The sequence below is a fragment of the Photorhabdus australis DSM 17609 genome (assembly GCF_000711895.1).
GTDB classification, from domain to species: domain Bacteria; phylum Pseudomonadota; class Gammaproteobacteria; order Enterobacterales; family Enterobacteriaceae; genus Photorhabdus; species Photorhabdus australis.
This window is the reverse complement of sequence record NZ_KL543987.1, coordinates 28,972-86,642: the sequence shown is the minus strand read 5'-3', so window position 1 is coordinate 86,642 and position 57,671 is coordinate 28,972. Positions and strand designations below refer to the sequence as shown.

Sequence of the window (57,671 nt, the reverse complement as noted above, 5' to 3'; positions counted from 1 at the left end):
TAACCAACTCTGACCATGAACTTAGAAAAGCACAAGAATGGATAGAATACATAAAACTCAAAGAAAGAAGATATCTTAAGACATGGGAAAATTCAGATAATGGTTTTATTCACTTCTCAAAAATTGAGAATCTTTCTAACGTACAGAGCCCCGCAAATATCGCAGTAACCGATAAATATGCTGTATTTGCCAAGAAATTTGCCACATCATGTAAATATCCCGTTAGCATCACTGAAGGTATGCAAACTATTATTAACTTATGTCGGTTAGCTTCAGGTTATGATCCTTTAGACCCGGAAGGTAATGGCAATGCTGAAAAATTTATCGCGTTTACTGATGAAATAGAAAAAGTGCCATTCCTCTCTTTATTGTGGTCAGACACAAAGATTATTATTCAACAAAGCCATGATACTGATGTCCTGATTGATTCTTTTGTCGACGCCTTTCGAGGGTTATCTCCCGAAGATAAAATTACAATCAAACTCTATCTAAAAGAGCTGATTCGCGCCGCTCTATCCTATGCTGATGAAAAAGAGAAACAATCTAATTTTGTACAATATGTGCTTAGTAAATCACCCACCAGCGTATCACTCTTATTGTATTCCTCTGTACTGACAATCAAAAAAGTCAATAACAAAGGTACTATTAAATTCACATCCAATTATACGCTGTCGCAAGCAGAATATAATCTCAGTCAGGCATCATGGGAAACTGTAAGACCAATATTTAGTAAAGAAAATAAAACAACCATAGAATGCCTGATTGACTATATGACAACTAAGGTAAAAACATGAAATAAATATCATACTAAATAAATTAATTGTTCTATATCAATGACATCGATCCCCATATATTATTTAAGTATAAAAAATAAATTACCCATAAATATAAATTTAATATAGATTAATTTCATAAGAAATATTTTATACCAATATGAAAACGTCACATGAATAACCATTTACATGTGAAGAATAAGTTAAATTACAATCTATCCATACTCAATATTTAATAGTGAAAAAATTTTACTTATGAATATAATTGATCCATATAAAAATTTATCTATTAGTAATTTAGAATCTATTAATACAAGTTTAAAAATAAGAATGTTTTTCGGAGGAAATCACTAAGACAGAAAAATAAAGCCAATAATATTAAATACATAATTACTAAGTAATCGAATTGTTAAAAATAGGGATTAACCCTACTCCCTATTTACAACAATACCATAACATTCAATATCTGGTTTAATAAATCTATTAAGGATAAAAATCATGGAAAATATCTTAAATAATCCTGATTATGAAGTTAAAAAAGCGAAAGAGTGGATAGAACATATTGAGAACGGAGGAACAAGGCTTCTTAAAGATTGGGAACGTTCAGACAATATTCTTATGGGTTATTCTGATGCTGGAGATTATTCTGATGTACAAAGTCCAGCTAATGGTGCAGCGACAGGAAGTTATACACAACTTGAGAGAGATTCTTCCTCATCATCCAGAGCTCCGCTAAGCATTACCGAAGGCTTACAAACCGTTATTAATATGGCCCGTGCCGTCTCCGGCTATAATCCTTTAGATCCTCAAGGCCAGGGTAATAAAAAGAATTTCTTCTCATTTACCGCAGAATTATCTGGTGTTCCGTTCCTTTCTTTACTGTCAACAAGCGTACAAAACGTTATCCAAAAAAGCCATGATGCGGATGTTTTGATCAACTCTTTCCTGGAAAACTTCTTAGGATTATCTCCTCAAGAGAAAGAGCAGATGAAAATCCCGCTGAGACAACTCGCTATCGCTGCATTATCCTATGCAGGTAAAAGGCAAACTCAATCCAATTTCGTACAAAGTGTTCTGGCTACCTCACCAAGAGGTGGTGTGTCAGTCTTCTTATATTGGTCTGAATTTGCAATTTCCGCTGCCCCAAATGATAAAGGCATTATCGAATTCAAATCCAGCTACCTGTTGCCACAAGCAGAATATAATCTACGATACGAATCATGGGTAAATGTAAGATCTGCATTCGAGAAAGCGCAGAAGGTATCATTAGAAGATTGGATTAACAGTATGACCACCCGGAGAAAACAAGGCAGTAATGTAAGAGCGTTTTGTATAGAATAATGCGGTGAAATAATCCTAAAATGGTGTCTGCAAAAGCGTGAGGTGGACACCATCCGCTTCATTAAACAGGCAATAAACTGATGTAATTACTTTCAGTTGATCCAGTTCTCAACACGAAGACCAGCAACCCGTTCAAATTCTCGCACATTATTGGTTACAATAATCAATCCCTGGCTTCTTGCGTGCCCTGCTATTTGATTATCATAAGCCCCGATGCGTAAACCACTCCGCTCGAGTTCTGCAATAATCTGACCGGCATGTACAGCAGCCTTACTGTCGAAATCCAAAACCGCCAATCTAGCAACGAATCCCTCAAGTACCATCATATTAGCTTTTGGATTTCCCGATTTCTCTGCACCTTTAATCAGTTCCATCAATGTCACAGTGCTAATACACAACTGGTCGTGATAGAACTGAAAAGTTTTGCGCACTCTCTGGGGTCGGTTCTTAAGTGTGTAGATGCAAATACAAGTATCAAGCATGTATTTCAGCATCAGAACCCCTCACGCTCTTGTACTGACGGTTGATCGCGTTCTGCCATAAAATCGTCCGTAACACCAGGACCATCAAACCAGCTATCCCAAGACTCATCAACCGGAGTGATTATGCGAGTACGGCCTACAGCAATTATATCAACCTGCTTCACATCTTCCGGAAAAGCGACAGCTTTAGGAAGTCGAACCGCCTGAGAACGGTTGCTTTTAAATATCGTTGTTTGCACCATAAAATTTTCCTCATTTTGGGATATACCTAATGTATATCCACGATAAGCACTAAAATAAGACATGTCAATCAAATATCCCTGATTTTTCTTATTTAAACACTCCAGATGTATTTACTCTTACCTATAATATTACCAATCAATTAATAGAGCGGAATTTCCCACAACCCACATCATTATATTTTTCCGCGTTCAGACAGTAAAATATGACAAAGTCGACCTAAAGTCTGCACGGCTCGTTCCATTTTATCATCCCAATCAAAAGAGGCATTAAGACGAAATGCATGGTTAAATTGTTCACTGGTACAAAACATGCTGCCAGGCGCAATACTGATCCCTTCCGCCAATGCCAGCTGATAAAGCCGCTGCGCACTAAATAAAGGCTCAAATTCCAACCAAAGAAAATAACCGCCTTTAGGGCAATTCACTTTTACTGAAGCAGGCATATAGTCACCAATCGCCCGTAGCATTAAGTGCTGGCGTTGTTCCAATATACGGCGAAGACGGCGTAAGTGGTTGTCATATCCCCCTTCCGCAAGATAATCAGCAATTGCCAATTGCGTCGGCATGCTGGCAGAAACGGTACTCATCATTTGTAACTGCTGGATTTTCTTAGCATGTTTTCCTGCTGCAACCCAACCCACCCGAAATCCCGGCGCCAGGCATTTAGAAAACGAGGAGCAATGCATAAAGTTATTTTTACTGTCCAGCGCTTTTGCCGGTACGGGGCGTTGCTGATCAAAATAGAGTTCACCGTATACATCATCTTCAATGAGCGCGACCTGATTATTGTTAAGAATATCCACCAGCCGTAATTTATTTTCAGCAGATATTGTTCCCCCGAGCGGATTCTGGAAGTGAGTCATTAACCAACAGGCTTTTACTGGATATTTTTTCACCATCTCTTCCAATGCATCCAAATCAATCCCATTTTGTGGATCAGTTTTGATTGCCACCGCTTTCAGGCGTAGACGTTCAATTGCCTGTAAAGCACCGTAGAAAGCCGGCGATTCAATGACCACCCAATCGCCCGGCTCTGTAACCGACTGTAAACTGAAACTCAGTGACTCCATCGCCCCTGCAGTAATCACAATTTCTTCAGGAGAAACATGGATGCCATGCATTGCATAGCGGCGCGATATATTACGGCGTAATTTATCATTACCCGGCGGTAAATTCGCCAAAGAGCTATGCGGCGCTATTCGCCTTGCAACTGCCGCTAACGATTTGGAAAGTTTAGGCTGAATCAATAAGGATGGATCTGGAAATGCGGAACCAAAGGGAATAATCGCAGGATCTTTGCACGCCTGTAATACATCAAAAATAGAAGCGCTTATTTCCACGCTTTCACTTAAATGTAATCGCTTTCCTCCTTTTGCTGCGGCAAAGGATTGCAAACGTTTAGCGACGTAATAACCCGATTGAGGACGGGAAATGATCCATCCCTGGCTCTCTAATAATTGATAAGATTGAACAACGGTCATTAAACTCAAACCCGATAATTTCACTGACTCTCTCAGTGAAGGTAATTTATCTCCCACCAGCCAGGTACCATCTTCAATATGTTGAAGAATTTGCCGGGCAAATTGTTCATAACGCTTCATCAATTCAGATCTCCTCGCAAACTGTTATAGTAAATATATAGAAAACTGTCACTATTATAGTCATTTTTTTCATGTTTTACTTATCCGCACACATTTCCTGCCTTTATTCAAACTAAAAATAAGAGGTCACTATGTTTGGTTTAAGTGCCCTGGAACTGGCCAGAATTCAGTTTGCGTTTACCGTTTCCTTTCACATTATCTTTCCGGCGATTACCATCGGGCTGGCAAGTTTTTTAGCTGTACTGGAAGGGTTATGGCTGAGAACACGTCATACCGATTACAAACTGCTATATCATTTCTGGTCGAAAATTTTTGCCGTCAACTTCGGTATGGGCGTGGTTTCCGGTCTGGTTATGGCCTACCAGTTTGGCACCAACTGGAGTTTTTTCTCCGACTTTGCTGGTTCGATCACCGGCCCTTTACTGACTTACGAAGTACTGACTGCATTCTTTCTTGAAGCAGGTTTTCTCGGCGTGATGTTATTTGGCTGGGATCGTGTAGGTGAAAGATTGCATTTCTTTGCTACCTGCATGGTAGCTCTCGGTACGCTGATATCCACCTTTTGGATACTGGCATCCAACAGTTGGATGCAAACACCACAAGGCCATGAAATTATCAATAATCAGGTCGTCCCCGTCGATTGGCTGGCAGTAATATTTAATCCCTCCTTTCCATACCGTCTGGCTCATATGTGTACTGCGGCCTTCCTCGCCTCAGCATTCTTTATCGCAGCTTCAGCGGCATGGCATTTATTGAAAGGCAATGACTCGACAGCAATGAAAAAGATGCTCTCCATGTCGATGTGGATGATCTTGATTATTGCGCCTTTACAGGCATTGATTGGTGATGCTCACGGTCTTAACACCCTCAAGCATCAACCTGTCAAAGTCGCAGCAATGGAAGGTCATTGGGAAAATCTCCCCGGTGAAGCGACTCCGTTAATCCTATTTGGCATTCCTGACATGGCACGGGAAGAAACCCGTTATGCCGGGGAAATTCCTTATCTCGCCAGCCTGATTTTGACGCATAGCATAAATAAGCAAGTTCCCGCCCTTAAGGAGTTTCCCCCAGAAGACAGACCAAATGCACTGATGGTTTTCTGGTCATTCAGGGTGATGGTCGGCCTTGGTGTGTTGATGATTATTGCTGGCTGCTGGGGGCTATGGTTGCGCTATAAAAAACAGCTTTATCAATCAAAAGCCTTCCTGCGTTTTATGTTTTTGATGGCACCTTCTGGCCTGATAGCCATTCTTGCGGGTTGGTTTACCACCGAAATAGGTCGTCAGCCGTGGGTAGTTTACGGCCTGCTACGCACCAAAGATGCCGTATCTGCACACGGTGAAATGTATATGAGCATCAGTCTGCTGCTTTTTATCGTGGTTTACAGTTCAGTATTTGGTGTGGGTTACGCCTATATGATGAAACTTATCCGTAAAGGCCCCAAAAAGGAGTGAGAAAATGGGTATTGATCTGCCGTTAATTTGGTTCATCATCATTGTGTTCAGTACCATGATGTACATTGTGATGGATGGTTTTGATCTTGGCATCGGACTGCTTTATCCCACGGTGAAAAGTAGCAGCGACCGCGATTTGATGATGAACAGCGTTGCCCCCGTCTGGGACGGTAACGAAACCTGGCTGGTACTTGGAGGTGCAGGTTTATTCGGTGCTTTTCCTCTGGCTTACGCCGTTATCCTTGATGCACTAGCAATTCCTCTGACATTAATGTTATTCGGCCTGATATTCCGTGGTGTTGCTTTTGAGTTTCGTTTCAAATCATCCCCTGAACATCGCCATATCTGGGACAAAGCCTTTATCTGTGGTTCTGTTATTGCCACATTCGTTCAGGGAGTTGTTGTGGGCGCCTTTATACAGGGATTCCCGGTTGAAAACCGTACCTATATAGGGGGAGCTTTTGACTGGTTCTCACCCTTTCCGCTGTTCTGCGGTTTTGGGCTGCTCATTGCCTACGCGCTGTTAGGCTGCGGCTGGCTGATTATGAAAACTGAAGGCCATCTACAACAGGAGATGTACCGTGTCGCCCGTCCGCTCATTTTTCTGATGCTGGGTGTTATCGCCGTTATCAGCTTATGGACACCATTAACCCATCCGGCAATTGCAGAACGCTGGTTTAGCTTACCTAATTTGTTGTTCTTCCTTCCTGTGCCCCTGTTAGTTATCTGGTCCGGTTGGAAATTATTGCATTCAGTCAAACGCAGAGCACACTACACACCGTTTCTGTTAGCACTATTGCTGGTTTTCCTTGGCTACAGTGGATTAGGTATCAGTATCTGGCCTAACCTAATCCCGCCGGCAATCAGTTACGAAGCCGCGGCTGCGCCACCACAGAGTTTAGGTTTTATGCTAGTCGGCGCGCTGCTTATTATTCCCGTGATCCTGGTTTATACCTATTGGAGCTATTATGTTTTTCGGGGGAAAGTTAACCATGAACAAGGCTACCACTAATTACAACACCCGGCGCCCTTCTGTATGGAAACGGATAGGCTGGATGGTGATGATCTGGTTATGTAGTGTGATGGCTCTTTTTGCCGTATCCAGTTTGTTCCGCCTTTTGATGACAGCAGCAGGCATGAAATTAAAGTAATTGTTAACACTATTTAATAAATTGAGCTAAAGTTTTCATCAGTATTGCAGAACGGAATCTTAACCTGATGAAAACAAGTTCAAATAACACCATCTTCAAAAACCAAAAACTGTTTGTAATCAACTCTATTATAAATTTATTTTTACTTTTTATACTTTTATTGATCAATAAACCATCAATTCCAGATTTAATTCTACCGTTACTGATCATGTTAAGTATTACAAATGTGTATTTTCTGATAAGAGTGGTATATAACTCTGTTCCTGTCAAAGAATGGCAACATTCAAGATACAAAGCAGAAATTAACGCATTGAAACAAAAAAACAGCCATCTGGATTTTCTCTGCCAAAGCCATTTCAAAATACAAAATTGCAAGCTATTGCCTGAAAAGCTTCCAGAGATTTTTTCTCATCTCAATCGCCTGATCCCTTTCTGTGAAGCCAAAATCATCCTTTATCCATCGCAACAAGAATATTTTTTCCGTACTCCCCACCAGTGCCCTTATTTCAATATGCCTCTGACCATGAGGTGGAATCTGGATGATAATATTGATAACTATGGAACACTCTGGATAAAGACACATAGAAATAGTGATCTCACCCCGGACGAAAAGAACCTGGTTCAAGATGTTGTTGCCTTAATGACAAGTAAGTTATTCCAGGAAAACCAAATCCAATGCCATCAACAAAGCATTTTGGCGGCGGAGAGAGCCTCTATTTCCCGTGAACTCCATGATTCAATTGCCCAATCGCTCTCTTTCCTTAAGATTCAAGTTAATTGCCTGTATATATGTAGTGATAATTTATCTAAACAAAGTTTAGCCTCACTAAATATGATTAAAGATGAGTTGAATATCGCCTATCGTCAGCTAAGAGAATTACTTGCCGCTTTTCGGAACGAACAACCCCAATGCAATCTACAAGAATCTTTACAAGCTTTGGTTAATGAATTTAACCACCGTTTGGGCTTCAATATTGAATTCAATTACCTGCTGACACATCAACATATCCCTGACAATTACAGTAAACATTTAGTGCAAATTATTCGGGAGTGTTTAAATAACTGTTATAAGCATTCTGACGCGAACTGGATCAGTGTCCGTATTTATCCTATTGATGACAAAATCATTGTCGTTGTCAGTGACAATGGTCGAGGCGTCGATCTAAATACCAACAGCAAAGACAAATTTGGGTTAGCTATTATGCAAGATAGGGTTAACATCATGGGTGGACAATTACAGATAAAAAATCGTAAACAAGGCGGTACAGAAATAGAAATTCAGTTTTTATTAGACTAAAAAAGCATATGAAACCAAATTGTAAATACTGACGCAGCTTATTGAATGATAATGATTAGCATTTGTGTCAATTGCTGTTACACTAAATTTAGCCATACCAAATAATTATACTGTTAGTTAAAAAGGTAAACTCTCCGGAGGAATTTTGCGTGAATAGTAAAACAATTGAAGAAAAAAGCATTTATCGCCCTGCACCGCCGAGGCTTGTACAAGTAAAAAACATTTTTGATGTCACCCCCAATATGCGAAGAATTACTTTCGAGAGTGAATGTCTGAATAGTTACCCGACTGAATGTGAGGGTGGACTTTTAAAAATATTCTTACCGCTTCCGGGACAAACAAAACCGATATTACCCACCTTATCCCCAGAAGGCCCGGTATGGCCTGCAAATGAACTTCGTCCAATTACCCGCGCTTACTCCGTTCGGGCTCTCCGTACTGAACAAAAAGAGATCGACATTGAGTTTGCGCTGCATCAGGGTGGTGGTCCCGCTGTGGAATTTGCTTATAGAGCCAAAATCGGTGACTGGATAGGCATTACTAACCCCGGTGGCCCTGATCCATTGCTGCCAAAGGTCAGTCACTACTATATGGCAGGCGACCCTGGTTCCCTGCCCGCAATTGCGGCTTTATTGGAAACAATCGACAACCCAGATGCTACCGGGCAAGTGATTATTCGTGTCGAAAGTGAGCAGGATATTCAAGATCTGAAAAAACCTGAAGGAATATCAATCCATTGGGTTATTGGCAGTGTCAAAGTCACCAACGATATCGTATCCAGGTTCAAATCCTGGTCATTACCCACAGAAGATGTCACTTTCTGGCTCGCAGGTGAAGATAAATTGGTAAAAGAACTTCGTCGTTATGTGCGCCGTGAAAAAGGTTATGAACGTCACCAACTATGCGCCATCCCCTACTGGAGATATGGCTTTAACGAAGATGGTTATCACGAACTACGTCATGAGGTGATGGATAGCTTTAATTAATGCATAACATCAGCCACTAAATACTCATGAGTGAAAAACTCAGGGGACCACGCCAGCGAAACGCCAACGGCGTGTTCCCACAAGTTTATTCAATACACTTATTCCATCCCCTGCCTTTTCTTAACCAAAGCGATGCTAATATTATCAGCAAGATCGCTGAGTACTGGGTTTTTGAAAACTGAAGCACATGGCAAAAGAAATCCTGTCTCCTCTTGTAACCTGAATACAAATCTCACGACCAACAATGACTGTCCACCCAAATGGAAGAAATTATCGTTTCGACCTACCTTATCAACGGCGAGAAGTTCACTCCAGATCCTAGCTAACCTCTCTTCAAGCTCATTTTCTGGCTGCTCATAATGCGCATGTCGATAAGTAGATGAATCAAAATGAGATAAGGCTTTTCGATCCACTTTACCGTTTGGCATTAGCGGTAGAGATTCAAGTGTCACATAAGCCGCCGGTATCATATGCGGCGGAAGGCGTTGACAGAGATAATAACGCAATTTCTTGACCAGACTTTCATCAGAAAATCCCTCAGAGAGCGTGAGATAAGCCACTAAACACCCGTTATTCCCGATATCATTTCCGGCAATAACCGCCCCCTGATGAATACCATTATACGCTTCCAGTAATCGCTCAATTTCCCGTAAATCAGTATGAAAACCCCAGATTTTAACTTGATGATCACGGCATCCAATATATTCAATATTGTCGTCATCATCAGTTCGATTCCACTCACGTAATAATAATGCCAGTTCATCCGGTGGTAAGACATTCAGGTGAGATATGGGTTGTGTCGGCTGCTCATTTAACGCCCAAGCCAACTGTACCAATGCCTGTTGTATATAGTCACATAAACGGGCCGCAGAAAGCGGAGCTGTAACCACAACCTGAGCGGTTAATCCCAGGCTATCACCATCGTCTTCTATCGAGAGAGTTATTGGGTAGTTACACCTTTCATCTATCCCCAGAATCTCTACGTTAGGCCAATTGGATAAAGCAGGCTGTTCCTTATTGATTGTACTGTGATGACGATAATTGATCAGGGATGAAAACAGCGGAGTCGGGACAGATACACCGCTACAACGCTGCACATCAGTCAATGAGATATGCTCATAAGCAAGCAACTGCGATAAACGTTCATGGGTCTGGATTAACGCATCTGTGACACTCTGTTCATTAATATCCATGCGTAATGGCAAAAAGTTGATAAACAGTCCTACGCCCTGTTCTGCCCCCGTATCACTGCCCATACGTCCAAGCAATACAGTACCCGCCACAATCTGTTGCCGTTCACTGCTTTTTGCCAATATCAGCCCCCAGCCCAAATGCACCAAACTGGCCAAACTAACACCGTACCGACAAGCCAGATCCCGTAAGGTTTTATTCAATTCTATAGGTAATTCAAGATAATACTCATCAAGCGGCTCATCACCTAGCATGGAATCATAAAAACTAAATGGCACAGTAGGCTCATCAATATCAGCCAATATCTGGCGAAAATAGGCTTCATAAGCGTTATTCTCATTAGCTTTGCGAGAATGCGCAATCAAGTTACGATACGGCACCGCCTCTGGCAGCAAGTTTCCCTGTCCAAATAGAAAATAACCTTTTTCACGATGCATAACTTCCTGCGTAGTATGATCTGCCAGCAAGTGATGCAACACCTCCTGAGCCAGCCAACGACCACTACCTGGCTCTTGTGCCACAATCAAGCGCAGCAATGGCGCATCACGCAGCACAAACTTGTGATGAGAAATCGTGTGATATGCAGTGAGCTGTTCAATAAAAGAGTCTGTCGATGTTGCAGAAAGTGTCACCTCTATCACCTGTAATGGGGCATTTCTAAGTACTACCTGAACCGGTCCACAAGCTAACCCTTCGACAAAAAAAGCAGTACGTAAGATATCATGACGGTTAATCATCTGCTGCATAGCGTCAATATAGGTATCCAAACTATTGCGATCATTAAACGTCATCCTGAGCATCATTTGATAGGGATCGCCTCGTGGTGCCATCAAGTGGTAGAACAAAAAACTCTCTTGTAATGGTGATAAGGCGTAGATATCTTGAATATTACTCACCCCACCCGGAACTTGACGGACCAACATATCAATATCCGCCTGACTGATATTAACCAGCGGCAACATGTCTGGCGTAATGCGTTCACATGCAGCATCAATCAAATTAGCCGGGATCGCCAGCAAATCTGCTTTATCCAACAATAATGCCTGTTCAGACAGTATTGATGTGGAAAACAGCATCCCTTCTGGTACGACATATTCCTGCTTTCTTAACAGCCCAATCAACTGCACAACCAGCCACGAATTACCACCGAGAGCGAAGAAATTATCATGGCGGCTAATACGTTCAAGCCCGAGTAATTCAGCCCAACTTCCTGCCAATAAAGCTTCTTTTTCTCCTTGTGGCGCTTCATAAGCCTGCCGATGGTAGTCCGAAGCATTGGGAGCTGGTAGTGCTTTACGGTCAAGTTTGCCATTTGGTGTTAATGGGAAATTCGCTAACACCACAAAGGCAGCGGGTACCATATATTCTGGCAGGCTCGATAACAGATAATCACGTAAAGTTTCTGAAACTTGTGTTGCTGCCAGTTCAGGGGAAATAACAACATAAGCCACTAATCCCTTATTTCCCTTTTCTCCTTCAATAGTAACAACAATTGATTCCAGCACAGACGGATGCGCATTAATACGCGTTTCTATTTCACCCAGTTCAATACGAAAGCCTCGAATTTTCACCTGAAAGTCATTACGACCAATATATTCAATATTGCCATCGCAGGCATAACGTACTAAATCACCGGTACGGTACATACGAGAACCCGGTTGCGGGTTAAAAGGATCAGCTAAAAAGCGTTCTGCTGTCAGTTCTGCACGATTCAGATAACCACGTGTAACACCAACTCCGCCAATATACATCTCACCAATCGCCCCTAAAGGTACCGGTTGTTGTTGATTATCCAGCAAATAAATACGCGTATTTGCAACAGGTTTTCCTATTGATACGGAACTTCCTCTATGACTTTTTTCATTATCAAGATGGTAAACCGTAGACCAAACCGCGGTTTCTGTTGGCCCATATAAGTTCCAAATATCGCCACTGTTTTCAGATAATTTACCGACCAAACTGGTTGGCATTATCTCGCCACCACACAATATTTTTACACCTTTAAAAGAAGCACACTCCTCATCTACCACTAAATTATAAGTAGAAGGTGTTGCCTGAATCATCGTGATCTGATTATCAGTGATGGTCTTTATTAACGCTTCTTTATTCAGGAATAATTTTTTCGGCGCGATAAAAACGGTAGCTCCATTAATCAAAGGCAAATATATTTCCACTGCAACAATATCAAACGATATAGTAGTAGAAAACAGAACGTTTTCCTGTTTTGAGAATAATAGCTTGTCCGTCATGGTCAGTAAGAAATTAACAACATTACCCTGTTCAACCATAACGCCTTTAGGTTGCCCGGTTGATCCTGATGTGTAAATGACATATGCCAGATGATGAGTCGTTAATTCTGCTACATCAGGATTTTCTTGTGATAAACCTGTTAGTGATAACTGATCAATCTCCAGGTTATTATTTGCCGTTTCAAAATAATTTTTTAATGCTGCTCCACCAACAACATCATGTAATACCAGTACGGGTTTTGCATCTTCCAGAATATAACTCAACCGTTCGGGTGGATAATCTGGATCAAGTGGCACGTAACCGCCGCCCGCTTTCAAAATAGCCAGCAAACCAATAATCATAGCAGGGCTTCGTTCAACACAAAGGGCAACCAAACTGTCAGGTACTACCCCATTCATGATCAGATAATGTGCCAGCTGATTTGCTTGTCGATTCAACTCCGCATAACTCAACTTTTCCCCCGAAAATATCAGGGCGGTAGCGTCCGGTGAAATGGCAACTTGCTGTTCAAAGAGATGATGAATACAACATTCTGTCGGATAGTCGGTTTGTGTCGTATTCCAGGTTTCCAGTAATAATCTTCGCTCAGCCGATGGCAGAATATTCAATTGACTTACAGCAAGCGTGGGTTGTTCACTTAATACCCAAACTAATTGTTGTAATGCTTGTTGCAAATAACCGGATAACTGTACAGCTGAAACTCTGGAAATTGCGAGCAGCCGGGTTGTCAATTTTAAACTGTTGCCATCATCATTAATAATCAACATTAATGGAGTATTAATCTCATCAAGATGCGCAATACTATTATGATGATATTGATAGTGAATAAGTGCAGTAAATTCTGTTGTTGTAGAATAGATATTAGTGGGAATTATCAGCAATTTTGATAAATATTCATTGATATCCAGTAATACATTACTCACATTTTTTTCTTCAATATCCAAAAACAGAGGGAAAATACCAAAGTCCGATTGACAATATTGCAATGTACCAGTCATGACCTGTTGCTGGACGCTGTATTTCGCTAATACTATCCCCCATGCCAGATGGCATAAACTCGTTAAATCAACACCTGATTGATCCGCCTGCAAGCGTAACGCATCCGTCAAATTTGCAGACAATTTCACCTGATACTCATCATACTGACAACACTCAAGTGAATTACTTTCAGGCCGATCAACATCGAGATCAAAAGCCATAATAAGCTCATAAGATTTTCCTGATTTTTTACATAATAAACCATTTCTATTTATCGGCAAATTTTGCATAATAATAGTATCCAAACTTATTGAGTCAACACCCCAGAAAATATATTTAGCTGATGACATTATAATTAATGAAATTAGCACTGGCTGTTCTTATAAGAATTTAATTCTCTAAGCTATACCAATAAACAGATAAATTAACAATAATCATCATCACACAATCTAAAATATCACCCATTATAAGTATAATATATACCTATTATCTTTAATAAAAATCCCATCTCAATCTACAAAATAAAAATTAAATATAATTCGATAATAAAAATATTATTATGGAAAATATTATTTAGAAACAATCATTGATGATAAAAATAATCCGTTCAAAATTAAACGATGAAAGATGAAAATAGAAAAGTTTTACAATAATCGCCAAAAATCAAACTTACGATCACGCCGCGAGAATTTTCCGAAAACTCTCAACGGCGTATTTACCCAGATTATTCACTATAGGCCAGTAATGTTTTCCGGCATAACTGAGAACGAATACAATCCTCTTGATTAAAATGAATAACACTGATGGTCTCATCATCTGAAAATCTTTCTAATGCATCCTGTAACCCTGAAACCATCCCGACAGGCAAATCACACTGACTCACATCACCATTTACAATTACCGTCACATTTTCTCCAAGCCGAGTCAGAAACATTTTCATCTGGTTGACCGTAACATTCTGCGCTTCATCCAGGATCACAAATGCATTTTCAAATGTTCTGCCTCGCATATAAGCAAAAGGAGCAATTTCCACTTTGCCAATTTCAGGTCGAAGACAATATTGCAAAAATGATGACCCCATACGTTTTACTAAGACGTCGTATACAGGCCGGAAATAAGGCGCAAATTTCTCAGCTATATCTCCAGGCAGAAAACCAAGATCTTCGTCTGCTTGCAGTACAGGGCGGGTGACAATGATCCTATCGACTTCCTTATTAATCAATGCATCTGCTGCCATTGCCGCACCAATAAAAGTCTTACCACAGCCAGCCTCCCCATTGGCAATAATCAATTTCTTATAAGTTATAGCGCGAATATAACGATATTGAGTTTCAGTTCGTGGCAAAACTTCCGAAGTATCCCGATTGTCACGCGCCATACCTATGGCTTCTACGCCGCCGAGTTGCACCAAAGAGGTCACGTTATCATCATCTCGGCAACGTTGATGACGCAAATCTCTTTTCATAATCCGTTTTGCTTCTCGACGTGATTTAATCGCTGCTTTCTGTCTACCCATCGCAGTAGCACCTTATCGTTGTTTTCACCTATGTGATGTAATATCACCGATACAATAACGACACCATTCCCAAAAGATAATCGCTCCCTTTCAGTTCGTTTAAACGGTAATAAAACCATCACACCCCCTGTCGGCTCTGATATTATTGCAAGTTCAAATCCCTCCCATTGGAAACCCGGTTAACATCACTATCATCAACATTATTCGCAATTATTTCTGTTTAGTGAAAACTAACGAATCATCATGACAGTATAATGACAACTTTTAATTTATGACAAGAAAATCAGAGAGTTTTTATTAAAGAATAATCGACTGTATTATCTGTTTATTTTTCCTAGAAATTTAGTTAATGAAATAGCGTAACTTGATATTTACAGTAATGAAGATTAATTAATATAAGTTAATCACTTATTAATATAGCGGCTTTTATGCAATAACTGGAATAACTGGTTTAGTTCCTACGATATTAACGCATCCAGTTACCACCCGGTGAGAAGGAATTTATCGGCCAACCCTTCTCCACCAGATGATAATAATCACATATTACTGATATAACAGAGCAAAATGATAGTTAATTATCTGTTCTATTAAGTACCCTTACAATTTTGAGCGAGGCGAAAACCGGCATTTTTGGCTTCAGTTTCCGTTTTAAAATAAACAGCATTATTCTCCGTAATCACCTTATACCCCGAACAATGGGAGAAATGATAAATTTTACTATTGTTATTCCCTTTAATTAATCCTGTGCGGGGCGTATTTGATGACGTCAGTTTTTTCCTGCTATCTGTTTGGTTATTGTTTCTCAATTCCTTTCTTTGCTCTGCTTGTGAAATACCCGCAGCGGAATTCTTATGCCACAACTCCCACTTCTGATCACCAGTAACAAAAGGATTATGATGTCCCATAATACCAGCGATTCGATTATCTCTCTCCCGTTCCCATTTGCTCGGTGGATATTGGCGATCCCAAGCCATAAATAATTGCTGCTGTTGACGCGACATAGAAAGATTATAGCGATCGTGCATATAAAAATTAATTCGAGCTATCTGACCTTTTACTGCATCTCGCGGTTCAAACGTTCGAGATTTAAAATCAACTTTACTAGTACAACGACCATAAACATTCGGTACACTCTTCGGTAACATCCCATAACTGAAATTACTGCGATCACCATTAACCTCCCCAATGGATGGAGCTAAATTATACATATCAGATTCCATCGCCCTAAAAACAGGATCTGAAGCAACACAATTCTTTCTCCCGCCATTTTGCCAACATTGCCGCTGATGACCAAAAACCCAGGCAGGAACAATATGTTCCCATTCAACCCGTTCAGCACGGTTCTGTTGTGATCTGACTTGATAACCACACGAAGGAAGGATTGCACGCCCTCCGCTCTTACCTGTCCATTGCCAATCACAGCCACAATAAAGCGTCCCTTCCCCCGATTTAAATTGATCGTGATATATGTGGTTACGCAGTTCAGTTTTAGCTTGCTCAAAGGTCGCGGGAGCAGCAAAAGAAGGTAAGGGAGTAATTAAGCTGAAACACCCAATATAAATTACTCCAACATTAATTTTCTGTTTCAATGGTACACCTTATTTATTCAAAATATCATTTTGATCTTTCCCTTTTATGTTGCCTTATAACCGGCCTATAAGACAAATATTGTTTTCTTTGCATTTCTTCTTAATCGTTCTTTTAAAACAAAAGGCTATTTAACAAACTCGTTGAAATATCATGCAAATCTAATCTGACAATGCATAATCGATGCTAAAGCGAACAGAAAATAGCAGTTATTACATCATTATCGACATATTTAAAGTGAACTGAGTGAAAAGACAAAGGTACAGACTGGCAAATTCTTTTATTCTGGATAGATTACCAAGGGATAAATTGCCTCATTGAAATTCTCTATCCACATGTATACCGCCAGTAAGTACCCTCGTTTGAAAAACAGACTGCATGGCTTTAAGCAAGGTAGCCGTAGTAAAAGTTATTCTTTTTCTGTTAACAAGAGCCTATAAAGCACACCGCCAATAATCCCACCAATAATCGGCATCACCCAAAATAGCCATAACTGCTCTAAAGCCCAGGTATTCTGGAATATAGCAGAAGCAGTACTTCGTGCCGGGTTGACTGAGGTGTTTGTGACAGGAATGCTAATCAAATGAATTACAGTTAACGCCAGACCAATTGCTAATGGTGCAAAACCGGTAGGTGCGCGTTTATCTGTCGCACCAATAATGACTATCAGGAAAATAGCGGTTAAAACAACTTCCGCAACAATAGCTGACTGAAGCGAAAAGCCACCAGGTGAATGTTCACCAAAACCATTGGCTGCAAAACCACTGGCTGTCGCATCAAAACCCGCTTGCCCAGAGGCAATAACATACAACACTGCCGCCGCAAGAATACCGCCTATGACTTGAGAAATAATATAAGGAATGATTTCTGCTGCTCTGAAACGACCACCAGCCCAAAGACCAATTGTCACTGCGGGATTGAAATGCCCCCCAGAAATATGCCCTACTGCATATATCATAGTCAAAACGGCTAAACCACATGCTAAAGCTACACCAATAAAACCAACACCTAATTCAGGAAATCCGGCAGCCAATACCGCACTGCCACATCCGCCAAAAACCAAAACGAACGTTCCAAATAATTCAGCTGCTAATTTTCTTAACATGTTTTGTCCTCATCCAGTCATTAAAAAGCTACCTTGCTAAAATTAACTATAGCCAATAAATTAAAATTACGCTTATTTTTACTATAACCGTATAAGTCGCTGATTCTTGTAGCACTTTACTTGATATTCACTTTAAACTGGGATTTAAAGCAACATCTATCCTGTGCAGATCAGCTTTTCGGTGAAAAATGGATAACTTAAAATCAATTATCACCAAAATAAGTTCAATATTCTGTTTTCACAATAGAAAAATCCGATGAAAAATACCTGCACCGGATTATCACGTCAGTATTGAATAACATAATACCTATTAAGCAATAAGTACTATACCCGTCATCTTTCAAGTTGCCTCTTTGTTGGCTGCGTTCACTTACCCCAGTCACCTAGTTATCTATGCTCCTGGGGATGCGTTCTCTTACCGCCGCACTGCAACTTGAAATCTATTGGGTATATGCGCCCGGGGATTCGCTCCCTTGCCGTCGAGATCCATCTTGAAATCCATTGAGTATATGTGAAAACTGGTTTTTTCACTGCTGAACAAATCATTCATCTGACTACTAAAACTGAAATATTTGCATATCCGACAATCGCTGAAGCATTGGAGCCTAATAAATGGGTAGAAATATTAGGCCGTCTGGAACCGATGATAATTAAATCGGCATTAATCTCACCCGCTGTCGATAATACTTTATCCCTTGGTGAACCAAAGGCCACAGAGAAAGATACCCGCTCCTTTGGTAAATCTATTTTTTCAGCAACCTTTGTCAATTCCTCTTGTGATCTAGCAATAGATTTCTTGGCAAAAGAGTTGAGCAAATCATAATGATAACTATAACTAATTGAAAATCTTGATATATCAGGGACAGCATGGAAAAGATGTATATTAGCATTAGATAACTTAGCCAAATACTCTGCATGTGTAATCGCTTTATCGGTCAATTCATCCTCTGAGATTTCTACCGGTACTAAAATAGTCTTGTACATATGCACTCCTATATTTATACCTGTTATCTTTCAAGTTGCCTCTTTGTTGGCTGCGTTCACTCACCCAGTTATCTATGCTCTTGGGGATGCGTTCTCTTGCCGCCGCGATCCATCTTGAAATCTATTGGGTATATATACCAAGCCGAACTACTCCATTGAGTATATGAGATATGCCATGATTTGCTGTGAGTTGTTTAACTAAATCAAATAAATTACGCCATAACGCCCTCTTTTCAATCACTCAGAATCAAGATGCCATTCATACCCGTCATCTTTCAAGTTGCTTCTTTGTTGGCTGCACTCACTCACCCCGGTCACATAGTTCTCTATGCTCCCGGGGATTCGCTCCCTTGCCGTCGCGATGCATCTTGAAATCTATTGGGTATATGTAAAATTCGGTGAATAAAAGGTGTTACAACCAATCCCAAAGTGATAAAGAACACACTTTCCAGAAATAGCCCGTATATAGCAATAAAATATTTACCGGACAAGCTGACAGGCGCCGGATCTAATCCCTGAGAGCCAAGCATAGACAACGCGTTTAGCAAAGATTCAGAAAATGAGTGCCCTTCTATCAGATAAAACCCCAATACACCCGGAATTATCCCAATAAAGAAAAATGTCGCCGCAATAAGATAAAAACGGGCCACTCGCCATAAAAAATGATCCAAACGAATCAGTTTTTCAGTAAATTTTTCCATAATGAATTCACCCTCAACACTTCTACATCAAATCTAAATGAAAATGAAGTCAAGTAAAAACACACCAATACAGCTTTAACCTATTGATATATTATGGAAAGCCATCCGAAGATGGCCTGCCAGGTTATCAATTAATTTTTTACTATTCTATCTAACCACCAAAACAGAAGTTTTCGAATATTTGACAACACCTGCCGCATTAGAGCCCAGTAAATGGGTGGAAATATTGGGCCTCCTTGAGCCAATAACAATAAGATCAGCACTAATTTCTATAGCAGTTTCTATTATTTCATCTCTCGGAGAACCAAAAGCGATAGAATAAGATAACTTCTCACCAGGAAAATCTATTGTATCAAGCAGCATCTTTAAATCATTCTCCGCTTGAATTGTTGCTTTATCCTTAATTTCCTCATATCCCAGAGAATACGCATTAACAATCGCTGACGAGATTGGTAATACATGAAGAATATGAAGCTTCGCGCCTGTTTTGTTAGCTAAAGACAGAGCATGCTCAACCGCCTTGCTCGTTAGCTCATCTTCTGAAATATCTACCGGTACTAAAATAGTTTTGTACATATGCACTCTCCTATATTTACATACCAAACCCGACGACTACTCGTAGTATACTCAATATTTTATTGATTACTATCAGTTATTGAATCAAATGAAAACAATGCATAAAACAACAAAAATATTTATATTTCATATTGATGAGATCTATAACCCAATACTTCCCTCATCGTATTTTAGCTTATAAAATAAAAAATTAATTGCCATTATAATAATGAAACATAAGCTATTTATAGAAATAAATACTATTGAATAGCATGATCAATAATGAATTAAAATATCTTTTTACTGACTAAAAAGAAAAATATTTTCAACCATAGTACTATTTAATAAACAAACGCAATAACAAGTTCTCTGGCAACCGTACATACCGCCTCTGTTACCAAGACTTCAGTATTAATCATGTGGAATAAAATCAATTTTAATCATGTCATTACTAAAGCATTAATTACGCAATGAAAATAATAGATATATCACATAATCTACCCCTTATTTTCCTATGTTTAATCAATCTCTCCACAAAAACAAATGTTGATTTATTGTTAAAATATTCGTTATGTAAATATTTGATCAGTTATTAATACCGCAATAACAAGAATATATAGAATATTTTTATTGCGAATAAATAATACATACAACTATATAAGACAATTCCCTTTTGTCTTTGAAAGATATAAGTATAATGTCCACATTCCGGATGAGTTTTTGGGAAAGCTTCCCTATTCTATTGTTTTATATAGTCTTTATTAAAAATCCAAAAAATAGATTATTGAGGTTAACTCTTCTGAAGCAGATTTAATACACACGCAATATCAACAAAGCTCATTATATGAGCATAGAACCAATTGGAGACACTTTTTTGATTAATGTTTTGTTAGTCGATGATCATGAATTGGTCAGGGTTGGTGTAAAACGTATTCTTGATGACGTGAAAGGGATAACAGTTGCCGGAGAAGTCAGCTGTGGTGAAGAGGCGATAAAATGGTGCCGGGTGAATAAAGCAGATATCGTGTTAATGGACATGAATATGCCCGGTATCGGCGGCCTGGAAGCAACAAAAAGAATCCTGCGTTATTGTCCCGATATCCGCGTCATTATGTTGACTATCTATACCGAAAACCCCTTACCAATCAAGGTAATGCAAGCTGGAGCCAGAGGATATCTCAGTAAAGCCTCTACCCCTCAAGATATGATTAACGCGATTCGCACTGTTAATGCCGGTCAACGCTATATAGCTCCCGATATTGCACAACAAATGGCACTTAGTCAGATTAACCCACAAAAAGATAATCCATTAAGCTGCCTGTCTGATCGCGAATTACAGATTATGCTGATGATCACAAAGGGACAAAAAGTCAGTGATATCTCCGAACAACTTAATCTCAGCCCAAAAACCGTCAATAGTTATCGCTACAGAATGTTTAGTAAACTAAATATCAACGGTGATGTAGAATTAACACATATGGCAATACGCTATGGGCTGTTCGACACAGAGAGTCTGTTAAATAGTGACGGAACAATTTGATTCAAAAGCGTTTTTAAAATCAGTAACCAGTCAACCTGGTGTTTATCGAATGTATGACACCTCGGGGACAGTTATTTATGTCGGTAAAGCCAAGGATTTAAAAAAGCGGCTTTCCAGTTATTTTCGGTCGCAAGTCGCTAGCCGCAAAACTGAATCTTTGGTCAAAAACATTGCTCAAATAGACGTTACTGTCACTCACACAGAAACAGAAGCGCTGCTATTAGAACATAATTACATCAAGCTTCATCAGCCCCGATATAACGTTTTACTGCGAGATGACAAATCTTATCCTTATATTTTTCTCAGCGCAGATAACCATCCCCGGCTGGCAATACATCGGGGAGCCAAACATTCTAAGGGCGAATACTTTGGCCCATTCCCAAATTCTCATGCCGTACGTGAATCCTTAATCTTATTGCAAAAACTTTTTCCTATCCGCCAATGTGAAGATAGCGTCTACCGCAATCGCTCCCGCCCATGCCTTCAATATCAAATTGGTCGCTGTCTTGGACCTTGCGTTAAGGGATTAGTCAGTGAAGAAGAATATCAACAACACGTTGATTATATTCGTCTATTTCTGTCAGGCAAAGATCAACAAGTTTTAACCCAATTAATTAATCGAATGGAAGAAGCCAGTCAGCAACTAAAATTCGAGGATGCGGCAAAATATCGTGATCAAATTCAAGCTGTTCGTCAGGTCACTGAGAGACAATTTGTTTCAGGAACAGATGATGACTTGGATGTCATAAGCATTGCATTTGAAGCGGGAATGGCTTGTTTACATGTACTATTTATACGTCAAGGTAAAGTACTAGGTAGTCGCAGTTATTACCCTAAAATACCTGTTGGGACAGAACTTAACGAGATTGTACAAACATTTCTTGGTCAATTTTATTTACAAGGTAGTCAAAACCGGACTTTACCATCAGAAATTCTGCTAGATTTTGCTCTGCAAGAAAAAGCCATTCTGTCTGATTCTTTATCTGAAATATCCGGTCGAAAAATTCACATTCAAACCCGGCCTCGTGGGGATAGGGCCCGTTATCTGAAACTCGCCCGCACAAATGCCGCAACAGCTCTGGTTACTCGCTTATCTCAACAATCAACTATTCACCAAAGATTAGAGTCTCTCGCTAAATTAGTTAATTTAGCAAAAATTCAAAGAATGGAATGTTTTGATATCAGTCACACGATGGGGGAACACACCGTTGCGTCTTGTGTTGTTTTTGACAGCAATGGTCCACTACGTTCTGAATATCGGCGCTATAATATAAGTGGTATTACTCCTGGTGATGATTATGCAGCCATGAATCAAGTATTGCGCCGTCGATACGGTAAAGTATTAGATGGGTCAAAAATTCCCGACATTATTTTTATTGATGGCGGTAAAGGACAATTGGCTCAGGCAATCAATGTATTCCAATCTCTTGAAGTTGAATGGGATAAAACGCGTCCTCAATTGATAAGTGTTGCGAAAGGAAGCGATCGCAAAGCGGGACTTGAAACGCTATTTTTTGCTACTGGTGAAAACATGGCATTGCCACCGGACTCTTCTGCCCTGCATGTTATTCAGCATATTCGTGACGAATCACACAATCATGCGATAACGGGACACAGACAGCGTAGAGCTAAAGTCAAAAATACCAGTATCCTGGAATCTATTGAAGGTGTTGGCCCAAAACGCCGGCAAATGTTACTAAAATATATGGGAGGTTTGCAGCCTTTGCGCAACGCAAATGTTGAAGAGATCGCAAAAATACCGACTATTTCCTATGCATTAGCAGAAAAAATTCATAATGCATTGAAACACTAAGTGCATTGATGCACCATACTTATAAATTCCACTATAGCCAGATAGTTAAGAAGCACTATGCAATTAAATATACCGACATGGCTCACCCTGTTCCGCATTGCCCTAATCCCGTTTTTTATACTGGCATTTTATTTGCCATTCCAATGGGCGCCGATGGTTTGTGCCATAATTTTTATTGTCGCTGCGGCGACAGACTGGTTTGACGGTTTTCTTGCCCGCCTTTGGAAACAGACTACCCGCTTTGGCGCATTTCTTGATCCTGTTGCTGACAAAATCATGGTTGCAGCCGCATTAGTATTAGTTTGTGAACATTATCATACTTGGTGGATAACACTACCTGCCGCAACAATGATAGCACGCGAGATTATCATCTCGTCACTGAGAGAATGGATGGCTGAACTAGGTAAACGTAGTAATGTTGCCGTTTCCTGGCTGGGTAAAATAAAAACTACAGCGCAGATGGCGGCATTGGTTGCTTTATTATGGCGCCCTAATTTTGAATTCGAGCTTGGTGGATTCATATTACTTTACATTGCCACAGTGATAACATTTTGGTCAATGTTTCAATATGTAAACGCAGCATGGTCTGATTTGCGTGAAGCTTGATCGAACTGACGCAAAAAACACCTAACGGACGCATCGTAATAATAATTGTGTTGACTCGATACGTTAAGTAAGTAGAATGCAACGCATCGAACGGCACATGAGGTTTACGAAAACAAATAAGTAAATCAGCCAGTTCGGAGTGATGCGGGAATAGCTCAGTTGGTAGAGCACAACCTTGCCAAGGTTGGGGTCGCGAGTTCGAGTCTCGTTTCCCGCTCCAAAAGCTAGTCAGGATAAATGATTAGCAGCTGATTTTAAGGCGCGTTGGCAGAGTGGCCATGCAGCGGATTGCAAATCCGTCAACCTCGGTTCGACTCCGGGACGCGCCTCCAGATTCAGCCCAGGTGGTGAAATCGGTAGACACAAGGGATTTAAAATCCCTCGGCTGTAAGGCTGTGCGGGTTCAAGTCCCGCCCTGGGCACCAAACATAAGTTTACTAACGTCTACTCTAGTAAACTAACTCCTAGAAAGACCTGATAAATCAATCAGGTCTTTTCTTTTTAGGTCTACTCTAGTCTATTGCAATCAACATGCACCGAGGGGCATAATCAGGGGCACCTACACTTCTATTTTAAATGTGCCCCTTATAATGAAACTAAACGCACGACAAATCGAAACAGCCAAACCCAAAGAAAAAACCTACAAACTCGCCGATGGTGGTGGCCTCTATTTGGAAGTCACTACGCGTGGCTCGAAGTACTGGCGTATGAAGTACTACCGTCCCACTGATAAAAAAGAAGACCGACTGGCGTTCGGTGTCTATCCGGCCATCTCTTTAGCTGATGCTCGCACCAAACGAGATGAAGCAAAAAAGCTAATTGCTCAAGGTATTTATCCCAAAGCCGAGAAAAAAGACGCACATGCTGGAGTAAAGGGAAAACATACCTTTGAAAAAGTCGCCCGTGACTGGCACGCCAGCAACAAACGCTGGAGCGAAGATCACGGTAACCGCATTCTACGCAGCCTCGAACATTATATTTTTCCTCATATTGGCAGGCTTGATATTTCCACTTTACGGACAAGCCAGCTTTTAGCCCCAATAAAAATTGTTGATGCTGATGGAAAACATGACATTGCCCAGCGACTGCAACAGCGCGTAACTTCCATCATGCGTTATGCTGTCCAGAACGATATTCTTGATTCCAACCCGGCTAATGATATGGCTGGCGCACTTTCCACTGTTAAATCCAAACATCATCCCGCCCTACCTCATGAACGTTTACCTGAATTTTTGAGCCGACTTTCTCGCTATCGTGGACGCTTAATCACCCGTATCGCAGTCGAGCTGACTTTATTAACGTTCGTCCGTTCCAATGAATTGAGATTTGCTCGTTGGGAAGAACTTGACCTTGAAAAGGCAGTCTGGAAGATCCCCGCCACAAGAAAAGCCATTGAAGGGGTTAAATTCTCTGAACGGGGCATGAAAATGAAAACGGAGCATATTGTACCGTTGAGTCATCAGGCTGTCACTTTGTTCAAATCATTACGCAAGCTGAGCGGTGATTGTGAAGTCATGTTCCCTAACGATCACGATCCACAAAAGGTCATGAGTGAAAGCACGGTTAATAATGCCCTTCGTGGCATGGGATACGACACCAAAACCGATGTTTGCGGGCATGGATTCCGAACAATGGCTCGTGGTGCAATGGGAGAGTCGGGATTGTGGAACGATGACGCCATCGAACGCCAGTTAAGCCACGTAGAAAGAAAAAACGTCAGAGCTGCCTATATTCACACCTCTAAGCATCTGGATGAACGGAGACTGATGGTGCAATGGTGGGCCGATTATCTGGATGCCAACCGGGAAAAGCATATCACACCGTATGATTTTGCGAAAAAACGTCGGAAATAATATTGAATAATATCCAGAACGTACTGAGTGTATGATTATTTTTTAGACTTTGTTGGCACTACCAACAAAGTCTGCTTTTCATACAGTCCATAATTGCATTATTTTATCTTTAATCTGATAGTCAGCTCAGTGCCCAGACTGTGTAAAAACCCTTGATCAGCTTTTGGTCTAAGTACGATGTACTTATGATCAATTGGTCTTAGCTACCGATCCAATTTCAAAGTCAAGTCCAGTATCATCAGATTGGTAAGCATAATCATGGAGATTCTGGCATGTCTCACCATATTACTGGTCAATCAAGGCATCAATCCACGCTCTTTCCAGAACTCATGGACGACTTTGTTAGCGAAGATAACCCAGTGCGAGTTATTGATGTCTTTGTTGAACATCTAGATTTACTCGACTTAGGTTTTGAAAGCGTGAATCCCAAGTCAACTGGCCGTCCTGAATATCACCCTGCCATGATGCTCAAGCTCTACATTTACGGTTAGTTAAATCGAATTCAATCATCGCGACGGCTGGAGAAGGAATGCAACCGCAATGTCGAGTTAATGTGGCTGCTTGAACGCTTATCTCCCGACTTCAAAACGATTGCAAACTTCAGAAAGGATAATGGTAAGGGAATTAAAAACGTTTGCCGTAAATTCGTCGAGTTATGCCGGCAACTCAACATGTTTGAAGATGCCATCTTCGCTATTGATGGTAGTAAATTCAAAGCCGTCAATAATAAATCCAAAAATTACACTCCCAATAAAGTGCAGTTTCATATCGAGCGAGTTGAAAAAAGTATCGAGAAATATTTAAGCCAGATGGATGCCAAAGATGAGAACGAAAAAGAGTCTGATCCGACCGTCGCAGCATCGAAATTAGCCTGGCTAAAGCAGCGCTTAGTTGAGCTAAAAGCACTCGAAAAACAAGTTAATGAGCATCCGGACAAACAGATATCACAGACGGATCCTGATGCCCGCTTGATGAAAACACACCACATGGAAAGGCAAGTCTGCTACAACGTGCAAACGGCGGTCGATACAAAGCACCATCTCATCGTTTGCCACGACATCGTCATGACAACAGACCGAGGTCAACTGACATTAGTTGCCGAGCAAGTTCAAAAGGTGTTGGGGAAGAAATCTATTACAGTGTTAGCCGACAAAGGCTACTTCAGTCGAAATGATATCAAAGACGCGCATGATCAAGGCATCACGGCGAATGTGCCACAAATTGACACTTCAGGTTCGGAGAGCAAAGGCATTTTTAACAAGTCTCTCTTCAAGTACGACAACGGCAGTGATGTATACACTTGTCCGGCTGGTAAAAGGTTACAAAAGCGAATGAAGGTCATGGAGAAAGGTGTAGAACTGGATGTTTACTTCAACAATTTAGCGTGCAATGAATGCCCAATCCGATCTCAATGCACAACATCAAAGAAAGATCCCCGTCGCATAAGACGATGGATACATGAATCGATTATTGATGACATGCAAAAACGGTTGGATGAAAATCCAGAATTCCCGGTGATAAGGAAACAGAGTGTTGAGCATCCGTTTGGCACGATAAAAATGTGTATGGGAGCGACTCACTTTTTGACTAAACGCCTCAAAAATGTGAGCACTGAAATCAGCCTCAGTGTTCTTGCTTACAACCTGAAACGTATGATGACCCTACTGGGAACTGTCGGTTTGATGGCGGTCATCAGTCTGAGCTAAGTGATAAAGTAAGCTTAGTTTCACCAAAAATCTGCCCCAAACGCTCAAGGCACGCTGCTTTTAAATGGCTTCATATTACAAGCCACCAATCTGCATCAGAACATTGTGAATGTGATGAGCGCCAATCGGATGCTTAAATGCAACCCAACTCGATGTTTGTTGGATGAAATCACGGTTTTTACACAGTCTGTGCCAAAAGCGAACCTTTCTAAAGCAATTGTATGTCAACAAATTGGGCGCAGGTCAACCTTAAGCTACCTTGATCGTTAGGGGCAAATAAAGTTCAAAAAATTCCCCAGCATGTATGCCAAGAATTTGTGTATAAGAAGATATAGTGCAAATTTGGGGGACTACCTAATTTTATTACCCCTTTTGACCTCGATCACGCAAGAAAATACTTCTGACAGCCCCCAGTCACTTCAATCCGGGCTTTAAAAGGAAGGCATATTGTTTGCGGTCTTAATTGTGGTTATTTAATGGATACGTGCTTATTCGCTAGTGCCTGTGGTGATAAGATGGCAGCAACTCAAGTACCTGAATTTGGCTTATAATCGACTGGTCATTCAAGTTGGAATGATTTTACGTCTTCTCGTTATTTATTATTCAGAACAGCATTATAGGATGGAGACCTTTATGTATCTTGCAGAGCTCACGATAAAGAATTTTCGCAAACTGCGTGAGGCCAGGCTGAAATTTCAACCTGGTTTGAATGTCCTGGTAGGGCCAAACAATGTAGGGAAAAGTGCAGTGGTCGATGCTCTTCGGACGCTTCTTGCAGGTCATGATGAGATTTATCCTCGCCTCGATATTTCTGACAGGCATCGTCCACATGAAGGCGACCCAACTGGCGATATCAGTTTCCATTTTGTCTTCCGAGATCTTAGCCTTGAAGATGAAGCTGACTTTATAGCTGCCCTCAAGCCATATGGGGACAATGTCATGGAGGCGCATATCCATGTTCTGTATACCGACGTGGATAAGACGGGACGATTCAAAGTCAGACGCTGGTGCGGCGATCACCCGGAAGTTTCACTGACCTCAGATATGATGGAGAACCTTCGTGGGGTTTATCTCCCGCCTCTCCGCGATGCCGCACAGGGCCTTCGTCCTAACCGTAACAGCCAGTTGGCACGTTTACTTCATTTGCTCACCGATGAAGCAGGCCGTGATACGATCAACACGGCTTTAAAGGACCTTGACGAAACACTTAAAACGAATAAGTCCATTCAAAACACCCATAAAGCGATATCCACCAGACATGATTCCATGATGGGTGATCAGTTAGCGCAGGAGCTTACCGTTGGGCTCAGCGTGACTGATTTTCAGCGCCTCTCTTCCCGACTGACCCTGACAGCTGAAGCCATGGAGATTGAGAAGAATGGATTGGGCTTCAATAACCTGATCTTCATGGCGGTAGTACTCAGTGAACTGGCCAAAAATCCTGACTCTGCTTTTAGGGGTTTGATTATTGAGGAACCAGAAGCGCATTTGCATCCCCAGCTGCAGCGCGTGCTGCTGTGCTACCTTGCAGGGATACCAACGGGTGAAGGCGAAAAGCCTGTACAACTGTTCGTTACCAGCCATTCACCAAATTTTGCCAGTAATTCAAAGCTGGATTCCCTTGTGTGCCTGGTCGAAAACGAGGCTGGCGTAGAGACGTTCTTCCCCCAAGATATCAAATTTGAAAAGGGAAAACGTGAAAAGCTGGAGCGGTATCTGGACGTAACCAGGGCTGAACTGTTTTTTGCTCGCCGGGTGATTTTCGTTGAGGGTGCAGCAGAACTAATGTTGATTGACGCGCTTGCTAAGAAGATGGACCTTGATCTCAGGTCATATGGGGTCAGCCTGATTAGCGTTGAGGGGCTTAATTTTGACTCCTTCCTTCCGCTTTTTGGAGAGCAGAGCCTACGAATTCCCGTCTCTGTAGTGACCGATGCGGATCCTTTTGAAGAAGAAGAGGCCGAAGTCGAACAGGGTGAGGAGGAAATTGACGACATACTTGCTGAGGCTGCCTACCAAGAAGAAACAGACGCTCCTGATGACGAAGAGTCTGCTGGCGATGCTGAGAAAAAGAAAAAAGTTAAAAGGAAAGAGGTGTATCCCGCGCTTGGAGACCAGGTGAGGTTGTCGGGTAATACCCTTAAGATGAAGAAACTTGAAGATGATTTCGTGAAGATCTTTCACGGATTGAAAACCCTGGAATACGATCTGGCGCTCATTGAAGCGAACCGCGATCCTATGCTTACTGCATTAGCCGACCCACATCCAAGGATCTCAAAGGCTCTTCGTCAGATCGTAGATGGCCAACCAGACAACACGGCTAAAGCCAAAGCGCTGTTCTGTGGCATGTTCGAGCGCAAAGATAACGCCAACATCCAGAAAGGTCGATTCGCTCAGGCATTAGCTGAACAGATTTCGAAAGAAATTGGTTTTGAAGTCCCTGAGTACCTTAAAAAAGCTATTCAGCATGTCTGTCAGGGAGTGGCCAAGCCGTGAAACTATCAAAGGAACAGATAGACATTATAGATGCGCCGTTAGGGCCAATTGCTGTCACTGCGTGCGCAGGAAGCGGGAAGACAGCTACAGCCATTCGGCGCCTGATCGCCATTCGGCAGAAAATGCAAAACAGTCGCGCCCGCTGGCCTAAAGGCGAATGGATAATTGCTAACTATCTTGAGATCCATCCTTCTGAAATCTGGCCTAGTCGATATTTTGATAAGCATGGTCAACTTATTGAGCGTAAATTTCGCAATAAGTCATAAGAATAACCAAGCTTAAATTTTAAAGTTATTGAGAAGATAAGCATATATAGATATCTTCTCAAGAAGAACTATAATAAAATAGCTTAACTAACTATAGCTATACATTTCAATCAACTTTATTACCATTAATAGATAAACTCCATTCATAACTTTTGCTTGATGGATTCCAGTGCCAGACTGTCACAACACCATGTAAACCTTCCTGATATAAAGTTCCTAATCGTAATATGAAGGATGCTTGAGCAGAAATAAATAGATCAACTCTGCTCGTACGCTGTTTTAGCTCCGATATAATATAACTTAACTCTTTAGTAATTTTTCCTTGTTCTTCTTCTGCTGGGAGATTATCGAATCGAAATCCCGTACTTAGTTCGACATGTAATGTATGATCAATGATGCTTTCAGGCAATTCACTATCTTGAATTTCCATGGTAAATGAGATTGCTAATCCAATAACTCCCTCATTGTTTGGTTGAATTGAGGAGATTTTTTGGACTTCGGCACCGCGATACTTTTTTAACAAGATCGCCCCTGTAGGAAATTCATCCAATGGGTGAAAATAGTTTTTAGTGCGGTCAAAATCAAAAATCTTTAAAGGTAGATGTCCATCACGCATAAAACTTCCGATCATAAAAAGATATGGGACACTACCCAAAGAGATTATATATGCCTGACTCGCATCAGAATGTTGTGTTCTTTCAAGAATACTTTGCTTTAAAAACGCAGCTTTATGTATAATGTTTTCTTTATTCCTCGAATCAAAAGGAGAAAACTTCAATGAAAATATTTTTGCTTTCTCTCTATATGAAAGACCACTAATCGAGGAGTTAGGATCTATATTTTCAAAACCAAAGGCACTAATTAAAACTATATCTTTTCGATTCATATCCTTCATTGCAATCCATGCCGCATAACACCATAGTCCCAATCCCAATAGACAAGCCAAACTTCCAAAGCAATAAGCAATATCTGTATACTTTTGATATCCAACATTTATATCTTCAATTATTTTTAAATTTTTTTCCAGAAACTCTTTTGTAAACTTAATACTTATTCCCCAACCACCTAATAATGATAGCAATCCCAATTTGAACAGACCTAATGCTAATCGTGTAAGTTGATCTTTCGGTTTGAATATTAATTTTGCTATATGGATTAGTAGTTCTTTATTCATCGTAATAACCTCAAAACTCGTATCGGTTAAAAATTTCCCCATCAAAATAATAAAGTGCTTTTTTTTCAGTACCTACTATTATAAAAAAAAGCAGGCGATCTTTATTACGCTTTAAGCATGCTTTCCAGTCTTTGATATCAACCGACGAGGCGTGGGGGTTAGGTTCTGGATGTGTATGCCACGTACCAAGATAAACAAGCTGACCACCGGAACTCTCAAATAACGCATTAACAATCGCCTGATGTCCTGGATCTTTCAAAGTGAAGCCCCTTCTTGAGTGGATATCTTGTTCCCTTGGTTCAGTGATTTCTGATATATGATAGTAAGCAAAATCAATACACTTAGAACCTATCAACACCCCGAAAGCTTCATGAGCATCTGGGTCTATTTGTCGATACTTCTCCCACATACTTATCACTCCTTTCGGAATAAGTACCTGAAGCTCAGAAGAAACCACTTCAATTGATAAATCATCCATTGCAAATATCGCATTCATTGTTATATAACGATAAAATTTCAAGCGAGCGCGTAAAAGCATAATACCTATCACTAACTAAGAAGCCATTATCAATAGCCTCATCAGCTTGTCCTTTCCAGCTCACTTTTGAAGATTCGTTCACTCTTTCCAGTAGATATTTAACTGCCAAATCCGCAGCAATTAATGATGTTTGTGTTGAGGCTATATATGTATAGGGTAGAAAAGCATCACCACAACCGGCGTGATTTTTTGTTATATCTTGGTTATGCTTTAAAAAGTTAAGATTAGATGCAAGCCCTCTTGAAAGATCTTTTGGGTTTACATATGCACAACGTAGACAACCAAGTTTACTCGGTATATCTAATGTAGCATGTCCTCCGATTCCGTAACCTTCAACCCATGAGTTAATCATCGGTACCTTAATTTTTTCTTTTAACAAGTAATCATGGAAAAGTCGCTCATGTGTTGGTGAACCGATTGCGATTATAATGAGATCATATTTCGTAAGAAAATCTCGTGATCTCAATTGTAATAGCGTTAAGTTTTTCGCATTGATACTTAACCAAGGATATTTGTGAGTCAGACTTGCCGACAATGAACTAACTTTAAGATAAGATACAAAATTAATTGGTAGAATATGTCGATATAAGTTTTCCAAAGTAAAATAATCTATATCACATAATGTGATATGACCAAGACCTGATGCTGCAAGTTTATCAGCGATATCCCCCCCTACAGATCCACACCCTACTAATAGCACTTTTTTGTCTTGTAGGCGTTGCTCAGCCCCACTTCGGGGCATAAGTCTCTCTTTGTTAAATAACGAAACTTTTATTGCTTTAAGTTTCCAATCCTGCAAATTAGCACCAGTCAAAGGTAAATGTTTTTTTCCATTGACAGAACTTTTTAGGGAAAAATGAATTCCAAACCATGTTCTTCCTGATGAGGTATGACCATTAAAAATAACCCAAATTTCACGGACACGCTGTTGTCTATATTGATTTTTGAGTTTGAACAAAACATCTGCATGTAAGGATGACAACACTGATAAGTACCATTCACCAAGTTCATTTTCCGTCCATGGAGCTGGTATAAGTTCATTCAGTGGTATGATATAACCCAATCCATCTGCCTGATTCCTTTTTTTCAATTGGTTAGCAAGCAAAGAAATTGTATTCTCTGAAGACCAATTTACCGGATGTCCCAAATAGTATGTAGCAAGCCCCATTTGGACTCCCGCCCGCGGCTTTAAAACTTTTAGTATTTCTAATTCACTACTTTCAGATAGGCATATGAAATTACTTTCTGTATTGCCAATAATACTCAGCCAACCAGCCTGAAATTCTCTCAGTAATTCTTGTTTATTCCATTCAGGTTCCATTAACGCACGTGTTAATAATCTAATATGCCTATTAAGAGATTCGATAAAAGCCAACTCAGGTTTTTCATAATTCACAGACACAGAATCTGGCACATTGACACAGATAGTTGCAAGATTAACATCATGAAAAACAGTAGTATGGGCTAATCGATCAAAATGTGAAGGTTTGTTGAGCAAGAATTCTGGCATTTGATAAAGCTCCCTCACATAAAAATGGAGTAACTCTACCTTATGATCCCCTATTTTTTGCTCAACTTTAAGTGCATTGATTTCATCGGAGTTGTAAGCAACTGCGGATACACAGTACCCGCAGTTAGTTAAACATTCCTTAATAAATGAGTAGTTCATGCGCCTTGTGATGTCCCTACCGCTCCAGCGGTTGCAAAAACAGTTTTTGCACTCGAAGATCCTGTAGAATTTGAGGATGTAGATTCTGGAAAGTCTTCGCCAAATACACTACGAAGCAGATCACACTGTTTTGATTCATTTTCTTCATTTGCAGTTTTATCAAGAATATTCAGTAGTGATCTCAGTTTGTTACGGAATTGTGTTCCAGTATTAGTACTGCTTTTATAAAAAATATCTCGCCGAGGACTGACTGGCAGTAATACTTTGACTTTATATATATCCTCCTCCACTTCGGTGAAATAGCCACCACAATTTAATATGCCATATAACGTTGTCCTAAGTGCTAATAAATCATCAGGAAAACCCTCCGTATTGACTGAAGATTGAAATTGTTCCTTCACCATCACTGCGATACCAATGGAGAAAATTTTCTGACGTACTTCTTCTTTAAATTTGAAATTTCTCCAGCGCTTCAAATAACGAACAATACGGCGGTACTGAGCAATTTTTTCAGATTCATAAAATCCATATTTGTCGGAACGATTAATCCAGTCGATTAATTCATGAGGTGCTGCTGTGGACCATTCCCTATTGTTTTCATCGGAATGCCTCTTACCAATAGCAAGTTCATACTGCTCATTTTCATATCGACGATAAACAGGTATATCGATATGCAAGTTTTCTGTTTTATAATCAGCTGTCACACAAGGCTTTTTAATTTTTGCATTCTTAAATTTCCTGTTTTCTAGCACTTCTAGTACAGCTTCCTTCGGTATGATTGGGTTATCAGGAGCCAAACTTACTTCGATGACTATTGCTCGATCTATATCGAAATCCTGGCCTTTTTCTTTAATAGCAGTATGAGTTGCTAGTGATCCCTGAATGAAATCTTCGATGATAGGATAACCGTCTTCCTTAAAACGAGCTTTAATATCTTCTGTGATACTATCATCCTTTGAACGAGCATTTTTATATTCTGGATCCTTACGACCTAACTTGATTGCTTTATGGAATGTATTAAACTTGCTTTGAATACTCATTGTAGCTCCGCATTTGTTGTGAACGATTGTCATATTGGGCAGACTCTTTTAATTTTCAATGGGAAAGCAACAAAAAAATAAATCCAACCTTATTGGTATTTAAAATATTGTGATTTGCATCTTAAAATTATTTTCTGAATGTTATTTATGTGCCACATGATACCAACGTGTTTATGCTGTTCATTGATACAGGTGAATAATGCTCTCATAAGCATTAATAGGTATCCTGTGATTGAGCATTAAAGATTAAGCTTTACCATATATATAGCCTGTATGTATAGTCATGATTTTTATTAAATCAACTAGTTAGATAAATAAACAAGCACAAACAAACGAGGGGCATTAATAGGGGCATAAAAATAAATTACAAAAATAATTTTAATATATTCAATTAATTACTTTCATTTACTAGTCCCGCCCTGGCACCAAATAAAAACTTGCTGTAAAACAGTGAGTTAGGAAAAAGAAAAGGCCACCGAAAGGTGGCTTTTTTGATTTCTGTGATGACATGAAAATGGTGAAGTGGCGGCAAAATGGCGGCACCTTGGCACCACTGTGTAAATATACATTATCTATTTCAGACAATCTCTTCCCCCTCAAAACATCATCAGAAAAATATTTTTCACATAAAAAAACACATCTGAACGAATCATAATGTGCTTTTTATGATTTTTTATTCATTTGGTCTAATCAACCCGAATTCTGGATAAGAAATTGACGAGAAGCCTGTTCCAGGAGCAAAGTTTTGGTGCAGACCCAAAAACAGCTCCGAGGTGGAACAGGCTATGGACAACTTAGTTGAAATTTTCTGTGATGTCGATGATTTTTGCCGTTTTTTCATCCCTCAATGGGAACAATTTTGTCTCGATAGCGGGCATCGTTTACGCCGCCGACAAGGTCACATGTCTCCCAGTGAAATCATGACCATTTTGATCCTTTTTCATCGGTCGCATTACCGGGATTTTAAACATTTTTATTTAGAACATATTTGGAAATATCACCACAACGATTTTCCCACCTTACTCAGCTATCCCCGTTTTGTCAGTGTGGCCCCTTCCGTTTTGGTGCCACTATCCAGCTATCTGACGCAATTAAAAGGAAAACCCACAGGCATTGCTTTTATTGATTCCACCTGTTTGAGTGTCTGCCATAACATTCGCATTCCTCGACATCAGGTCTTTGTGGGGATAGCCAAGCGCGGAAAAAATTCAATGGGATGGTTTTACGGTTTCAAATTACACCGGGTTGTCAATCATCAGGGAGAAATTTTGGCGCTTAAAGTCACTGCCAGTAATGTAGATGATCGGGAACCTGTTCGCGAGTTAACAGCAGAATTAACGGGTTCTCTGTACGGCGATAAAGGTTATCTCAGTCAGGAATTGGCTGACGACTTAGCTAAAGCGGGACTCACTTTCATCACCCAAAAGCGCCGAAATATGAAAGCTCACCTGCAAGCTGAGTGGGATAAGATAATGTTATCAAAGCGTTTTATCATTGAAACGATTAATGGGCAATTAAAAACTATTTCTCAAATAGAGCATTCCCGCCACCGAAGTATAAAAGGCTTTCTGTTGTGCGTTTTAGGTGGATTGATTGCTTACTGCCTTAAATTGAAGAAGCCATCACTGAAAGTTTTCTACTCAGAAGAAGAGTTTTCAATGACAGCTTAAGCAGAATTCGGGTTAATTATATTGCGAGAATCTTAGTCTCGTTACAAACGAAATAACACTCGCGTTATCATCTGATAAGAAAAAACCTTTTCCGCCGTCCGTTGGATTAACATAAATCCCCATATCACCCATGTCCTTCTCCCGACTTTTACTCTGAGTATGTTACTTGCGTCATAAACAGCCAAACCAGTATTATCAAGCATAATCCGCGCGCCATTTGATGCGCTTCGCATTTCAAATGCCCCGTTTTTTGGTAACCGCCAGCCGCCCAACGGCCAATTATCAGACTGAATAACGTCGCCAATTTTCGCCATTGTGATAGAGCCATTTTTAATTTTCGCGCCATCAATAACAGCGGTACCCAGAAATGCTTCTTTAATGAACACTTGCCCGTTCCTGATGAAGAAGACAGACTCAAGCTTGTTATTCGTTGGATTAAAAACACCGAATGTTTCAGCATTAAAGCCAATATTTGTACTGACTTTCCCGTTCTTAACTTGCGCACCAATTACCATGCCTGCGCCGTAATACTGACCGTTATAGTTAACGCCAGCTTTTACGCTCCACGTTGCTGAACCATCGCCTTTCATGTTAAAAATTGTTGTTGCTTTCTCTTCAATAGCTGCGGAGTTTTCACCGACTTTTGCTGTAACAAGGCTAAGCTTCTCTGCAAGTGCACTGGTCTCTGTTACAGTGAATGTAGCATTTCCGAATATGCTGTAGTGACAGTAACGACTTTGCCGTTAACTGCTTGTACCGTTCTTGCTTCTGATTTGCCGGATGACAAATTAACTGACAGTCGATCACCCGCCTTAGCATCAGCAATTCTGTCTAGAGTAATGTTACGACCTGATACAGCACCAATACGGCCACCAATCACCCTGCCAGCCCGATCTCTATCAATAATGCCAATAATATCGCCAGGCAGCGGTATTTTACCCTCTAACCCAGTTGCAAATGATGCAGTTCTATCACTTGCATTAGTTAACAAAGCCCATCTCCCACGCCGATTAGTTTCACTCTGCCGCGTACACCCAATGGCCGTTATTTCAATCTGATTAATACCGTAACGACGAACCAATTTATTATCGGAAATAACTTCGATTACGTCATTATAGTGATTACCAGGATCACTATATGATACTAATGCTTGGGTGTAGCGATTACGTTGACTGCTACCACCGTAGTTAAACTTTCCATTGACTACAGAAGCATTAGCAAAAATACGACTAACATCACGCGGCATGTCAGCAACTGCAACAATTTTATTATCTGACCAATACGTCATTCCGCGGAAAATAGCGGCTAAATCACGTAATACTGTATAAGCCTCATTTTGTGCTTGTATATATACATCACACATAAAACGTGGCTCTTTTCCTTCTCCACCACGCCCATCTGGAACTAACTGATCGCAATATTGAGCGATTCTATATAATTCCCACTTATCGACATGGCTCGCATCCAGTCTGTCACCAAGCCCGTATAACTTACTTAATAAGAGGTCATAAAAAACCCAGGCTGGGTTGCTACTGTGCGCTAATTTAAATGTACCATCCCACATTCCAGAATACATGCGATTAGCCGGATCATAGTTTGATGGAACTTTAATTAATAATCCTTTTGACAGGACACTAATTTTGGGAATTCGATTATTAAATTGTTCGGCATTAAATGTAACGAATAAAAGTGCGGTATTGGGATAACGTAATTTCACGTCAATAACTTCAGCTATTGCTTGAATATTAACTTTATCAGCATATCGACCTGAATTTTTATTCGGCGTTAGTCTACGTACACGGATTTGCCAGCCAGTTGTCGCACTGGGTAAATCAATACGATGTGAGCGCTCATAAGTTGATGTTGTTTTTCCATCGAATGCCGCTTTAACTACCTGGTTAAATCCCGCGCCATCAGTGTTTAAATCTACTGCATATTCAATGCGATAACCCGTTGTATCTCCATTATCACGCTGCTGCAATAATTGCGGAACGGAAAACCTGACACGCACCGCTGAGAGCTGAGTGTTACTAATAGAGCGTATCCACGGCTGATCACTTTTAAGTTCCATTCCTATATTGATTTCATTATCAACACTCGGCATTCCCTTGATATATTCTTGATGCTGACTACCCGGGCGAAACTCCCATGTAACACCCTCGAAATTTCTTGATCCATCACTGTTTCCTATCGGCGTTCCATCTAAAAATATCCTTGTATCATCCAAACCACTCGCTATCTCACCATTGCTAACTGCAAGTAATATTTTTGCTGTAGATGTGGATAGCAAGTTATCTGGTGATTCAACAGGCGTGTGCCCTTTGCCACCACCGCCCTTTCGCCCCTGAATTAATCGTCCAACTTTATGGGGTCAGATCAAAATCGCGAGGCTGATTAAATAAAAAACCGCAATTAAGCGGCATATATGAAAAAACCCGCAATGTAAGCGGGTCTATTTTATTTTTTATTGATTTTCAATGGATCTGTTTGCCACCTTTTTGCAAGCCACTCATATTCTTGGTAATAAGTTTGGCTATTAAATTTCTCCCTCAAAGCTTTTATGAAAGGTTCTACTATCTCAAAGTTTTTAACTGCCGTGCTATATAGCACTTCCTTTAACATACATTCATCATAAATGTTATTTTTTACGTTAACTGAGACCCTTTCAAAGAAGTTAAGAAAGTAGTGAATTTGCCTTCTGTCTTCTGTACCCTCTTCTGTTAGATCTTCGTCATAGACATAAGACCTAAAGGACCTACCTGACTCATGGATCTTCCTGATGACCTTGTGGCCATCCCAAAAACCAAAATCACTTCTGCTTTCAGAAAGAAAAATAGCCGTCTGTGACTTTCTAGCTGTTTTTGAGTTACTTGTTATAGCACATATAGCAACAATTACACCGATAGTTACTGCAAACGCACTGACTATTTGAGCGATAGCCGTTGCATATTGCCAATTTTCACTAAGAATAATCGAACTTTCTGCTGCCATGTCATCACCCTTAAAAAAGCGGAGGCTTTGCTCCGCTTTTCACTTAACCCGTTCATTACTTGTATGTTTTGGTTGAAGATCAAACCCATTCGAATTCATCACAAATAATTCTTTTCATCATATAATATACCCCCTTTTTCCTCATGGGCATGGTTGCCGGTCTTGTTAGCAAATTGCGATATCACCATAGCGATATTAGTCTGATTGAACCTCCAGTTCAACAAATTTAACAACCCGAATTGTGCTTTTATTGTGCTATGGTGTATCAAAATGTTTCAGATTTAGGCCATCCCTAGCCAGCTGACTACTGTTGATCTTCGGTATATATCCCGGCTGAAATAATCGCCCCACCAATCTCACGGGTTCCGTATAACACAGGAGCGGGATTACCTTGCGCTGTGGTGTTAACCACACCACCAAAAGCATAAGAAGGTTTATTGTCCGCATCTTGTCGCGTTGATAAACCTGGCGGTTGTGGAGCTAACATTTGGACAACTCCACCCAGCGCCATAGCCGCACCACCCAATGCAAGTGCACCTCCCCACGTTCCCGCTGCGGTAAACGCCGCAGCCCACCCAGCCGGCCCCGTTAGCATTGCAGCACCAATAAGTGCGACTCCCAATATTGTTTGAAAGAACCCACCGCGCTTATTCCCCTTTATGATCGGAGCAATACGGATTTCTTCGCTGGTTGTTAAGTGAAGCTCTTCATTGCTAATATTTCGCTTGCCTTTAAATACGGCAAATTCAAGCCCTTTCAAATGAGCTTCATTTAAAAACTTTTCAAATCCATCACAACGCACGCACAAGGCTTTTATGGCTTCTTTCGGTGAATCAATTGCAATTATATGTTCACGCCCAAATTGCTTTCCAAGCGTGCCATAAAGCCGAACTGTTTTTAACATACCAATTCCTTATGTCTGACTATTTTCACTGTTCTGTCACGCCAGTAATCGCTATACGGAATAATTTGGCTTAACTGTCCATATAAGTGATGAAGTAGCATTCCATTGTTCACAAGAATACCCGCATGATTGGGTACATTAGCTTGTACTTGCATAATTACTATGTCGTCATCTTGTGGACTATCCATGATCTCGATAAAGCCCTCTTTCTGCCAGTTCTCCATATAGAGGTTTTCGCCCTCTTCCCACCAATAACGATCAACACTGTAATTATGCAGAAGTAAACCATGTTCTTTCTTGTAGTAATCCATAATTAATGACCAACAATCAGCATAACCAAGTACAAAAGCACGACCTGTTAATGGCCTGTCACCACGCGGCTTTATCATTCTGATATCACCCTCCGGCCATGAAACAATAACCCACAGAAGCCCGGTAGCATCACACTGCAAATAATCCAATTCACTTGGTTGCGTTGTCACACCATCACCACAATGACTATGAACAATCGCGGTTATTGTTCCCCAATCTTCTGCTTGGGAATAATCTTCTGGTGATAACTCGAAATGTTCCGCGGGTTCTTTTGATAAGTTACGGCAACGGAAATATTTTTCTATTCTGCCTTTTTGAGCAATAACACCACAACACTCATTGGGATATTCTGATTTCACATGCTCAAATATTGCAGCTATAGTTTTTTCTCTCATCATCACCTCGAAATCAAGCCAGATGCCGGGAACCCGCCGAAATCCAAAGGATTATTTTCACCAAACCGCTTTTTACAGTCTGACAGTAACCCACCACACTCATCTTTTGCCGGATCATCAGTTAGCTTTCCGTCTTTATCAAAATATTTCGTACCCGTGTAACCACAGCCGTTTCCGGTTCTGTACCACCCTCTCATACACCAAGTACAAATTGTGTGGATTTGCCGAGTTGGAATACGTAATCCTTGCAGATCAAACGGGCTAGATAATTCAAACTCTACAACTTCACCGGCTATCTCATGCGTTTTAGTATCAATATAGAAGACTTGCTTAAAGCACTCGTCAGGATTAGCCGTTGGATTGCCCTTTGTGAAATTTTTCGCGTCAAGATAGTGTGCAAATGTTTCAAATATCGTTACTTTTGCCTGTAACATATCTTCAAATTTCAAACAAAGAGAAGAAATAAGGCTATTAATATTCGAAACAATTAATTTTGGTCGCGGCGGTGAGCCATCACTTGATTTTGACATTCCGTCAATTTGATAAGGCCAAGCGCCATATTCTTTTCCCTGCCACCAAATCGATTTCGACTTAAGATCTCCACCAGCCTCTATCTCTTCTTCTGTGTGCGGCAAGTTGTGAGCATGGAACCGTAATACAGGACCGCCAAATTTACTTCCATCAACTTCAATCAATTGAATTCGATTACCCGGTTCTAACTTCTGTACGTCTGATGTAATGTTCATGCTGAAAATGCCTGTTCAAATGTTGCATTAATCGTAAAGGCTGTAGGGGATAATGGCGTCATAGTGATAGAACTAGCATCAACTCTGTAAAGCCCTTTCTGACCAAAAGGTGGTGTCCAGATAAAACTTTTAGCTGTGTGCTGTCTGATAAAATTGAGGATCGGTATTACTTCATCTTTATGCCCCGTATAAGTAAAGGGCCACTTTTGTGATTCTGAATTAATGCCAGTTACAGCAACTTGGGAATATCCATCACCAAACTGCACTTTTCTTACATTATGAGCAAACTCACCCGCTGGATTATTTTGTATCTGGGTTCGCCACTTGAATTCTTCTGCCATTTATAACCTCGTCTTTAAGATACAAAAAAACCGCAATTAAGCGGCGGTGTGGTGGATTTTAAGTAAAAAAGCCTCGCTGAAACGAGGCTGAGGAATTCCTATGCGCTCTATTTACATAGATAACGCCTTTAAAACATGAACCGGATCTTTCTCTATTGCCTTCAACAGGGCTTTTGCTGGTCCGGTTGGCTCACGCCTTCCCTGTTCCCAGTTTCGCAGAGTTCCTACATTAACGGAAATTAACTTAGCAAAACCAGTCTGAGTTAAACCCGTTGCCTGGCGAATATTCTTTACTTTTACTGCTTCAACGTGAGTTTCACGAGAGGCAGCACGCTCGCCATTAATAATTTCGTTCATCTGTGTCATGCTTTCAGTTAGCCTGGAAAATAACTTACTATCCATTGTTACCACCCCTCATTTAGTGCTCTCAAGACTTTCTTTTCTGATTCACTAAGGTCATCCTTGATACCTTTTTTGTAAATCAGTAACAGTCTGATGTGTGAGACATCTACTTTATAGTAATAAATAATACGCACACCACTCCGCTTACCTTTACCCCTAGATGCCCATCTGACTTTACGTAAGCCACCAGTGTGTTGGATAACATCACCAGCAATAGGATTGTCTGCGAGATATTGCTGAAATTCACGATATTCATCGTCACTTAACAACTCTTTACAATCTTCAGTGAAGATATGGGTTTCAATAAATATCATGTCTTAGTGCGCCATTGGTGTACATTTTGGTGATAATATACGCTTTGTTGGGATAAGTCAATGGCGCACATATAGCATTATATATCATGTGGGTATATTTTAAATTTGCCATCCTTGCGCTAGGGTTATGTGGCTGGATAATGGTTATGAGAACAATTTAGATAAATCAACATCATGCACCGCCAACCAAGCTTCGGCAGGCCATGATTTCACAGTACCGTAACGATCATCAGGCACTATATTGGGCTCAACTTTATTTTCCTCACACCATTTTTAAGAGATTGCCACTTAAATTTTCGCTTAGTGATTCTTTCAACTGTTAAAATGGTTGCCTGATTTTTACTTTGACCTAAAAGATCAGCCAGCTTATTTCGTTCCCGAACCGCAGCCGACGCAGTAGCCATTGCCGTCGCCTCTCTCTTATGACCAATCCATGCTTTTGTTTCGATGGCCTTATCACGTTCCGCCGTGATAACAGCTTTCTCTTTTTCTGATTCCAAAAGAGATTCCAGTGCCTCAATGTAATTATTGGGTAATCTCATCTGAGGCATTTCACTACGGACACGGAAATAGGTTTCTTCCAGAAGCTCGTAATAATCCCAAGCCTGATCGGTTTCAAGCATCTTAGCGTGGCGTGATGCATCTCTTTCGGTCCATAAAACCAACTTTGGTGCCCTTTTATCAACTACTCCTCTTAAAGAAGGTAAGTTCTTAAATACCTTTAACTCCTCACCTTCCAAACGAAAATAATGTTTACCCTCAATGAATCGATCTTCGTTTCTAGTGAAGTTTTGCTGAATATGTTTGGTATTCGTACCATACCCTTTAGCTAAAAGCTCAGTAGTAATGACACGCTTATCTTGATAGGTAATCACAGGCATATTTACACCTTGACACGTGACAACTGATCCCTGATTTGCTACATTCACATCAAACATATTTATTTTCCCCTTAACAAGGTTCCATAAAAAGCCAGTAGCGAAAATACTGGCTTTTTTCTTTTGTTGATTAGATGAAATTTAGAAAAATCCATGCGCAAAAGCCCCGATGCAAAAGTTGCATAGGGCTTTCCGCGTGAATCTAGGCTATGAAATTAAAATTGATTAATTAACGAAATAATTTCTACTTTAAATTAAAATAGATAATTCATTTCTGTGATATTACTGCAACATATTATGAGTATCCCCGCAATTCCATCAGGTGCGCCAACAATGCAAGACGAATCTTGGAAAAAGCGACCGAGCACATTCAGATTAAACAAATTCAACTGGATAATTGGCTGGTATTGCACAGCCTGAGAATCTCTAACTGCCCATTCTAACCCCCACCAAGCCAAGGACGGCTTAATCTACAATCACAAGTGCAAGGCACCGCCCAAGCTTTGGCGTCACAGTACATCATGTGGATTGCATTACCAGAACGTTACTTGATCAATATGTTCAGCAAAAGGCATTCCATCTTGCCCATACATATGACGCCCTAGCTGAATATACTGATATTTTTCTTCTCGACTGGCCTTCGATTCCTTAATGTTGTTAACATAAATAAGAAATCTTAAGTAATCTCCCCCGTCCCTTGGGATTTGTCCAACTTGGGATGCCATAGTTCCTCGGGCATTTCAGGCATATCTATCCCTATATCTTTCCATTTCTTGGCCTCTGGAGCCCATATCCCCTGCCAGTCCTCCTTAACTATTTTAGGCAATTTATGCGCCGCCTTACACTCTATCCTTCCATGCTGAGTAAGTACCTTTAAAGGGGTTCTAACCTGCATGGTTGCTGTAAATCGATAGCCCCGCAGAAGATCACCATTTATATCATTATTTAACTCCTTGTCCCTTTTCTGCTTATTTGCTAAATATTCAAACGGTGAAAATGAATTAACTATGAGGATTTTCGTTCCATCTTCACTATATTTACCTGTATCCATTAACCATATGACAATTTTCTTACTTGTTATTGCTTCAAGCATACGTTCATGTTCAAACGGTGATATTTTCACTTCATCTGATTTTTCTTCATACGGACGAATATCAACTGGCGGCCCCAATACTTCTCTATTTCCATTTACTCCTAGGATGGTTACCACGCCCAAATATTCCATCTGTTCGACAATCCGCGCGGATGAAGCCACGTTCCGCCACCTCTATCCTTTCTTGCCCTGCTTGTTTTTACATACGGGATTTTCCCGTATCTACGTTCAAGCGCTTGAATATACGATGATGTTTCAGGAAGTCTTAGCCAATCATTGGGATATTTCTCAAATTTGTCTGCTGCTAGCGTTGCATTAATCCATCCCTCATCATTAAAACGAATGGGATAACCCTTGTCACACAGGAATACCAGCCCCAGAAGGCAGCCAACCACTGGCAGAGTCCTCAAGGGTGCATTTGTGAAAAGGTTCTGGGTTTTATCTGATTCGTGCGTGTGAAGCACATAAAAGAAAGCCTCAGTGAATACCGAGGCTCATTAACTATTTTCTGAATGCATGATTATCAGAGCTTCACGCTCCATCACTCTAATATCATTAAACACAGTTGCGCGGTCATTTACACCAATTAAATCCATGACTGAATGTAAAACATTGTAATCAAGTCCCGTTGCACCCGCAGCGCCCATTCTCCATTGCGTAGACATGGCTTGAAATGTTAAAAATGACTCCCATACATCCGGCAAAACTTCAACATCATCAGCGATATCACCCAGCATTTCTAATTCAAATTCAGATGGAGGTTTTGTATATAATGCTCGCGCAACTGCAATTAGTTTTTTTTCTCTAAATAAACCAAGAGAATTACAATATGTGGTTATTATTGCTTCAAAAGCTTGGGGATAATTATCTAATAATGAATCCAGGTTTTCTTTATTAAACTCGTGTTCTTTAAACCCCCATCCACTTACAATAGACATAATGAATTCATTGTTTGTTATTCCTTCCCGTTTTCCCATTTCCGTTAAAAACGAATGAAGGCTTCTATCTTGTTCTGAACTCTGACGGAAGAGTTCCGGCATCTTATTTGCTCAATAGAAAAACATCATCCCTTCCAGAAATAGTCACTGGTTGACTCGATTAAAAGATCCAACGGTTAGAATAAGATTCTGGAAAAATATATGTAGAATTACAAATGCTATCGGTTTACTTCACGCGCAAGGATTATTGCATCGTCATTTAGATGAAAACTCGATTCTTACATATGAATATGAATATGAATATGATGATTATAATGATTTTCAACTAACCGGTTTTGAGTGGTCAATACGGATGCCAACTCTCACCACTTCTAAAATAAAACCAGTAGGTGAGCAAAGAAAAATATCAACTTTTGCTACAGACTGGATCGACTTGGGAATATTGATATCAAAATTTCTAAAAATAGATTTAAGTCAGATCAAAAATCTTAGTTTCTCGGCAGAACACTTCATATCCAATCACGATTTAACAATAAGTGAAGTAACAATAATTCGAAGTCTTTTGGGTATCCAACCTATACAACAAAATGCTATTAAAGAACTTCTTAGTGAAAAAGAAATTCTACATTCTATTGATCGTATAATTAATGAGCTTACCGAATTTTATAAAAAAACAAAAAATATACATGGAGTAGCAATAAATACTAAATATGAGCAAACAAATAATAACAAAGAAAAAAAAGATTTGTTTCACTGCATACAAAAGACATTCTATGATAAAAATAATTTCACAATCTCAAGAGATGACTCTGAAATAATAAAGGATTTTGTGTGTGATGATCTATCTGATTCACCTGTGTTATTTGTAAATACTTTAGAAACGAACCTACACGAAGTAATATTGAAGGGAAAAGAACTCTGTTATGTTCTCACTCCATTCCAACCAGATCATCGAACTAAAGATAAAACATGGGAATTAGGATATTCTCAATATGCATATTTAGAGCTGCCAGCTAGATTTTTCAATAAAGAAAATTATATTGAAATCAATAGCAATAACATTTCTTGCTTTACTCACTATGAAGCTAGAAAATTCTTAAGTAATAATGATGACTCACTAAATTTAATACCATGGAATCTTGTATTCGCAGAAACAGGTAAAGACAAGAACAAAAGGAATGAAAATCATCTAAAATTATTAGAAGGATTAACAGCCGTACATATTGCTAATATCGCATATGCCAAGGCCGAGATTTTCCCTGTGGACAACATTAGTGAAGACAGTGAGCCAGATAATGTTAGCTCATGGATTTTAAAATTTGTGCCAAGGCACGATGAAGCAACTGAAGAATTATCAAAATCACTTGGTATAGAATCGCCTTCAGTAAGGCTTGAGAAAATTATAAACAGTAGTGACAATAATGACAAACTATCCTGGAGTCTTGTGAATAACAAAGACTTCAGTAAAGTCGATGATGAAATTCTTTTAGAGTTTTATGGCTATGAAAATGACGCTAACAAACAAGATATTTACAGTTTTATATCAAAAAAACCACTTCCGGAATGGAAAGAGTTTTTCATTGTCCCTGATTCCCTTGAAGGAACATTACGACAAATCACAAGACATGCTAATACTTTGGACATGCTCGAAAATCATGTCGAATTAATGAATGTAATTACTTCCCCGCAATCACACCTTCTAGTAAATAATGAAGAAATTATTGCAAAAGATATAATAGCTTCATTGGATGAATCAAAACAAAAAGTTTTTTCCAATAATATCTCAAAGTTAAGTAAATATAATACCGAACCCCATGAGAATCGATTTGAAGAGCATTTCATTGATGAAAGTGAATTTAGTATAATATCCGGAGCAGAAAGCCATCGTGATCATTTGATAGATATGTTCGATAATGCTATAAGCAGAATTATCATACACTCGACCTTTATACAGTTAAAGAACTTTCAAATGATTTTTCAAAAATTAGTTTATTCTGCTCAAAGAGGTGTACAAGTTGATATACTATGGGGACAAGAAGAACCTGACGATGAGAGAAATATAGGAAGTTATAATCAATTTCTTAGTGGACTTTCTGTTTATAGAGAAGAAATAGTAAAGCTTGGCCTAACTTCACTTTTCACTATACATTCAGATCCAACTGGCTCACATGCAAAAGTTATTCATCTCTTAGTGGAGGAATAAATACTCAGCAACTTGAAGAAATAAGAAATTCACTAAGAACAAATGGAATTGCTTTAGAAAAAAAGAAAGATCCTATTTCTCATGCAAAGATACTATCTTGGGATAATGATCATATTTTAATTACAAGTCTTAACTGGTTATCAGCATCAGCTTATGGAAACCCATATGATGAATTGGGTTTCTACATTGAGAAAAAAGGTATCTTCTCTGTAATATCGAACAACTTTTAGATAATTTGCTGTAGACCCTTTACCAAGGGTCTACAGCTGTAACTATAACTCTATATATTGAACTTCACGAGGATTATTAGATGTCAGTACATATTACCATCATAGAGATCACCTTATAACATTGATGGAAATCAGTTCATATCACTTTCACAGAACCGTTTTTAATTTAACTTTACTGATCTCCATCGGTCAACGCGCTTTATATTTTCGCATAGATTCGCCTTTAAGTTCTATCTTGATACTGCTGTGAACCAGACGATACAGGATAGAGTCTGCGTGAGTTGAGTTGCCTATCATTAATTGGCTCATGCAGTTCTGCCGGTTTTATGGATATAGGAGAAAAAACGCCTGAGGGGCGGGTAGCCCTGAGTGTATCGGAACTGTGTAAGTTGTTGTCAAAACTGATGGGAAAGGTAGGAGAAACTCTAAAACAGATTTTATATTGGTCAAACTGGTGGCGGCGATATCAATATAAAGCCCAGCAATATCATTCTCAAACTATTTGTATGTTTTTTGTCTTGATATTGTTCTAAAAACGTTCTCGTGGTTACCCTGCTCCGCTCTACAAGGGAGTTGCTACCCCAATCTTATTTAAGATTTATTGTAATCGCTATTTAAACTGTTAAAATAATGAACAACTATCTTGAATACTGTTTTTATGGTGTAATATCAATATTATGTTGGATTAGTACAATACTTGGTAAAATATAAAATTACTTTTTTCTTGATAAAGAGCAACATATGAAACCTATCTTAAACAGAGCACTAGGAAAATTTAATAGTTTATATCCATCCAGATCTCTTCCTCACCCTTCAGATGAAAGTTACATAAAAGAAATTTTGAAGTTTCTCAAGTAAGGAAGAAAACGAGTTAACTTCTTATGACATATTTTTATTTGGAAATGATAATAATTGGGAACATCAATTCACTAAAAAAGTTGCAGAATGGGCAGATAAAATTAACTCTGGTGGGCGAGTTGTTATTAAAAACCCAAGATTGGATGAAAAAGTTAAACAAGAATTATGTTCTCTCAAATAACTAGACATACAATCTATGTGTCTTTATATCTATACCCAAGAAACTTCAAGATGCAGTTTTTAGCACCTGAAAATGGTCATTAATTCTCGATGTCAGCGAGTCCGCTATATCCGGTAGCGTTGTGGTGAAAAATTTGAACACTTTGTCTCGAAATTCCTGTTTATTAGCGAAATAACGGTTATTTCGAACCTGTTCATTCATGACCTTCCATAATCGCTCTATCGGGTTTAAATTGGGGCTGTAGGGAGGAAGGTAATGTAACTCAATATTGCTGATATAAGCCCAGTCCTTCACCAGATGCGCTTTGTTGTAACCCGCCCCATCCACAATAAGATGAATTTTTTGATGATAGTCAGGATAAGACTTTCTTATTTCATTGAAAAAACGGCAAATGCTGTCGTCATTGATGTGCAGAAATTCGTACTTTTTCTAAGCTGCCTGTGCGGCAGTGAACAAAACGGGGCACGTATTCCGATTATGTACCCTTTTCTAAGCTGCCTGTGCGGCAGTGAACGTGTTGATAGCCCCGTCAGAGTGGAAACATCAGTTTCTAAGCTGCCTGTGCGGCAGTGAACTGACTGATTTGCGCAATTCGATGCGCCTGAACTTTCTAAGCTGCCTGTGCGGCAGTGAACGCGATGTCGGTAACTTGTCTCGCCTTGAGAGATTTCTAAGCTGCCTGTGCGGCAGTGAACCTGCCAGTGTGCCGAGTGGAATATCAGTGTATTTTCTAAGCTGCCTGTGCGGCAGTGAACGAGACAGATTCGTCGCGCCGTGGGGATCAATCTTTCTAAGCTGCCTGTGCGGCAGTGAACGTGTTTTAGGGAACAGTACAGCTAGGGTGAGATTTCTAAGCTGCCTGTGCGGCAGTGAACAAGATGTACGATGATTGCTTGAACATTGCTAATTTCTAAGCTGCCTGTGCGGCAGTGAACAATGACTCATTGTTTGATGCTTTACGCAGTGCTTTCTAAGCTGCCTGTGCGGCAGTGAACCGTATGGAAAACGCAATGGAACGCAAAACTAATTTCTAAGCTGCCTGTGCGGCAGTGAACAATGACTCATTGTTTGATGCTTTACGCAGTGCTTTCTAAGCTGCCTGTGCGGCAGTGAACCGTATGGAAAACGCAATGGAACGCAAAACTAATTTCTAAGCTGCCTGTGCGGCAGTGAACATGACCTGAGCAGCTTCAGCGGCAGCTTTTGTTTTCTAAGCTGCCTGTGCGGCAGTGAACTTTCATTACAATAAGTACTACGTAGATCAAGCTTTTCTAAGCTGCCTGTGCGGCAGTGAACCGATCAACATTTTATTTGGACAATCTGCAAGTTTTCTAAGCTGCCTGTGCGGCAGTGAACCAGATGCTGGAACGCAAGCAGGGACGTTTGAATTTCTAAGCTGCCTGTGCGGCAGTGAACGTTAATCAATACAATAACCCAGAATTTGTCTGTTTCTAAGCTGCCTGTGCGGCAGTGAACGTGTGTTGTGTCGTAATAGCCCTGGCTATCCGTTTCTAAGCTGCCTGTGCGGCAGTGAACAGTTAGGAAACAATTATAACCTACTGATTATTAAAAACATAGTTATAAAAAGCGGAAAAAACCCTTTTTATTAGCAGTGGCCAATCCCTTAATAAAATCAATAAGTTATAATTAGTCGCTAAAAAAGGGTCAAAACCAAAGGAACGGTAGCGGATGAACTTAATCCATAAGAGCTGAAAACGTCTAACGTTGAGTTGTCTTCTATTAGCCCTTGTTTGACAAACAACAGAATATCATTAATACGGTGCGGGCTTTTCCATTCACCTACCCCATAGATTGCTTCTACAAAGCAATATGGGATATTGAGATCTCGAGTTTTCTCCACTTGCTCAGCAGAGTATAACGGCAATATTGCCTGATAACCTGTCAGTAGAGGAACTAAATATCCAGAATCTGGTTTGAGAACATATTCCCAATATTCCGGATCACCAATTTCAGGTTGCTTATTCTCTTGTGTAGGAATACGCCCACATATTAATAGTAAAAAAATCAAACCAAGCATCAATCACTGCTACCTGAGAATCATCATGTTTTAACACAGAGTAAAACAATCAAATAACTCATAACGGTACTTCTGGTAATTCATCTTCAAATTCACGTAGGCGTTTTTTAAACACAGAGGCCCATTCATGACACTCAGATAATTCCATTTCTAACCGTTCATGCTTTAAATTCTGATTCAACCAGTAACTAAAATCGGCGACTATTTCTTTTTGCCAGTCACCTCTTTCACGTTCAGATCGGAACTCTTTATCCAGTTGACAACGATAAGGATCAAGCCAAAGCTGTTGAGCTCGTTTTAACTCACAATCATCACTGGCACTCCAGCCTTTAATTTCAAACAGATTTTGTATACCAGCAACATAGTTAAATAAAATATCAATAACTTGATCGACAAATTCTTGACGAAGTTTTCTAATCTTTCTATTATTTTCGATATTTTGAACAACAAATAAATATTTCTGCATTTTTCGGGTAGTTTCACGAACTAATGAGACAAACTCACTACGCCGTTCAAAAATAGACTTTCGCTCCATAGGAGGTCTGGTAATATTTAGCCAATTGGGCGAAGCACAAGATAAAAGCCAAATATTCCCACGTCGTACACTGTTAAGATAAGAGATATTTTGTGGCTTAGCACCACCAAATTTTTGTACTACAGTATTGGGGTAAATCACTCTGGTTCCTGGATGCCAACTTTCCTCTTTTTTGGCTTTATTAATTTCCTTGGATAATTCACCAAAGCGAGTTTTAATGATACGCTGATACATAGCGTCTGCCAAAGATGATGAAAATAGCGGACCTAATAAATGATATTCGTCACATTCACTATTTACCGGGAAATAAAGCTGTTTTGCTAGTTTATGAGAGGAAAGCGTTTCATCTGCCAGAGCTTGCCGAAATCCACTTACCCACTGTTCAAGTTGCTGTTCATTTTCCGCCAATTCAGCCAATGCCGAATAATCCCCCCTATTCAAGCACTTCAACAATGAATCTTCTTGGTATTCTGTTTGCAGAAATTTTACGACATTAAGATATTCCGCATTCGCTACTATGTCGATTGCTGGTTTATACAAGGCAGAAGTAGAAAGATACTGAGTATTTTCTCTTGCATTTGGCAATACTGAAAAAATACTACTTCCTTTTGCATTACTATGAGTATATTTCGGAACATGTGTCGCTCGACTGATTTTTTTTGCATGGTTTGCAGCATTATTCAGCCAATTTCTAACTTCATACAACTCTTCTTGTTTCTTGCGCTTTTCAGCTAACTCTTGCTTAACTAGCGTAATATCCTCCATAGCGGTTAGCTTTGCCAGTTTCTTTTCCTCATTTTTATCAAAAACCGCCAGCTTTAACCGTTTAATACTTTCAATATAATCTACAATAAATTGACTCAATTTATTTTCATACATAGGCTTTTACCTACCTTATCAAAATAATAATCTGGGTACTCGCTAAATTAGCACACGAAAACACAATTTGGCACATCACTACTGACCAATAAATATTCCAGCCCTGCATTCATCACCCCTAACCAGTGTTTATAGTTTATTCTGTTCATTCCCTTTACCAAGATTTTTCCTCTGTATATTTCACAACAAAATACCTGAAAATCCCCCTATTTTCATTCCTAATTATTGCTGTGGTAATGAAAAATAGGGTATTAATCAAGTCATGGCATTAAACTTGTTTCTTCTGTCAATCCAAGACGAACGAATATGCTCATAAAACACCTCATCATCAATAGCATATTCATTAGATAGTTTATTTCTTTAAATGTTCAATTTATCTTAAAAAAAGAGCACTTCTTCCTTACTCAATGAAATTAAATAGTTTACATCTATGAATAATACCTCATAGTTACATTCACTTATATTTAAAATCAATTTTTCAAATAGTAATAAGACTTTACTTTTACATAAATTAATTGTAATCAGTAAACAAATCAGTTAAATAATTAAAAACTGCCATGTCAAATATACCCACCTTATTTTCCACAACCGTTCAATCTGTCTTAATAGGACAATAGTACAGAATCTTTTAATTGATAAGTAATTATTTCCTCTTGCAGAATAAGATACTGTTAATTATATTGGCCCGGTTTACCCTAAATGTAACCCACAATGGAATATATAATTAAGCGATTCTCGTAATAAAAATGTCGATAATAATTATGTTCCCGAAAAACTTGTCATTTATGGTAGTAAAGTATTAGACTGATTGTATAACTCAAACATAGAAAACTTAGCACCTAAAAATTGAAAAAAGGAATTATAATATGAGAAATGACGTAACCATATCACCTCAGATTATTAACACATTAACAGTAAGTAATGAACCCTGGGGAATCAAAGACAAGAATTCATGCTTCATTTACGGTAATCCGGCATTAAAATCTCTTCAGAATTTTTCAAATTCATTTGATTTCGAAGGGCATTATGAAAATGAACTTCCCTGGGATAGTGCTAAATTTGCAGAAGAATTTATTAATCATGATAAAAAAGTAATGGAAAAAGGACAAAGCATATGTTCACTGGAAACACATGTATTTGGCAAAACGCAAACGCTATCATCTTATTTTTTTGAAAAATCACCTTTTTATCATGATGATGGAAGTTGCATGGGAGTGATATATCATGGATGGAAGGCAAAAGACTACTCATTATCCTGTCTGCATCAATATCACAACAAATTACCTGCATCGATTATGTTCCAACCACCAACGGATCTTTTTACTCAGCGTGAATGGGATGTCATTTTTCTTTTTTTACAGAAAAAAACTAAAAAACAGATTGGACAGATATTGGATATTACCTATCAGACTGTTGAATCTCATATGGTTCAGATATATCGGAAAATAGGCATTAACTCTAGCCAACAACTAGAAGAATATTGTCGAGTCAATAATTTTCATCACTATATCCCAGAAAGATTTTTACTGTATTAAATTACGTATTAATTTCTAGTTTCTATATACCACCTTTTTCCATTATTAATGGAAGAAATAGCCAGCTTCATTGGAATATATTTTTATTTACAAATATCATAGTCATATTCAATAATTTTTCAAAGGTTATTTATGCGTCAACCAGGATGTAAATGTAAAAAATCGTCTATTATTACCTCTCAGTTAACAAATACATGGGACAGAAGTTCCGAGCCATGGTTTGTAAAAGATAAAGAATTACGTTTCATTTATGCAAATACAATGTTTATTAAAGCCAACAAATTACCTGAAAATTTTAATGTTATCGGATATTCTGATCAGGAATTACCTACACCATTTAATTGTTTTGCCCACCTTTTTGAACAGCATGATCGTAAAGTCTTAGAATGTATGCAACGGATATCATCTATTGGGATTTATCCTCAAGGCAGCTGTCAACAGCTTAAATCCTATTTTTGTAACAAATACCCACTAATGGATGAAAATAACCAATGTATTGGAATAATATCTCATGCCAAAGAAATAGACTATTTTGCAGTATCTCATTACCTCAAGAATAATACCTCTATATCTATTCGGCTTAGGCCACCTAACAATATATTAACAAAGAAAGAATGGATTATCATTTTTCTATTCTGTCGCGGTATTAGTAATAAATGCATCGCCGATGAAATGAAAATTTCATGCCACACTGTAGAAAAATATTTTGAATGTATCTATAAGAAACTATCAATCAGTTCAGCTATTGAATTAAGGCTATTTTGCAAAGAAAAAGGTTATGATACATTTATCCTTCCAAAATATTTTAAACCCATAGGCCATTTCTTATTATAAATGTTCGAGTTTACTTTATGTATTTTTATACCTGTTATCTTTCAAGTTGCCTCTTTGTTGGCTGCACTCTCTCACCCCGGTCACATAGTTATCTATGCTCCCGGGGATTCGCTCCCTTGCCGTCGCGATGCATCTTGAAATCTATTGGGTATATATTGGTTATTTGATTAACCTAAATTACTAATGAGATATGTATGGACTCGACAGAGTAATTTTATATCAATAAATATAATTTATGATTTTCATATTATATCGTTTACTTTTTGTCAACGATTTTCAACATCAGGGCAAGAATTGATAATTATAAAATACAATCAGCCAATATCTCTGGCCTAACACTACTCGTACTTTACTCAATATGTTGTCAGGTCATCATAATAATATAATTAACTTTTTTGGTATATTTTTTTATAAATGCTTTTGCGATAGATAACATATATACCCAATAAACTTCAGGTTGCTGCGCAGCGAGATCAGGTTAATTTTTTCGTTAAAATTTTTATTACGCCGGTGCTATCAAGATAAAAAACCATTAATAAAAACCACAGGATTAATGAGGTAAAGCTCAAATTGTTACAGATATTTAAATGGAGTTTTAAATGCAACTTTATCTTTCATAACTATACTATTTTAAGTAAGTTTTCTATTTAATTATTCTTTAAAAATTAAATTCAGAAGAATGCAGATAACCTTAACTTTATTTAAGTATAGCCATTTAAGATGCGCATAAATTCAAACCCACTTTTCCAACCTAAAGAGCTTAACAGTCAATTCCACCGCCATATTCAACAAAAATATTATCGAATTACGATACTTAGAATGTTACATTTAAGAAGAAAAATTTAACTAATTGAATGCTATTTTAATGAGATCCACTTCCTCAGCATTATTCCACCCTAAAGGGAATAATTCATTTTATTTCATCATGTTATATGTACCTGTTATCCAGATAATTCTTGCCTGTTCAATTTATGACGGAACATTTATGACACAGATCACTTATTGATCAATAGATTAAAAACCCGAATCATTAACCTGACTACTTAGTCAGTAAAACAAATAATTTTCATATAAAACAATATTAATTGTGATATTTATTATCATTGAACATTTCTTTGCAAAATAATAAATAATTTAATTGATAAATATATGTATTTTGACGAGTGCTTTATTATATTCTATTATATATCCAAGCTATTTTAAGTATAATCAGCGAACAAACCTCTCAAATAACGTCTTATTTAATAGTGTAGGAATCACAATGAAAAACATAAGAAACAAACCCAATAATATCACGCCACAATTAATTTATACGTGGGAAAGAAGTGATGAGCCATGGGGAGCTAAAGATCTCCAGTCAAGATTTATTTATGCCAATTCCGCTTTTTATCGACTACTCAATCTGCCTGAAGATTTCGATATTACAGGGCTTTCCGTCAGTGAATTACCGTCACCTATTGCGGAATATGAAAAAGAATTTAGCCGTCAGGATCAAAAAGTTATTCAAACCATGCAACGAGTCACTTCACTAGAAACGCATCCAGTTGGAGAAAATCGGGTTAAGCAAACTTACCTCTGCAATAAATATCCGCTTTGTGATGAAAAGGGTGACTGTATTGGTGTTACCTTTCATATATACAAGACACAGGATTTTTCTGTTTCTTATTATTATGAAAAAACATTGCCAGCAACGCTAAAGTTTATACCGCCTAACGACATACTGACTCAAACCGAATGGGAAGTTCTCTTTTTAACTCTGCGCTCAGTGGATGAAGAACGCATCAGTGAAGAATTAACGATGAGCACAGATGATGTTGTTAATCATATTCAGTCTATTTACCAGAAATTTAACTTACCGAAACATAAAGAACTAACAGATTTCTGTAAGGAAAATAAATTTGATCTTTATGTTCCAGAAAGATTTATCACTATTGGTAGCATAGAGCTAATAAATTGACTATAAATCCCAATATTAAGGGTTAAACTGTAACAATGGAATGATAATATGAAGAATAAATTAACCATCTCATCCCAAGTAATTAACACATTGCAGCAAAGTAATGATCCTTGGGGAATAAAAGACAAAAATTCATGCTTTATCTATGCTAATCAGGCACTAAAGTCTCTTCAGAATTTCTCAAATTCTTTTAACTATGAAGGGCATTATGAATATGAATTACCCTGGGATAGCGCTGAGTTTGCAGAAAATTTTATTGCTCACGACCAAAAAACGATGGAAAAAGGGGAAAGAGTATGTTCTCTTGAGACACATGTATTTGGTAAAGAACAAATTCTGTCATCTTATTTTTTTGAAAAAACCCCTCTTTATCATGATGATGGTAGTTGCATGGGGGTTATGTTTCATGGTTGGCAAGCTATGGATTTTTCATTAACCCGTCTATATCATGGAAAACTGCCGGCATCCATTATGTTCCAGCCACCAACCGAGCTTTTCACCCAACGGGAATGGGACGTTATTTTCCTCTCTTTACAAAAGTA

General features: G+C 39.2%; 45 protein-coding genes, 3 tRNA genes, 6 pseudogenes and 1 CRISPR repeat array (1 of these 55 running past the window's edge). Of the genes and pseudogenes, 24 read left to right on the top strand and 30 right to left on the bottom strand.

Annotation, left to right across the window (positions count from 1 at the left end; translation table 11 throughout):
• Positions 1-794, top strand: the 3' portion of a protein-coding gene (locus BO26_RS20300; protein WP_036774628.1) for a hypothetical protein. Its footprint begins 13 nt before the window's first position; only the last 794 of its 807 coding nucleotides appear in the window; its start codon lies off the left edge, out of view; its stop codon occupies positions 792-794.
• Between the two features lie 477 nt (positions 795-1,271).
• A complete protein-coding gene (locus BO26_RS20295; protein ID WP_036774626.1) occupies positions 1,272-2,114 on the top strand; it encodes a hypothetical protein in 843 nt (280 codons plus the stop codon).
• A gap of 92 nt (positions 2,115-2,206) precedes the next feature.
• Here BO26_RS20295 and vapC read toward each other — a convergent pair whose 3' ends face one another.
• From vapC to BO26_RS20280, 3 genes are all read right to left on the bottom strand, one after another.
• Positions 2,207-2,608, bottom strand: a complete 402-nt coding sequence (vapC, locus tag BO26_RS20290) for a type II toxin-antitoxin system tRNA(fMet)-specific endonuclease VapC (protein WP_036774625.1) — start codon at positions 2,606-2,608, stop codon at positions 2,207-2,209.
• Complete coding sequence (gene vapB / locus BO26_RS20285; RefSeq protein ID WP_110882824.1) at positions 2,608-2,835, bottom strand: type II toxin-antitoxin system VapB family antitoxin; 228 nt, start codon at positions 2,833-2,835, stop codon at positions 2,608-2,610. Before vapB ends, vapC begins: the two co-directional genes overlap by 1 nt.
• 176 nt (positions 2,836-3,011) lie before the next feature.
• Positions 3,012-4,439 (bottom strand): aminotransferase-like domain-containing protein, encoded by a 1,428-nt coding sequence (locus tag BO26_RS20280; RefSeq protein WP_036774624.1) that lies wholly within the window; start codon positions 4,437-4,439, stop codon positions 3,012-3,014.
• A 131-nt stretch (positions 4,440-4,570) separates the two neighbouring features.
• On the opposite strand from BO26_RS20280, the gene BO26_RS20275 reads away from it, so the two are divergent.
• From BO26_RS20275 to BO26_RS20260, 5 genes are all read left to right on the top strand, one after another.
• Positions 4,571-5,893 (top strand): cytochrome ubiquinol oxidase subunit I, encoded by a 1,323-nt coding sequence (locus BO26_RS20275; RefSeq protein ID WP_036774623.1) that lies wholly within the window; start codon positions 4,571-4,573, stop codon positions 5,891-5,893.
• A gap of 4 nt (positions 5,894-5,897) precedes the next feature.
• Positions 5,898-6,905, top strand: coding sequence for a cytochrome d ubiquinol oxidase subunit II (gene cydB / locus BO26_RS20270; protein WP_036774621.1), 1,008 nt, complete (start codon positions 5,898-5,900; stop codon positions 6,903-6,905).
• Positions 6,886-7,044 carry a DUF2474 domain-containing protein gene (locus BO26_RS22565; protein ID WP_072023315.1) on the top strand — a complete coding sequence of 53 codons (159 nt, stop codon included), beginning with the start codon at positions 6,886-6,888 and terminating at the stop codon, positions 7,042-7,044. The genes cydB and BO26_RS22565 overlap by 20 nt, the downstream gene beginning before the upstream one ends.
• Positions 7,045-7,252: 208 nt before the next feature.
• On the top strand, positions 7,253-8,341 hold the full coding sequence (locus BO26_RS20265) for a histidine kinase (RefSeq protein WP_339374645.1): 1,089 nt from the start codon (positions 7,253-7,255) through the stop codon (positions 8,339-8,341).
• A gap of 149 nt (positions 8,342-8,490) precedes the next feature.
• Positions 8,491-9,327: a siderophore-interacting protein gene (locus tag BO26_RS20260; RefSeq protein WP_036774619.1), complete on the top strand. Its 837-nt coding sequence runs from the start codon at positions 8,491-8,493 to the stop codon at positions 9,325-9,327.
• 98 nt (positions 9,328-9,425) lie between these two features.
• Here BO26_RS20260 and BO26_RS20255 read toward each other — a convergent pair whose 3' ends face one another.
• The 7 genes from BO26_RS20255 to BO26_RS20225 form a co-directional block, all read right to left on the bottom strand.
• Positions 9,426-14,036, bottom strand: coding sequence for a non-ribosomal peptide synthetase (locus BO26_RS20255; RefSeq protein WP_051691085.1), 4,611 nt, complete (start codon positions 14,034-14,036; stop codon positions 9,426-9,428).
• A 434-nt stretch (positions 14,037-14,470) separates the two neighbouring features.
• Positions 14,471-15,262, bottom strand: coding sequence for a phosphate starvation-inducible protein PhoH (gene phoH / locus BO26_RS20250; protein WP_036774617.1), 792 nt, complete (start codon positions 15,260-15,262; stop codon positions 14,471-14,473).
• A gap of 587 nt (positions 15,263-15,849) precedes the next feature.
• A complete protein-coding gene (locus tag BO26_RS20245) occupies positions 15,850-16,851 on the bottom strand; it encodes an endonuclease (RefSeq protein ID WP_051691084.1) in 1,002 nt (333 codons plus the stop codon).
• 407 nt (positions 16,852-17,258) lie between these two features.
• Positions 17,259-17,954: an aquaporin Z gene (gene aqpZ / locus BO26_RS20240; RefSeq protein WP_036774616.1), complete on the bottom strand. Its 696-nt coding sequence runs from the start codon at positions 17,952-17,954 to the stop codon at positions 17,259-17,261.
• Between the two features lie 546 nt (positions 17,955-18,500).
• Complete coding sequence (locus tag BO26_RS20235) at positions 18,501-18,938, bottom strand: universal stress protein (RefSeq protein ID WP_036774615.1); 438 nt, start codon at positions 18,936-18,938, stop codon at positions 18,501-18,503.
• A 326-nt stretch (positions 18,939-19,264) separates the two neighbouring features.
• The gene (locus BO26_RS20230; protein WP_051691083.1) at positions 19,265-19,639 is read right to left on the bottom strand and encodes a hypothetical protein; all 375 of its coding nucleotides are present in this window, start codon (positions 19,637-19,639) and stop codon (positions 19,265-19,267) included.
• A 147-nt stretch (positions 19,640-19,786) separates the two neighbouring features.
• Positions 19,787-20,215: a universal stress protein gene (locus BO26_RS20225; protein ID WP_036774614.1), complete on the bottom strand. Its 429-nt coding sequence runs from the start codon at positions 20,213-20,215 to the stop codon at positions 19,787-19,789.
• An 853-nt stretch (positions 20,216-21,068) separates the two neighbouring features.
• Between BO26_RS20225 and uvrY the strand changes: the two genes are divergently transcribed.
• The 10 genes and pseudogenes from uvrY to BO26_RS24370 all read left to right on the top strand — a co-directional run bounded on the left by uvrY (position 21,069) and on the right by BO26_RS24370 (position 30,474).
• Positions 21,069-21,734, top strand: coding sequence for a UvrY/SirA/GacA family response regulator transcription factor (gene uvrY / locus BO26_RS20220; RefSeq protein ID WP_036774613.1), 666 nt, complete (start codon positions 21,069-21,071; stop codon positions 21,732-21,734).
• Positions 21,718-23,547, top strand: a complete 1,830-nt coding sequence (gene uvrC / locus BO26_RS20215; RefSeq protein ID WP_036774611.1) for an excinuclease ABC subunit UvrC — start codon at positions 21,718-21,720, stop codon at positions 23,545-23,547. Before uvrY ends, uvrC begins: the two co-directional genes overlap by 17 nt.
• Positions 23,548-23,604: 57 nt before the next feature.
• The gene (gene pgsA / locus BO26_RS20210) at positions 23,605-24,153 is read left to right on the top strand and encodes a CDP-diacylglycerol--glycerol-3-phosphate 3-phosphatidyltransferase (RefSeq protein ID WP_036774609.1); all 549 of its coding nucleotides are present in this window, start codon (positions 23,605-23,607) and stop codon (positions 24,151-24,153) included.
• A gap of 144 nt (positions 24,154-24,297) precedes the next feature.
• Positions 24,298-24,373: transfer RNA gene (locus tag BO26_RS20205), tRNA-Gly, on the top strand.
• Positions 24,374-24,411: 38 nt separating this feature from the next.
• A tRNA-Cys gene (locus BO26_RS20200) sits at positions 24,412-24,485 on the top strand.
• Positions 24,486-24,491: 6 nt separating this feature from the next.
• Positions 24,492-24,578 (top strand) — tRNA-Leu (locus tag BO26_RS20195).
• 165 nt (positions 24,579-24,743) lie between these two features.
• A complete protein-coding gene (locus BO26_RS20190) occupies positions 24,744-26,006 on the top strand; it encodes a tyrosine-type recombinase/integrase (protein WP_036774608.1) in 1,263 nt (420 codons plus the stop codon).
• Positions 26,007-26,278: 272 nt separating this feature from the next.
• Positions 26,279-27,712, top strand: a pseudogene (locus tag BO26_RS20185) (IS1182 family transposase).
• Between the two features lie 540 nt (positions 27,713-28,252).
• On the top strand, positions 28,253-30,208 hold the full coding sequence (locus tag BO26_RS20180; RefSeq protein WP_477707055.1) for an ATP-dependent nuclease: 1,956 nt from the start codon (positions 28,253-28,255) through the stop codon (positions 30,206-30,208).
• On the top strand, positions 30,205-30,474 hold the full coding sequence (locus tag BO26_RS24370; protein ID WP_036774606.1) for a helix-turn-helix domain-containing protein: 270 nt from the start codon (positions 30,205-30,207) through the stop codon (positions 30,472-30,474). Before BO26_RS20180 ends, BO26_RS24370 begins: the two co-directional genes overlap by 4 nt.
• Before the next feature lie 106 nt (positions 30,475-30,580).
• On the opposite strand, the gene BO26_RS20170 is transcribed toward BO26_RS24370, so the two are convergent.
• From BO26_RS20170 to BO26_RS20155, 4 genes are read right to left on the bottom strand one after another with little or no spacing between them, the layout of a single operon-like run.
• Complete coding sequence (locus BO26_RS20170) at positions 30,581-31,648, bottom strand: SAVED domain-containing protein (RefSeq protein ID WP_036774604.1); 1,068 nt, start codon at positions 31,646-31,648, stop codon at positions 30,581-30,583.
• Between the two features lie 10 nt (positions 31,649-31,658).
• A complete protein-coding gene (locus BO26_RS20165) occupies positions 31,659-32,126 on the bottom strand; it encodes a Mov34/MPN/PAD-1 family protein (protein ID WP_036774602.1) in 468 nt (155 codons plus the stop codon).
• Positions 32,119-33,855, bottom strand: coding sequence for a ThiF family adenylyltransferase (locus BO26_RS20160; RefSeq protein WP_036774600.1), 1,737 nt, complete (start codon positions 33,853-33,855; stop codon positions 32,119-32,121). The genes BO26_RS20165 and BO26_RS20160 overlap by 8 nt, the downstream gene beginning before the upstream one ends.
• Entirely contained in the window at positions 33,852-34,895 is a 1,044-nt protein-coding gene (locus BO26_RS20155; RefSeq protein ID WP_036774597.1) for a nucleotidyltransferase domain-containing protein, read from the bottom strand. The genes BO26_RS20160 and BO26_RS20155 overlap by 4 nt, the downstream gene beginning before the upstream one ends.
• Positions 34,896-35,680: 785 nt before the next feature.
• On the opposite strand from BO26_RS20155, the gene BO26_RS20150 reads away from it, so the two are divergent.
• The gene (locus tag BO26_RS20150; RefSeq protein ID WP_036774595.1) at positions 35,681-36,565 is read left to right on the top strand and encodes an IS982 family transposase; all 885 of its coding nucleotides are present in this window, start codon (positions 35,681-35,683) and stop codon (positions 36,563-36,565) included.
• 41 nt (positions 36,566-36,606) lie between these two features.
• Here the strand turns inward: BO26_RS20150 and BO26_RS23335 are convergent, their stop codons facing one another.
• The 13 genes and pseudogenes from BO26_RS23335 to BO26_RS24545 form a co-directional block, all read right to left on the bottom strand.
• A complete protein-coding gene (locus BO26_RS23335) occupies positions 36,607-37,185 on the bottom strand; it encodes a DUF1983 domain-containing protein (protein WP_477707057.1) in 579 nt (192 codons plus the stop codon).
• An 83-nt stretch (positions 37,186-37,268) separates the two neighbouring features.
• Positions 37,269-38,915: pseudogene (locus BO26_RS20140) on the bottom strand (TipJ family phage tail tip protein); the annotation flags it as partial.
• Positions 38,916-39,022: 107 nt separating this feature from the next.
• On the bottom strand, positions 39,023-39,556 hold the full coding sequence (locus BO26_RS20135; protein WP_051691082.1) for a DUF4760 domain-containing protein: 534 nt from the start codon (positions 39,554-39,556) through the stop codon (positions 39,023-39,025).
• Between the two features lie 304 nt (positions 39,557-39,860).
• On the bottom strand, positions 39,861-40,460 hold the full coding sequence (locus BO26_RS20130; protein WP_036774593.1) for a tail assembly protein: 600 nt from the start codon (positions 40,458-40,460) through the stop codon (positions 39,861-39,863).
• Entirely contained in the window at positions 40,454-41,167 is a 714-nt protein-coding gene (locus BO26_RS20125; RefSeq protein ID WP_201771295.1) for a C40 family peptidase, read from the bottom strand. Before BO26_RS20125 ends, BO26_RS20130 begins: the two co-directional genes overlap by 7 nt.
• Before the next feature lie 2 nt (positions 41,168-41,169).
• Positions 41,170-41,913, bottom strand: coding sequence for a phage minor tail protein L (locus BO26_RS20120; RefSeq protein ID WP_036774589.1), 744 nt, complete (start codon positions 41,911-41,913; stop codon positions 41,170-41,172).
• On the bottom strand, positions 41,910-42,254 hold the full coding sequence (locus tag BO26_RS20115; protein ID WP_036774587.1) for a phage tail protein: 345 nt from the start codon (positions 42,252-42,254) through the stop codon (positions 41,910-41,912). Before BO26_RS20115 ends, BO26_RS20120 begins: the two co-directional genes overlap by 4 nt.
• A gap of 111 nt (positions 42,255-42,365) precedes the next feature.
• Positions 42,366-42,656, bottom strand: coding sequence for a helix-turn-helix domain-containing protein (locus BO26_RS20110; RefSeq protein ID WP_011146759.1), 291 nt, complete (start codon positions 42,654-42,656; stop codon positions 42,366-42,368).
• A gap of 2 nt (positions 42,657-42,658) precedes the next feature.
• Entirely contained in the window at positions 42,659-42,970 is a 312-nt protein-coding gene (locus BO26_RS20105) for a type II toxin-antitoxin system RelE/ParE family toxin (RefSeq protein ID WP_036774586.1), read from the bottom strand.
• A 236-nt stretch (positions 42,971-43,206) separates the two neighbouring features.
• Positions 43,207-43,908, bottom strand: a complete 702-nt coding sequence (locus BO26_RS21740) for an ORF6N domain-containing protein (protein WP_051691081.1) — start codon at positions 43,906-43,908, stop codon at positions 43,207-43,209.
• A gap of 1,099 nt (positions 43,909-45,007) precedes the next feature.
• Positions 45,008-45,094, bottom strand: a pseudogene (locus tag BO26_RS24740) (DNA translocase FtsK); the annotation flags it as partial.
• A gap of 53 nt (positions 45,095-45,147) precedes the next feature.
• Positions 45,148-45,336, bottom strand: a pseudogene (locus BO26_RS20085) (KilA-N domain-containing protein); the annotation flags it as partial.
• A gap of 102 nt (positions 45,337-45,438) precedes the next feature.
• A complete protein-coding gene (locus BO26_RS24545) occupies positions 45,439-45,981 on the bottom strand; it encodes a phage tail assembly chaperone (RefSeq protein ID WP_081861958.1) in 543 nt (180 codons plus the stop codon).
• 49 nt (positions 45,982-46,030) lie between these two features.
• On the opposite strand from BO26_RS24545, the gene BO26_RS24355 reads away from it, so the two are divergent.
• Positions 46,031-48,082, top strand: a complete 2,052-nt coding sequence (locus BO26_RS24355) for a phospholipase D-like domain-containing protein (RefSeq protein WP_236637661.1) — start codon at positions 46,031-46,033, stop codon at positions 48,080-48,082.
• A gap of 1,110 nt (positions 48,083-49,192) precedes the next feature.
• Positions 49,193-49,351 (top strand): annotated as a pseudogene (locus BO26_RS24735) (DUF1889 family protein); the annotation flags it as partial.
• Between the two features lie 45 nt (positions 49,352-49,396).
• On the opposite strand, the pseudogene BO26_RS20060 reads toward BO26_RS24735, so the two are convergent.
• From BO26_RS20060 to csy1, 3 genes and pseudogenes are all read right to left on the bottom strand, one after another.
• Positions 49,397-49,771: pseudogene (locus tag BO26_RS20060) on the bottom strand (IS630 family transposase); the annotation flags it as partial.
• A 6-nt stretch (positions 49,772-49,777) separates the two neighbouring features.
• Positions 49,778-50,887: a CRISPR direct-repeat array (repeat unit 28 nt; unit sequence TTTCTAAGCTGCCTGTGCGGCAGTGAAC).
• A gap of 118 nt (positions 50,888-51,005) precedes the next feature.
• Entirely contained in the window at positions 51,006-51,389 is a 384-nt protein-coding gene (locus tag BO26_RS24540; protein WP_036774584.1) for a type I-F CRISPR-associated endoribonuclease Cas6/Csy4, read from the bottom strand.
• Positions 51,390-51,447: 58 nt separating this feature from the next.
• Positions 51,448-52,803, bottom strand: coding sequence for a type I-F CRISPR-associated protein Csy1 (gene csy1, locus BO26_RS20050; protein WP_036774582.1), 1,356 nt, complete (start codon positions 52,801-52,803; stop codon positions 51,448-51,450).
• 866 nt (positions 52,804-53,669) lie between these two features.
• Between csy1 and BO26_RS20045 the strand changes: the two genes are divergently transcribed.
• The 4 genes from BO26_RS20045 to BO26_RS20030 all read left to right on the top strand — a co-directional run.
• A complete protein-coding gene (locus BO26_RS20045) occupies positions 53,670-54,338 on the top strand; it encodes a PAS and helix-turn-helix domain-containing protein (protein WP_036774580.1) in 669 nt (222 codons plus the stop codon).
• A gap of 132 nt (positions 54,339-54,470) precedes the next feature.
• A complete protein-coding gene (locus BO26_RS20040; protein WP_036774579.1) occupies positions 54,471-55,172 on the top strand; it encodes a helix-turn-helix transcriptional regulator in 702 nt (233 codons plus the stop codon).
• 1,261 nt (positions 55,173-56,433) lie between these two features.
• On the top strand, positions 56,434-57,129 hold the full coding sequence (locus BO26_RS20035) for a PAS domain-containing protein (RefSeq protein WP_036774578.1): 696 nt from the start codon (positions 56,434-56,436) through the stop codon (positions 57,127-57,129).
• 48 nt (positions 57,130-57,177) lie between these two features.
• On the top strand, positions 57,178-57,671 hold a 494-nt coding region (locus tag BO26_RS20030), incomplete at its 3' end, for a PAS domain-containing protein (protein ID WP_036774576.1).

Bases quoted from the DNA above. Each gene is read 5' to 3' on its own strand.
- BO26_RS20295 (WP_036774626.1), top strand. From the start codon at position 1,272: ATGGAAAATATCTTAAATAATCCTGATTATGAAGTTAAAAAAGCGAAA.
- vapC (WP_036774625.1), bottom strand. From the start codon at position 2,608: ATGCTGAAATACATGCTTGATACTTGTATTTGCATCTACACACTTAAG.
- BO26_RS20280 (WP_036774624.1), bottom strand. From the start codon at position 4,439: ATGAAGCGTTATGAACAATTTGCCCGGCAAATTCTTCAACATATTGAA.
- BO26_RS20275 (WP_036774623.1), top strand. From the start codon at position 4,571: ATGTTTGGTTTAAGTGCCCTGGAACTGGCCAGAATTCAGTTTGCGTTT.
- cydB (WP_036774621.1), top strand. From the start codon at position 5,898: ATGGGTATTGATCTGCCGTTAATTTGGTTCATCATCATTGTGTTCAGT.
- BO26_RS22565 (WP_072023315.1), top strand. From the start codon at position 6,886: ATGAACAAGGCTACCACTAATTACAACACCCGGCGCCCTTCTGTATGG.
- BO26_RS20265 (WP_339374645.1), top strand. From the start codon at position 7,253: ATGTTAAGTATTACAAATGTGTATTTTCTGATAAGAGTGGTATATAAC.
- BO26_RS20255 (WP_051691085.1), bottom strand. From the start codon at position 14,036: ATGCAAAATTTGCCGATAAATAGAAATGGTTTATTATGTAAAAAATCA.
- phoH (WP_036774617.1), bottom strand. From the start codon at position 15,262: ATGGGTAGACAGAAAGCAGCGATTAAATCACGTCGAGAAGCAAAACGG.
- aqpZ (WP_036774616.1), bottom strand. From the start codon at position 17,954: ATGTTAAGAAAATTAGCAGCTGAATTATTTGGAACGTTCGTTTTGGTT.
- BO26_RS20235 (WP_036774615.1), bottom strand. From the start codon at position 18,938: ATGTACAAGACTATTTTAGTACCGGTAGAAATCTCAGAGGATGAATTG.
- BO26_RS20230 (WP_051691083.1), bottom strand. From the start codon at position 19,639: ATGGAAAAATTTACTGAAAAACTGATTCGTTTGGATCATTTTTTATGG.
- BO26_RS20225 (WP_036774614.1), bottom strand. From the start codon at position 20,215: ATGTACAAAACTATTTTAGTACCGGTAGATATTTCAGAAGATGAGCTA.
- pgsA (WP_036774609.1), top strand. From the start codon at position 23,605: ATGCAATTAAATATACCGACATGGCTCACCCTGTTCCGCATTGCCCTA.
- BO26_RS20190 (WP_036774608.1), top strand. From the start codon at position 24,744: ATGAAACTAAACGCACGACAAATCGAAACAGCCAAACCCAAAGAAAAA.
- BO26_RS20170 (WP_036774604.1), bottom strand. From the start codon at position 31,648: ATGAATAAAGAACTACTAATCCATATAGCAAAATTAATATTCAAACCG.
- BO26_RS20165 (WP_036774602.1), bottom strand. From the start codon at position 32,126: ATGGATGATTTATCAATTGAAGTGGTTTCTTCTGAGCTTCAGGTACTT.
- BO26_RS20160 (WP_036774600.1), bottom strand. From the start codon at position 33,855: ATGAACTACTCATTTATTAAGGAATGTTTAACTAACTGCGGGTACTGT.
- BO26_RS20155 (WP_036774597.1), bottom strand. From the start codon at position 34,895: ATGAGTATTCAAAGCAAGTTTAATACATTCCATAAAGCAATCAAGTTA.
- BO26_RS20150 (WP_036774595.1), top strand. From the start codon at position 35,681: ATGGACAACTTAGTTGAAATTTTCTGTGATGTCGATGATTTTTGCCGT.
- BO26_RS20135 (WP_051691082.1), bottom strand. From the start codon at position 39,556: ATGGCAGCAGAAAGTTCGATTATTCTTAGTGAAAATTGGCAATATGCA.
- BO26_RS20130 (WP_036774593.1), bottom strand. From the start codon at position 40,460: ATGTTAAAAACAGTTCGGCTTTATGGCACGCTTGGAAAGCAATTTGGG.
- BO26_RS20125 (WP_201771295.1), bottom strand. From the start codon at position 41,167: ATGAGAGAAAAAACTATAGCTGCAATATTTGAGCATGTGAAATCAGAA.
- BO26_RS20120 (WP_036774589.1), bottom strand. From the start codon at position 41,913: ATGAACATTACATCAGACGTACAGAAGTTAGAACCGGGTAATCGAATT.
- BO26_RS20115 (WP_036774587.1), bottom strand. From the start codon at position 42,254: ATGGCAGAAGAATTCAAGTGGCGAACCCAGATACAAAATAATCCAGCG.
- BO26_RS20110 (WP_011146759.1), bottom strand. From the start codon at position 42,656: ATGGATAGTAAGTTATTTTCCAGGCTAACTGAAAGCATGACACAGATG.
- BO26_RS20105 (WP_036774586.1), bottom strand. From the start codon at position 42,970: ATGATATTTATTGAAACCCATATCTTCACTGAAGATTGTAAAGAGTTG.
- BO26_RS21740 (WP_051691081.1), bottom strand. From the start codon at position 43,908: ATGTTTGATGTGAATGTAGCAAATCAGGGATCAGTTGTCACGTGTCAA.
- BO26_RS24545 (WP_081861958.1), bottom strand. From the start codon at position 45,981: ATGCCGGAACTCTTCCGTCAGAGTTCAGAACAAGATAGAAGCCTTCAT.
- BO26_RS24540 (WP_036774584.1), bottom strand. From the start codon at position 51,389: ATGCTTGGTTTGATTTTTTTACTATTAATATGTGGGCGTATTCCTACA.
- csy1 (WP_036774582.1), bottom strand. From the start codon at position 52,803: ATGTATGAAAATAAATTGAGTCAATTTATTGTAGATTATATTGAAAGT.
- BO26_RS20045 (WP_036774580.1), top strand. From the start codon at position 53,670: ATGAGAAATGACGTAACCATATCACCTCAGATTATTAACACATTAACA.
- BO26_RS20040 (WP_036774579.1), top strand. From the start codon at position 54,471: ATGCGTCAACCAGGATGTAAATGTAAAAAATCGTCTATTATTACCTCT.
- BO26_RS20035 (WP_036774578.1), top strand. From the start codon at position 56,434: ATGAAAAACATAAGAAACAAACCCAATAATATCACGCCACAATTAATT.